The organism is Paludibacter propionicigenes WB4 (assembly GCF_000183135.1).
GTDB lineage: Bacteria > Bacteroidota > Bacteroidia > Bacteroidales > Paludibacteraceae > Paludibacter > Paludibacter propionicigenes.
In genome coordinates this window covers 3,632,988-3,685,504 of sequence record NC_014734.1, presented here as the reverse complement: position 1 = coordinate 3,685,504, position 52,517 = coordinate 3,632,988, and the positions used below count along the sequence as shown (strand labels likewise).

Genomic DNA, 52,517 nt, shown 5'->3' with positions numbered 1-52,517 from the left:
TTAATCATTATCATCGTTTTTAATATCAGAACATTAGATAAATCTACTGATTTACAAACAGTTAATTGTAACACGTTTGTAATACCGTTGATTATAAAGCGCTTATCAAATTGATAGCATATTTGAAAATATAGGGGCTAAAAAAGCCGAAACACTTGTTAACAAAAGGTTTCGGCTATTAAAATATTGAAATATATTTTTTTTTGTCTGTTTCGTTATTTAGAATGCGTAAAAATAAGAATACTATTTAGTCTTACTTCCAAAGAGCGAAAAATGAACATATCGTTTTGGATTTTTCTGTAAATCTATTAAGAGTTTATCGGAACTTGCAGCTGTATTCGACAAGTTGATATACAGATCTTTATTATTCAACAACATTCCAAGTGTACCTTCAGAATTATTAATTTTATCGGTTATCAAACTGAGGTTGGAAATAGTGTGATTTACGCTGGCAAATGTGGCTGCATAATCTATCTTTTTTAAATTACCGCTTATCAGTTTAAAATCGGACGTCACGACATTTACATCGCTTAAAATACGAGGCACTTCGTTGTTCATCATTTTCTTTAGTTGCGAGGAACTGACGGCTAAATTAGCCGTAGTATGCTCAATTGATGAAAGGCTTTTAGTGAGATCTTTATTCTCGACTAAAACACGTACTGAGCGAATCAGCGAATCAGCCTGCAAGGAGATGCTTTCAATCTTGGGTACCAAATCACCAGACAGCTGTGCCATCAACCCTAAACCAACTTTAGACTCTATGGTATCACCGGGCTCATACATCGCCTGCGTTGGTGTTATAGGTGCATATACCAACTGAACAGCCTTACCTCCCATTATACCTTCATCATAAAGTTCCATCTTTGCGCCTTTTGGCAACTTTATATCTTTAGATACAGAAATCTTTATGACGAATGATTTCTGTTTCGAAAAATCGTAGCTTATCTTTTCAACCTGACCAACTTTATATCCTTTTACATAAACGGGGGTCGATGGAACCAAACCTCCAAGATTCTCGTAGGAACCATAATAATAGCTTACAGGGGTAAATATGCTGATTCCTTTCAGAAAGTTCAATCCGAAATACAACACAAAAATTGCTACAATAGCCATTATACCTACTTTTACTTCGCGTGTAAAATAATTTTTCTTCATTCTTTGTTTTTTAGTAATACTTCCGATAAATCTATAGAGTAGTCGGTTATTTAGTTAGCCTGGAAACCTCTTTGGCTGTCAACTTTCTATCACCCTGAAATGCAATGATAAAAGCATCGGGAAATTTAGACAGTATTGATCTTCGAACTTTCTCAATTTTAGCGTAATCTGTCTCAGCTCCCAGGGTGTACTTAAAATATCTGTTTTCGGTAAAAAGCTCAATACCCGGAACACCTTTGAAATCAGGCGCATCTTTTCCCAATTCAACTCTTGATGCGAATAATTGCACTTTAAAAACAACGCCACCTTCATTTACCTGCTCTGAAGCAATATTGGTTGGTTTCATCACATTAGAACTCTTAGAAGACTCTGTCGGTTTCTGAATTGCAGCTTCAGTTACCCGTGGTTTTCTGACCGTTTCCTGATCATCTCCTTTTGGAGCCTCAGTTACTTTAGGTGTTGTCCTTGTAGGTTGAGGTTCTACATTTTGAGCTGGTGGCTCTATTTTAGAAACTACCGGACCTTGCCTTCCCGATTTCTTATCATGTCCTCTTTTATAATCAACAAATGCATTATAAATAGCCGTTGCCATTTGCTTCTGTCCCTGTTCACTCATCAAAAACCGTTCCTCGGCAGGATTTGAGATAAAACCGACTTCGACCAAAACACTTGGACAGGCAGAACGGTGTAAGACCCAAAAACCGGCTTGACGAACTCCATGATCAGCGCGTCCACCATAACTTACAAATTGCTTTTGAACAGCCGATGAGAATTCTACACTCTTGTCAATATATTTATCCTGCATAAATTCAAACATTATGTAGGAATCAACCGATTTAGGATCAAAACCCTTATACTTCGAGCGGTAGTCTTCCTCAAGCAAAATTACCGAGTTTTCACGCATAGCCACATCTAAATTAGCTTTAGATTTAGCCAACCCGAGTGTAAATGTTTCAGTTCCGAATGCAGCAGGACTGGTTGAGGAGTTCGTGTGAACGCAGATAAACAAATCGGCATGATGATCATTCACAATGTCGGCTCGTTCTTGGAGAGTAAGGTATTTATCAGTCTTACGGGTATATACTACTTTTACGTCTTTGAAGTTTTGCTCAATCAATGATCCCAGATACAACTCAATAGCTAAATTAATGTCTTTTTCCCGTGAAAAAGCACCCATCGCCCCGGGGTCATGACCTCCATGTCCTGCATCAAGCACCACAGTAAATTTAGCATCCTGTGCTATCAAAGGAGTAAGGACAAAAAGTCCAAATAACATCATATAGCACTGACGTACAATAAAATACTTTTTGATAAATTTCATAAAAACTTCGTTAAATAAAAAAGGATTTGGTTGTAATAATTGTTGCAAAAGTAATGTTTTTATCCTGTTTATAATGCGAAATGAAGTGGTAAATTTTCAAATTATTCATAAAAAAAGATTACAAGTAAATGAGAGTACTTTTTTTTCAGTAAATTTGCGGCCTAATTTAGAAAACCATACCCTTACCGGATGCAAATCTGTAACCGATTACATTTCAACATAGCACGTCTGAACCTGCTTTTCATTTTTTGTCTGACTTCTACCTTCATGGGGTTCAGTCAGGAGAAAGCTGTGCCCAATAAAAGCGACCTAATAAAGCACATAAACGATAGTATAAGGAATTCCCGGGATACAGTAAAGACAGTAACAAAAAAAGTCAAACCCAATCAGATTGATGCCAAAATTACCTATAGTGCCCAGGACTCTATTGTTTTATTAGGCAATGGAACAGGTTTTCTGCATGGACAAAGCGATATAAAATACAAGAACATTAATTTAAAAGCGGACTTTGTACGGGTTAAGATGGACAGCAGTATCGTCTTCGCGCACGGAAAGACGGATAGTGTCGGTAAAAAAATCGGAGAACCTGTATTTGCCGAAGGTAGCACGGAATACTCATCCAAAGAACTGACCTACAATTTAAAAACGAAAAAGGGATTTATCAGACAAGCAGTTACAAAACAAGGCGAGGGCTACATTGTCAGCGATAAAACAAAAAAAGTGGATAATGACATTCTGTGTATAACGGACGGAAAATACACGACCTGCGATAACCACGAACATCCTGACTTTTACATGGACCTTACAAGAGGGAAAGTTAAGACCGGAAAATATGTTGTTTCGGGACCGGCCTATCTGGTAGTAGAAGATGTACCTCTGCCAATTGCAATTCCTTTCGGTTTTTTCCCATTTACGGATAAATATTCATCCGGAATTGTTATGCCTACATTCAGAGACGAACAAACCAGAGGATTTGGACTGATGGGAGGAGGTTATTACTTTGCTATCAGTGATTATGCCGATTTGGAAGTAAAGGGCGATATATATACCAAGGGAACATGGGCTTTTTATGCAAACTCCAAATACATTAAACGATACAAATATAGCGGTTCTTTTAATTTTAGTTACCGCGAGGATGTTACAGGAGAGAAAGAGCTACCCAACTATAGTAAAATGCCCAGCATGAGCATTGTTTGGTCGCACTCTCAGGACGCTAAAGCAAATCCGTATTTCAATTTCTCAACAAGCGTAAACTTCAGTACAAGCGGGTACAACCGAAATAATATTGACAACTATTATCGCCCGGAGATAAACTCACAAAGTACTAAAAGCTCAAGCATATCATTCACCAAGCGATTCCCCGAAAGTCCGTTTAATATTTCAGGAAGTATGAATGCTGCGCAAAGTACCCGTGATTCCATGCTCGACTTATCGTTGCCAAACATTAGTGTGTCAATGAGCCGCATCTATCCTTTCAAACGAAAAAATGCTGCCGGAAATGAGCGTTGGTACGAAAAAATTTCCATGTCATACAATGGTACATTTGCGAATAGTATCCGAACGAAAGAAAATAAGCTCTTGACTTCATCTTTCTCAAAAGACTGGAAAAACGGCATGAAACACAGTATTCCTATCAGTGCTACTTTCAATGTTCTAAAATACATAAACGTTTCTCCTTCGTTCAATTATAACGAGCGCTGGTACCTTCAATCGGTAAATCAAAGTTGGGATGAGACCAATCAGCGGGTAAAAACAGATACTGTTTCAGGATTTAATAGAGTGTACGATTTCAACATGGGAGTTTCTGCATCTACTAAAGTTTATGGAATGTACACCCCGCTTCCGTTTTTTAACAAGCTCACAGGTAATAAAATAGTTGCCATAAGACACGTAATGACACCTACAGTTGGATTCAGTTACGCTCCGGATTTTGGAGCAGCTACCTGGGGATACTACGGATCTTATATAATACCTGCCAATGCAGCAGTACAGCATGATCAGGTAGTTCAATACTCACATTATATGAATAGCTTATACGGCGCTCCGGGTACAGGTAAATCAGGAAATATCAGTTTCTCTTTGACCAACAATTTGGAAATGAAAGTGCTTAAAAGCGAGAAAGATACTACCACTACTTCAAAATTCAAAGTAATAAGTCTGATTGATAATTTCTCCGTTAGCGGATCGTACAATATGGCTGCTGACTCCATGCAATGGTCGATGCTGAACGTAGGTCTGCGCATAAAAGCAGGAAAAAGTCAGAGTCTAAGCCTGAGTGGAATGTTTGATCCTTATATGTATGCTCCCAACAGCACAAACACTGCGGGTATAAGAGTCAACAAACTCCGTTGGGAACATGGCAAGCTACCTCGTTTTATGGGTACCGGAACTTCTTACAGTTATACGCTGAATAACGAAACGTTCAAGAAGAAAGACAAGAAGAAAAAAGAAGACAGCACTAAATCTAACAATACAGACGCCAATCTTACGCCAACAACAGATTTAAAAAATCAAACTAAAACGGATGCTGAAAAAGACAAGAAAGCGTTAGCGAAAGACTCCGAAGGTTATCAAAAAGTGACTATCCCGTGGAGCATCAATATCAATTACAGTGTAACATACGCTAACAGCACCTGGAATCCGAAGAAAACGGAATATAATATGGCTCTAACTCACAACCTAAGCTTTTCGGGTAATATCTCACTAACAAACAACTGGAAACTGTCGGCAAATACCACATACGATTTTCCGAATCACCAGTTTACGTACACGAATGTGAACATTATACGAAATCTGCACTGCTGGACAATGACAGCAAGTGTGGTACCCTTTGGACCATATAAATCCTATAACTTCAAAATTGGCGTTAATGCCAGCATGCTTCAGGACTTGAAATACGACAAACAAAGCGGTTATGGAAATACTCCAATAACCTGGTACTAATTTAAACAAACTTTACAATTAACAAAAATAAATGAACAATTCACTCGCAAAAACTATTATAGGGTGATTGGTATAAAGAAGAAATTATTAAACAAAACAGATATAAAATGAAAATTACAGCAAACAAATCGGTTTCGGCAGAATACGAATTATACGTTGATGGCGAAGTAGAAGGAGAATTGGAATTAATGGAAAAAGCCACTGAGCAACAACCATTAAATTTTGTATATGGTGTAGGCATGATGTTACCAAAATTTGAAGAAAATTTATTTGGTATGCAGGTTGGTGACAAATTTGACTTTGTCATTAACTGCGAAGAAGCCTACGGAGAATACGATGATGACAGTGTACTGGATTTAGACCGTTCTATATTTGAAATTGATGGTAAACTTGACGAAGAGATGATTTTCGAAGGCAATGTGGTTCCATTGATGGATAGTGAAGGAAACCGTGTAAATGCACAGATTGTCAGCATAAGCGATTCACATGTAAAAGTGGACTTAAACCATCCGTTGGCTGGTGAGAACCTTCATTTCAAAGGTTCGGTACTTGAAGTTCGCGAAGCTACTGAAAAAGAACTTGCTGCTCTGATGGGTGGTGGTTGTGGAAGCGGCTGCGGATGTGGCGACGGCGGATGCAGTAGCGGCAGCTGCGGTTGTGGCGACGAAGAAGAAGCAAGCATGAGCGGCGGCGGAAGTTGCGGCAGCGGTTGCGGATGTCATTAATAAGCTTACTTATTACTAACTACATTTTCAATGGATATTAAACTGCTTCGCAGCTATTTAATATCCATTGTTGTATAGGAATGACAGCTTATGTTCACAATATCTCAAACTTTTGAATAACTTTGTAACTTGAACAACGGATTATGTAATAAATATTCATAATCCATACTTTATAACTTATAAACGAAGATTAATGTCGAACACCATTGGCAAATTATTTACTTTCACATCATTTGGCGAGTCTCATGGAAAAGGAATCGGCGGTATTGTTGACGGTTGCCCTCCGGGGATAGAAATAGATGAAACATTCATACAAAACGAACTGAATCGCCGTCGCCCCGGGCAGTCGGCTATTTCTACTCCGCGTAAGGAAGGAGATAAAGTTGAATTCTTATCAGGAATTTTCGATGGGAAAAGTACCGGTACACCTATCGCCTTCGTTATTTGGAACGAGAACCAACACAGTTCCGACTACGACCATCTGAAAGAAGTGTACCGACCATCGCATGCCGACTTTACATACCAACAAAAATATGGAATCCGCGACCATCGTGGAGGCGGCAGGAGTTCAGCTCGCGAGACAGCATCGCGTGTGGTGGCAGGAGCCATTGCTAAGCTGGCACTAAAAAATTATGGAATCGACATTACCGCTTTCACTTCTCAAGTCGGACACATTGCTATGAGTCAGAATTTCGAAACGGCCGATTTATCACTTATTGAATCAAATGTGGTTCGTTGTCCGCAACCGGAAGTGGCCGAAAAAATGATTGAGTACATTAAGGAGCTGAAAAAAGAAGGCGACTCTATCGGGGGAATTATTTCGTGCGTCATCAAAGGTGTTCCTGTCGGACTGGGCGAACCAATTTTCGATAAACTACAAGCACGACTGGCTCAGGCCATGCTAAGTATCAATGCAACTCATGGATTTGATTACGGACGAGGCTTTGAGGGAGTCAGCTTAAAGGGATCTGAAATGAACGATTCATTTGTAAAAGACGGCGACAAGGTCAGTACCAAAACGAACAATTCGGGCGGCGTGCAAGGTGGCATCAGCAACGGACAGGATATCTATTTCCGCGTACTATTTAAACCGGTTGCCACCATTTCGAAGAAACAAGATACGCTCGATATTCACACCAACGAAGTAGAACTGGAGGCACGTGGTCGTCACGATCCTTGTGTGCTGCCCCGCGCAGTGCCTATCGTTGAAGCGATGGCAGCTTTGACGCTGATTGATTTGTATCTGACAAAGAATTAAATTACTACCCCTAACCCCTAAAGGGGAACTGAATTACTATTGTCATTAAGATTTCGTCTCCTATACTTTTGATATAAAGTTATAGGAGACGATTCTATTTTTTAAGATTCCCCTTTAGGGGTTAGGGGTACCTATTCTAACAAACCGCTCCGCCTCATCCAATACATTCAGCTTCCCGACATCCAGCATGTGAAAATCGGTTGGGATAAAACCTTTGATTACCTGAGTCTGTGCATTGGACAAATAGAAATCCATGATGGGAAACTTAGCATCAAGGGTCTCCATTAGCTCAAAAACACGGGGCGACAATACCTGAATACCGGCAAAAGCCAGCTTATTAAATCCTGAAATATCATCAAAGCTGATGGGTTTGGTTTCGCCTGTTTTCTCATTAATCCAGCCACAAAGGCGTTGATCATTATTGAATAACAAATAGCGAAAAGTATCTCGCTTACTTACCACCAGCGTAGCCAATGAGTCGGCAGCAAGGTGCTGTTGGAACAATTCCTGCAAATCAACATCCGACAGAATATCGACATTGTGTACCAAAAACGGTTGTCCGTCGTCGAAAAAATGCTTTGCTTTTCGGATACCACCACCCGTATCAAGCAACTGATCGCGTTCATCCGACACCTCGATACGAATGCCGAAATTATTGTTTGCTTTCAGAAAATCAATAATCTGATCGGGAAAGTGATGGACATTCACGATGATTTCGTCGAAACCGGCAGTCTTTAGTTTCAGTATTACATGCTCCAACAAAGGTTGCCCGACAATTGGTACCAAAGCCTTAGGAATAGAATCTGTCAGAGGCTTTAATCTGGTGCCGAGCCCCGCGGCGAATATCATTGCTTTCATATTTCAGCCCCCTAAATCCCCCAAGGGGGACTAAAAGTTAGTTTTTTTAATATATATACCTTTATCATGTTGACAAAATAAAAACTTCATTACTCATCAATAAGTCCCCCTTGGGGGATTTAGGGGGCTGAATTTAGCTTCAATATTCTGTTCCCGATGAATCAATTGTACTTCCACACCAAACTTTTCGCTGATATGTTCTGCCGTTTTTTGGGCGGAGTAAACCGAGCGGTGTCTGCCACCGGTACACCCGAAACTAATCATCAGGTTGGTGAATCCGCGATCGATATACCGCTTCACCGAGGCATCCACCAGGGCAAAGGCATGATCGATAAACGACAGGATTTCGCCATCATCTTCCAGGAAACGGATAACCGATTCGTCCAGCCCCGTCAGGCTCTGGTAACGCTCGTACTTGCCCGGATTATTCACCGCACGGCAGTCGAACACAAAGCCACCGCCATTGCCGGAATTATCTTGCGGAATGCCTTTTTTATAAGAGAAACTATAAACTTTTACGACCAATGGTTTGCGAATTTCCACTTCGCGGAATTGTTCCAGTTCGGTCATTTCTTTGAGAACCTGCAACAGATAAGGATAGGAAGAGTTGTCATCATGCAAAAAGGCACGGAGATTTTCGATAGCAAACGGAATGCTTTGCAGGAAGTGGGGCTTTTTCTCAAAATAGCCACGGAAACCATACGCACCAAGTACCTGCAAGGTGCGGAAAAGCACAAAATGCTTCAGTTGTTCAGCAAAATCAGCCTCGTCTATTGGCATCAGCTCCTGCAAAGCCGCGAGGTAAATGTGCAACAACTCTTCGCGCAACTCCGAATTGTATTGCGCTTTGGCCTGCCACAGAAACGAAGCCACATCGTAATAAAGCGGTCCTTTTCGGCCTCCTTGGAAGTCGATAAAATAAGGTTCGCCGTCTTTCACCATCACGTTCCGACTCTGAAAGTCGCGATACATAAAGGTATTAGTCCGCGAGCGCATTAGTATTTCCGACAGTTTTACGAAATCATCTTCCAACAGATTTTCCTGAAAATCCAACCCGGTAGCTTTCAGAAAACAGTATTTAAAATAATTCAGATCCCAAAGAATGGAACGCTCGTTGAATTCCGGTTGCGGATAGCACACCGAAAAATCGAGTCCCTGCGCCCCCTGCACCTGAACGGCGGGAAGCTTACGCATGGTTTTGCGCAGCAACTCCTTTTCCGGTTCGCAGAACACGCCCGTTTTGCGTCCCTCGGCAATGGCATCAAAAAGCAGCGTATCGCCCAGGTCGTCCTGAATATAAAAACGTTTATCGGCCGTTTGCCCCAGCACACGCGGCACAGGCAGACCCTGATGGTGAAAATGGTTGGCTATTTCGATAAAAGCAATATTTTCGTCCACCGACGTACCTTCCACCCCAATAAGCGAATGATTTTCGCTCGTCAGCCGGAAGTATTTACGGTTTGAGCCGGAGGCAGAAAGTTCGGTAACGGTAAGAGCAGGTTCGTGGGTGTATTGCAGGAAAAGGGTTTCGAGTTCGGTCATGGGAATCGGTTGAATAGTTGATTTTGTTCGTGATTGCAAAGATACAAACATCATTTTAAAGACTTGTATTGACGTTCTAAAAACTTTACACAAGTATATCAATAGATTAATGAACTTGCTAATTCAAAGATCTATCTAACTATTTAAAAACAAAGAGCAAACACATCAATTCAAAATTATGAATCAAAAATCCATCCTTTTTTTGTACTTTTGCAGCAATTTGTATTTAAAAAAGATTATGAGCACAGAACTTAGCGAACAAGAACAGTTTAGACGTCAAAGTCTGGACGAATTACGAAATTTGGGCATCGATCCTTATCCTGCCGCACTGTATCCAACCGACGCATTTTCCACCGATATAAAAGCTGAATTTAAAGACGACGAAAGCGGTAAACCCGTTTGCGTGGCAGGTCGTATAATGAGCCGCCGCATCATGGGCAAAGCTTCATTCGTAGAACTGCAAGACTCCAAAGGTCGTATTCAGGTTTACGTAAGTCGCGACGACATCAACACCGAAGCGCAACCCGAAATGTACAACGTCGTATTCAAAAAGCTATTGGATATCGGCGATTTTGTGGGGATCAAAGGTTTTGTATTCCGCACCCAAATGGGCGAAATCAGTGTTCATGCGCAAGAACTCACCGTACTGAGCAAGGCGCTGCGCCCGCTCCCTATCGTAAAATATAAAGATGGCGTGGCTTTCGATGCTTTCGAAGACCCTGAACAACGCTACCGTCAGCGCTACGTGGACCTGGTGGTAAACGATGGCGTAAAAGATATTTTTCTGAAACGTACCAAGGTGTACCAATCTATGCGCGACTACTTCAACGCTCAGGGTTACATCGAGGTAGAAACTCCTATTCTGCAATCGATACCCGGTGGTGCTTCGGCTCGTCCGTTTATTACCCATCACAACGCGCTGGACATCCCGCTGTACCTCCGTGTGGCCGATGAGTTATACCTCAAAAGACTGATTGTAGGCGGATTTGAAGGCGTTTATGAATTCTCCAAAAACTTCCGCAACGAAGGTATGGACCGTACCCACAATCCTGAATTTACAGCCATGGAAATATACGTAGCCTACAAAGACTACAACTGGATGATGGACTTCACCGAACGAATGATAGAGAAAATTTGTTTAGATGTGAACGGCACTAACGAAATTACCGTGGGCGATAAAACCATCAGTTTCAAAACGCCGTTTAAGCGCATTACTATGATTGATGCTATTAAAGAACACACCGGCATAGACATCAACGGCATGGACGAAGTTCAGCTGCGCGAAGTGTGCAAAACGTTGCACGTGGAAGTTGATGAAACCATGGGTAAAGGCAAAATGATTGACGAAATCTTCGGCGAAAAATGCGAAGGAAACTACATACAACCAACTTTTATTACCGATTATCCGCGCGAAATGTCGCCTCTGTGTAAACGCCACCGCGACAACCCCGAGCTGACAGAACGTTTCGAGTTGATGGTAAACGGTAAAGAGCTGGCGAATGCTTACTCGGAACTGAACGACCCAATCGACCAACTTGGACGCTTTCAGGAACAACTGAAACTGAGCGAAAAGGGCGATGACGAAGCTATGTTTATCGATATGGATTTTGTGCGCTCATTGGAATACGGTATGCCTCCTACTTCAGGAATGGGTATCGGTATGGATCGTTTGGTAATGCTTATGACCGGTCAGCAAGCCATACAGGAAGTGCTTTTCTTCCCTCAAATGAAGCCCGAAAAGGTAGCCAAAAAAGATGGTCCCGATAAATTCATAGCATTGGGCATCCCCGAAGCATGGGTTGAGGTGGTTCAAAAAGCCGGCATCGTAATGGTTGCCGACCTCAAAGGACTAAACCCGAACAAATTCCATCAGGACATTTGCGGAATCAATAAAAAGAACAAACTGGAATTGACCAACCCGTCGAAAGAAGACGTGGCAGAATGGATTGAAGCAGTAAACAAGTAAACAAGGAGACAAGTAAACAAAAAAGGATAGTAAGCCCGTAATTGAGTAAGAATAAGTCTTTATCTCGTTTACTCGTTTACTCGTCCACTCGTTAACTATAAAATAATGAACGAAAAAAGTAAAATTGCAGTAATAGGCGGCGGGAGCTGGGCCACTGCAATTGCCAAAATTGCACTGACCAATGCTCAGGAAATTAATTGGTATATGAGGCGGCAAGAACAGATTGATGAGTTTATCCGTCTGAGCAAAAACCCTTCGTACCTCACCGGTGTAAAGTTTGACACCGACCGGATTAATTTCACAAGCGATATAAATAAGCTGGTGCGCACTTCTGACATTCTGATTTTCGCTACTCCATCGCCTTTTTTGAAACAACATCTCAAAAAACTGAAAAGACCGTTGCACAATAAGTTTATTGTAACGGCCATCAAAGGGATAGTACCCGATGAAAATCTGGTAGTAACCGAGTATTTTGAGCAATTTTACAACGTCCCGAAAGACAATATAGCCGTATTGGCCGGTCCGTGTCATGCCGAGGAAGTTGCGCTTGAGCGCCTTTCTTATCTGACCATAGGCTGCACCGACCGCGAAAGAGCCCGCATGCTCTCACAACGATTCAACACCAGTTTTATCCGCACTTCCATCAGCGACGATATTATGGGAATTGAATACTCGTCGGTTATGAAAAACATTTATTCCATAGCCGCCGGTATATGCCATGGTTTGAAATACGGAGACAACTTTCAGGCTGTGTTGGTATCCAATGCCATTCAGGAAATGAATCGTTTTTGCAACGCCACCAATCCTTTGCATCGCGATATAAACGAATCGGCCTACCTGGGCGACTTGCTCGTAACGGCTTATTCAAAGTTTAGTCGCAACCGCCTTTTTGGAACAATGATTGGAAAAGGGTACTCGGTAAAAACAGCTCAGATAGAGATGGAAATGATTGCCGAAGGTTATTATGCCACCAAGTGTATTCATGAAATAAACGAAAAATATCAGATCAGTATGCCTATTGTAGATTCGGTATTTGAAATTCTGTACAACAGAGTTTCACCGACTATGGAGATTCGCAAACTGTCCGAAAAATTAAAATAAATCAGAGAGAAATATAGAAAAATTATTAATACGCTCTTTATATATTTTTCTGTTGGAAGATTTATAAGAGCTTTTTAATTACAAGTATGGAAAATATTAAACTATCGATTGATAAAGCTTTTGGATTCGTATCGGAACAAGCTGTTGCCGGATATAAAGCACAAGTTGACGATGCTAATGCAGCATTGCACAACGGTACCGGAAAAGGAAGTGATTTTTTGGGTTGGTTAAACCTGCCGTCTTCTATCGACGAAGCGCATTTGCAGGATTTAGAAGCCACAGCAAAAATTCTGCGTAACAACTGCGAAGTGGTGGTTGTCATTGGTATAGGTGGAAGTTACCTTGGTGCAAAAGCTGTTATAGATGCACTTTCAAACAGTTTTGACTGGTTACTGACCGAACGCAAATCGCCGGTTGTAGTGTATGCCGGTCAGAATATCGGCGAAGATTACCTGTACGAATTGCAGGAATTACTCAAAACAAAAAAATTCGGTATCATCTCCATCTCAAAATCGGGAACAACCACCGAACCTGCTCTGGCATTCCGCCTGCTGAAAACTCAGCTGGAAGAAGAACAAGGAAAAGCCGCAGCACAAAAACTGATTATTGCCATCACCGATAAATCGCGCGGTGCACTCCGCACAGCTGCCACTCAGGAAGGTTACAAAACATTTGTTATCGAAGATAATGTGGGCGGACGCTTTTCTGTGCTGACTCCCGTTGGATTATTGCCCATTGCCGTTGCCGGATTTGACATTCGAAAACTAATATCAGGAGCTGTAACAATGGAAGCAAAATGCGGACTGGAAACTCCTTTCGAGCAAAACCCTGCCGCTCAATATGCAGCAGTGCGCAATGAGCTATACAAGAATGGAAAAACAACCGAGATACTGGTTAACTTCCACCCGAAACTGCATTATATTGGCGAATGGTGGAAACAACTCTACGGAGAAAGTGAAGGAAAAGAGAACAAAGGGATATTTCCTGCGGCAGTTGACTTCACCACCGATTTACACTCTATGGGTCAATGGATTCAGGAAGGTGAGCGCACTATTTTCGAAACAGTTATCTCTGTAAAAGAAAGCAACTATACAAAGGTATTTCCGCACTCTGAAGAAAACCTGGATGGATTGAACTTCCTGGCCGGAAAACGCGTAGATGAAGTCAATAAAATGGCTGAACTCGGCACCATGATTGCTCACGTTGACGGCGGTGTTCCCAATCTGAAAATTGAGTTGCCCGTATTGAATGAGTATTATCTGGGAGAATTGCTGTATTTCTTTGAGAAAGCTTGCGGTATAAGCGGTTATATACTTGGTGTAAATCCATTTGACCAACCGGGAGTAGAAGCATATAAGAAAAACATGTTTGCCTTGCTGGAAAAACCAGGTTTCGAAGCAGAAACAAAAGCCATTAAAGCCAGAATTTAATTCAGTTATCAAAACCCAACAAAACAAAGAAGCCATTTACGTTGTGTAAATGGCTTCTTTGTTATTTGAACTTTCAAGATATAATCATCAACGTTTTACATCTTCGAAAGGCGTTTGTATAGTTACTGAAACTTTATTTCCACCTGGATTATTATCAAAAGTAGCATTGGAAGTCAAAGATATCTTGACTGTTGGAACAGTAGCTGTAACTTTCTTTCCCACATAACTAACAGGAAAATACAGTTGTATTACTTTAGGTTGAAAAACAAATTTTCCATTCACATAATCGGATTTGCTCTTTACAAAAAGTGTATCCAATGAGGAAATTGGCGGAAAAAACGTTTTAGCGGCGGTAGTATCAGAAGAGACAAAAGAGAATTCGGTCAAATCATTTTGCACCCCATTCAAGATTAATTTAAAGTATATACTATCACCAACATTAATTGTATCTAAACGAAATACATTTACTTCGTTTGTATAATACATTTTTAAAGTATCTGTCTTATGATTACGCATTACCAATATACCCATATTAGGTGTTTCGTTGGAATAATTTTTAAGAGTACATGCCGTAAAAAATAAGATCAACATGCCCAAAAGAGCAAAGTATTTTGTTTTCATATATAAATTGTTTTGTTACAAAAGGAATAAAATCATTCTTGAAAATATCAACAAACCTTTAATTTAAAAGATACACTTCGCCCGTCTTAATTATTAAAATATACAAAAAGCATTATGCCTAAGTACTGCAGTAAAAGTTAGTTTATTATAGTCGGGGTGACAAGATTCGAACCTGCGACCTCTACGTCCCGAACGTAGCGCGCTACCGACTGCGCTACACCCCGATTTTGCGAGTACAAATCTACAATATATATTTGTTTAGCAGAATTATTACATGCAAAAAAAGGTTTAATTTTCACTAAACAACCATCGCACTATGAGAATCTATCATATCCAATTCAAATTTTCAACATCAGCCATCAAATAAGCCTACTAAAAATTACCCATTTAACTGACAAAATAAGTATCTTTGCATAAAATTTTAACTACATGTTTACAGCAGAAATAGAAAAATTTATTCGTTCCAAAAACTATCCTACCTTTAAACCTAAAGCAGTTTTCTTTGATATGGATGGTGTTTTGTTTGATTCAATGAAATTTCATGCCACAGCCTGGGTGCGAGCATTACACGAAAAAAATCTTCCTTTCACCGAATATCAGGCTTACATGAACGAAGGCAGAACCGGAGCATCTACAATTGATGAGATTTTCGTGAAAGAACACGGAAGAAAAGCTACTGAGCAGGAGAAACAGGAAATATACCAACTAAAGTCAAAGATATTTGAAACTTGCGGAAAAGCGGGCAAGATACCACATGTACTTGATTTGTTGGAAAAAGTAAAGGCTCAGGGACTTCAGATATTTGTTGTTACCGGATCCGGTCAACACACGCTGATTCACAGTTTAGAAGAAAACTTTCCCGGTATATTTCAGAAAGAGAAAATGATTACGGCCTACGATGTAAAATACGGTAAACCTCATCCCGAGCCCTATTTAAAGGCGTTGAACAAATCAGACGTAAAACCCTGGGAGGTTGTAGTTATTGAAAATGCACCCTTAGGAGTAAAATCATCCAATGCTGCCGGACTATTCACCATTGGAGTCAACACCGGACCATTAGATCCTAAAGTACTTACCGATAATGGTGCAAACCTGATTTTCGACAATATGAAAGAACTTTATGATAATTGGGAAGCAATAGCAAGCTGATAAATAATCAGCCAAAGCGCCAACCGAGTATTGAAAGGCTAGAAACAAGTAAATAACAATAAAACAACATATTATGCAAGTTATCAAATATCCTTCGCGTGAAGATTGGGCAACGATTTTAGCCCGTCCCACTTTCGACAGCACTTCGCTGTTCGACACAGTGCAAAAAGTATTGGATGATGTTCGCTCGCATGGCGATAACGCCGTAAAAAAATACACCGAACAGTTTGATAAGGTGACCCTCGACAATATTGAAGTTAGCAAGGAAGAAATCGCTGAGGCTGAGAAACTGGTATCAACTGATTTGAAACAAGCCATTGAAATGGCAAGACGCAATATATGGAAGTTCCATTCGGAGCAACAACATGATTTACCCGAAATACAAACCTCACCCGGTGTCTATTGCTGGCAAAAAGCTATTGCTATCCAAAAAGTAGGTTTATACGTCCCGGGTGGTACTGCCCCACTGTTTTCCACTGTTTTGATGCTTGGTATTCCTGCTCAAATAGCTGAATGTAATGAAGTAGTGCTTTGTACTCCGCCAAACAAAGAGGGGAAAATCCACCCGGCTGTGCTTTATGCAGCCAAAGTGGCCGGTGTTCATCGCATTTTCAAAATTGGTGGAACGCAGGCAATAGCTGCCATGGCTTATGGAACCGAGAGTGTACCAAAAGTTTATAAAATATTTGGCCCCGGAAATCAATATGTAACCGCTGCCAAGCAATTAGTTTCGCTTAAAGATGTGGCCATTGATATGCCTGCCGGACCATCGGAAGTAGAAGTCATTATTGATGAAACTGCCAATCCTGCTTTTGTTGCTGCCGACTTACTTTCGCAAGCCGAACATGGTGTTGACAGCCAATCTATTTTGATTACTGTAAGCGAACGCCAGGTAGAGCCGGTTTTGGAACAAATAGAGCTTCAACTAGAACAATTGCCTCGAAAAGAGTTTGCACGAAAAGCGTTGGAAAACAGCAAAATCATTGTTCTCAAAACGCTGGAAGAAGCGGTAGAAATGACCAACGAATATGCTCCTGAACATTTAATTATTTCTACCCGATATTATATGGGTGTAGCAGCAAACATCATCAATGCAGGATCAGTATTCTTGGGTAATTATACGCCTGAAAGTGCCGGAGATTATGCTTCGGGGACAAATCATACCTTACCGACAAACGGATATGCCAAAGCTTACAACGGAGTAAATCTGGACAGCTATGTACGGAAAGTCACTTTCCAACAAATTACACAGGAAGGACTTACAAACTTAAGCAATGCCATTATCCTGATGGCGGAAAACGAAGAACTAATGGCGCACAGTAATGCTGTAAAGGTTCGGTTGAATGAAGAAAAACCGGTAGAAGAAAGATACAGTAGCCATCGCAGATAGTTTTTTCAGTGAGCAGTTATCAGTGAACAGTTATCAATTAATAACGCGTAAGCAAATAACGCGAACGAAGTGAGCTAATATCACGAGAAAAGCGAGTTAATATCACGAACGAAGTGAGTTAATAACATGAGCGAAGCGAACTACGATCCCGAGTAAAACGAGTAAAAATGAATATAGACAAATTATTACGCACCAATATACGCGAACTCCAACCCTACTCATGCGCCCGCGATGAGTTTAAAGGTGAAGCGTCGGTATACCTGGATGCAAACGAGAATCCATACAACGCACCATTCAACCGCTATCCCGACCCATTGCAATGGGAAGTGAAAGACCTTATCACTAAAGTAAAAAATGTTCCGGCAGAGAACATCTTCCTTGGAAACGGTAGCGACGAGCCTATCGATTTATTATACCGTGCATTTTGCGAACCGCGCATCGATAATGTAGTGGCTATTGAACCTACCTACGGCATGTACAAAGTTTGTGCATCCATCAACGATGTTGAATATCGCAAAGTGTTGCTTGATGAAAATTTCCAGTTTACCGCTGATAGTTTACTGGCAGCAACTAACCTGTACACCAAACTTATCTGGCTTTGCTCGCCGAACAATCCTACCGGCAACAGTTTAGATAGAAAGGAAATCGTCAAATTACTTACTTCGTTCGAAGGTATTGTAGTGCTTGATGAGGCTTATATTGATTTTGCCTCCGAAGGTAGTTTCTCCGGATTTCTATCGCAATATCCGAATCTGGTAATTTTGCAAACCTTCTCCAAAGCCTGGGGAAGTGCAGCTATCCGACTGGGAATGGCATTTGCATCGACTGAAATTATCGGCATCCTCAACAAAATCAAATATCCTTACAACGTCAACATTCTGACGCAAAAGCAAGCTGTAGCTTCGCTAAAAAATGCAGATCAAACAAAAGCATGGGTGAAAACATTACTGGCAGAACGAACGGTGTTGGTTCAGGAACTGGAAAAATTGCCGTTGGTACAACACATCTACCCTACCGATGCCAACTTCGTACTGGTAAAAGTGCCCGATGCCAATGCGGTGTATCACCACTTGGTGGATAAAAGCATCATTGTGCGTAACCGCAACACAGTTTCGTTGTGTATGGGTTGTGTGCGAATTACGGTGGGGACTCCTGAAGAAAATAAGACTTTGTTGGAAGAGTTGAAGAAATTCTAACTGTACTTCTTTTAGATACAAAATACGGCGTAAGAATCAAATCTTACGCCGTACTTTGTTAGATGTTATAACTCTTATAGAGCCAATAAAAGAGCTATCAATGCCAATATTGCCGGTAGCGCCTGAACAAAGAATATCTTCTTATCAGCTGTTGCAGCACCATAAATTCCGGCTATTGAAACACAGCTCAAAAAGAAAATCGAGATATTCGTTTTCCACAAGATATCAGAGATAAAGAATGTCCATATCAAACCGGCAGCTAAAAAGCCATTATACAAACCCTGATTGGCAGCTAATCCTTTGGTTGGCTTAAACAATTCAGCGGGTAAACTCTTGAATGTTCTTTTCCCTGCTGATTCCCACGCAAACATTTCTATCCATAAAATATAGATATGCTCAAGGGCTACCAATCCTATTAAAATTTGTGTTATTGTTCCCATATACTTTTTCTAATTGAATAATTGATTTTACACCCTCTGCTGTCAGGAAGATAGTTGTGCATAGCTAAAACGCATCAGCGAGGAAAAAGATTTCACTCATTCAACTCATCTTCTTTAAATTCAATTCTTAACTGAATAGCATCGCCCCAACTCACTTCTTCTTCATTATTCTTAACGCCTATTCCAATCAACCTTATTTTAGGAGACAAATCCACCAGTTTAAGCATCTCTTTCCCTGCTCCATAAAGCGTTTCGTAATCTGACACAGGTGTGGGAAAGGTTTTACTGCGGGTAATAACTCTAAAATCTGAAAACTTCAGTTTTATACTTGCCGTGCGCCCTTTAAAGTCTTTCTTTTGTATGTAATCCACCACTTCACGGGTGAGTACATCAAGTTCTGGCAAGATTTCTTCATAAATATCCGTATCAATTGCAAAGGTAGTCTCGGAACTTACCGATTTACGGATTCTCTGCGATTCCACCGGTCGGTTATCTATCGCCCGCGCGTTTTGATAATACATGTGTCCTACCTTGCCAAAGTTGGTTACCAACCCTTGCTCCGACCATTGTTTTAAATCAGCTCCGGTCTTGATACCTAACTGATGCATGCGTTCAGCAGTAACTTTCCCCACACCGAAGAAACGTTCTATCGGTAATGTATCTACAAATTGCTCGGCAGCTTTTGGTGTAATCACAAATAATCCATCCGGTTTATTATAGTCGGACGCTATCTTGGCCAGGAACTTATTGAACGATACGCCCGCCGAAGCTGTAAGCCCAACGGTTTCCCGGATCTTTTGCTTTATCTCTTTGGCTATTTGTGTAGCCGTTGCTATCTGCTTGTGATTCTCGGTAACATCAAGGAAGGCTTCATCCAACGAAAGAGGTTCCACTAAATCGGTATATTCATGGAAGATTTCCATAATCTGTCGCGACACCGACTTATACACATCAAACCGCGGCATCACAAATATCAGGTGCGGACACTTACGCAATGCCGTTTTTGATGCCATGGCCGAATGCACTCCATAACGCCGCGCTTCATAACTGGAAGCTGCCACCACACCACGTGCTCCCGAATAACCGACAGCCAGAGGTTTGCCCCTGTAGTCAGCATTATCCCGCTGCTCTATCGAAGCAAAGAAAGCATCCATATCAATATGAATTATCTTACGCATAGCTCAACACAGCGGTTTATGAAAAGGAGGTATTAATTCTTAGAATGTACTTTCCCCAGTTCCGGATTACCCTCAAAGTCGGCCATAGCTTTACGCCATTCGTCCGAAATGGGATGCGAACTTTTCGTTTTTGCATCAAAACAAACCATGACTGTCTGACAGATACACTTCACTTCTTTTGTATCAACATCGATGAGCTGCTGTAAGAGTTTAAAGCTCTTGTTCCCGATTTCTACCACAGCGGTTTCCACAGCTACATTTTCACCCGGATATACCGACAACAGAAAACTTACCTGAATATTTGCAATTACAACGCCCACTTCTTTGCTGGAAGTGGCTCCAGGCACTACTTCATCAAAGTAAGAAGTTTTACCCAAATCATAAAACGAGAAGTAAACCGAGTTATTTACATGCCCCAAAGCATCGAAATCATTAAAACGTAGTTGGATAGGCGTTGTATGATTGAATTTAATGTTATCCATATTTTGCTGTTACAAGAATTTAAATAGTTTTAGAACATTTACAATCTATTTATTGCATGCAAAAGTACGAATTTTTAAAGCTTCTGACAAAAATCTCTTGAAAGTGTCTATTTCAATGGTTCCGGATATTTTGTTTCTCCTACAATATCAAATAAATCCACTGTTTTCCAGTCAAAATCATCAACATCTCTTATTTTCTTTCCTAAATATTCAGTATGACAATAAAGTCCAACCACAGGTTTGTTTTTTAAATATTTATCAGCTAATGATGAGAATCTTCCCACTAATGGATTTGACATACCGGCTTCAATACATTCAAATCCAAGCACATTTGAAAATAGCACTCTTAATGCCATATCACTAAATTGAAAGAAATGCCATGGTCTTTCATGAGAAGCAAAGGAAAAATGAGTTTCTACAAATACAATTCCACCAACTTTCAATAATTTCGAGATTTCTGTAGCTACAATCCAAGGCATTGCAAAATGTTCAAAGCAAGAACTACTGTAAATAATATCAAATTTCTCTTCGCACGCAAAATAAGATGACAACTTATGGGCATCTCCAACAACATCTACATTATTCCCAGGGTAAAGGTCGAATCCAATATATGTTGCATTCGAGAAATTCTTTCGAGCAATAGATTTTCCTGTTACTTCACGACTTCCTATCTCCAAGATTCTCAGTCCATCCTTATTCCCAATATCATATAAATACTTTTCCCATTTTTGATGACTTACTATAGTTGACATGGGTACATCTGCAACTAAAAACTGTTTATCAAATACAGACTCTACTAATGCCAATAAGCCAAAACTTCTCTTCAATATGCTCTTTATAATTTTATTCATATTCCCTCTTATTCAATTTTATTAGATATAAAAAAATCCACCCACAAATATAAATCTTTATTTTCACAATAAAGACATTTATATTATTCTCATATAATCCTAATATATCTACACTTTTATTTTATCGCCGCAAACTATCATATCGTTAAATTTGTTCTGCTTCTATTAACCGTCTCATTGTATTTTTGTATCTTTGAGTCGTACTAACCAACAAAACAATGAGAGCAACTAACCTATTTAAAGAGTTCTTTAACAGCGAAAAGGCGGGTGGATTAATTCTTATCGCTTGTACAATTGTGTCGCTCGCTATTGCCAACTCGGTTTTCGGGAGCGGTTATCATCTTTTCTGGCAAACCCAGTTAGTAGGTCATAGCATTGAACATTGGGTGAATGATGGGCTAATGACAATATTCTTCCTGCTGATAGGACTGGAACTGGAAAGGGAAATTTATCAGGGCGAACTCTCAAACATCAAAAATGCTTTGCTTCCTATTTTTGCGGCGTTGGGTGGTATGATAGTTCCGGCAGGGCTCTATTTGCTATTCAACTACGGTACTGTCACTCAGTCGGGAGCTGGTATTCCTATGGCAACCGATATTGCCTTTGCGCTGGGTATTCTATCCTTGCTGGGAAGCAGAGTTCCTACTTCGCTCAAAGTATTTCTGACGGCACTGGCCGTTATCGACGATTTAGGAGCTATTCTGGTCATTGCTTTGTTTTATACCAAAACGCTTATCTGGGCTAATCTAATTGCAGCGTTGGGTATATTTGTTGCACTTGTCGTGTTGAACAAACTAAAGGTCAGAACGCTCATTCCCTATTTGGTTGGGGGTATTCTCATGTGGTATTTTATGCTCAACTCAGGAGTACACGCTACTATCACAGGGGTTTTACTGGCCTTTGCAATTCCGTTTGGCAACGGCGACCGTAAATCGGGTTCATACAAACTACAACATTTCTTGCACAAGCCTGTTGCTTTTATTATTCTTCCGATTTTTGCGCTGGCAAACACCGCCATAAGCCTGAGTGGCGAATTCACTCAAACACTCTCTGAGCATTACAGCATAGGCATTATGACCGGACTCATCGTTGGCAAACCGCTTGGTATATTTTTGCTTTCATTGTTGGTGGTTAAGGTGGGCATTTGCCGGTTGCCCGTCGACCTGAACTGGAAAGCAATTTTCGGTGCCGGACTTTTGGGCGGAATCGGGTTTACGATGTCCATTTTTATCACCTTGCTTGCCTTCGATAATGAGGCAATCATCAGTAATGCCAAACTTATTATACTCTTGTCGTCTCTTGTTGCTGCCGTAATTGGATTTATTTGTCTGAAACTGACACTACCCATACACAAAAAGCATTCAATAAGTAAACCCCAATAGACAAATACTAACGGGATACTTCACTATGACTTGAAGCAAAAAAGCATATTCAATTCCCGTTTGGAGGTTGAATATGCTTTTTTCGTTACGTTATCACGCTGTCAATTTTTCTGTTTCGACGAAATAGACGCTTTTATTAATTCTTGCGGTTTCTGCTTAAGCAACGGAGTTTCATTGTAATCCCACGTTTCCTCAAATTTCCAGTTCTTGATAAGCGAGAGTTTCTTTGGATAATAATATACTTCCTCAGGCTGACGCTTGGCTTTCAAATCACCCGGATCCCATTTACCGTTTCCGTTTCGGTCTATGAACATACGAACATAATAATCACCCGGCTTCAAGTACTCAAAAAGAGTCCCTTTTTCAATGGCCGGTTTGGTTGCCACCGGTGTGTCTTTTGTATCAAGCACCTGCAATACTGCTTTGGGATTAAATGGACTAAGCACCAGTTCTATGCTCGAATAATCATCCAACGATTTTATTTTAAACTCATCTTTAATCTTATTATTCGTTTTGCCATATATGCTCGTGAATGTAGCCGAATCTATTAAAAGTTTATAACTCTTTTCGGGCAACCATTTATAGCTAATTCCAAAGGTCTTCTGAATGGAATCCAGTTTTTGCCATTTAAACGGAATTTCCTTATAGGTACTATCTATTTTCTCACTAAGCCTGATCTTTGTAACATCAAAATCGGCCAAAGGCGCATCGAATTTCAAAATAATCGGGCTGTATACATCAAACACAGAAGATATATTACTTGCAACCTTCAAATGTTCTATTTTCGTAATGATCGGTTTAGATGAAGTTTTAGATTTTGTGCTGACTCGCGCATTACGCAAAATAACACTGATGGTGTCTGTTTTCGATTGTAGTTTATACAATGAGTCGGTCTTTAAATACGTCATTGACATACGCAATGTATCCGTTTTCCACAATGTCGAATCTTTCAACCAATAGGTAAGTGTATCGGCAGTTGCATTTTTCTCAAGCAGGTATTTATCATCCCATTTGAAATTCAACGGCTTAATTTCAGGAAGCTTTGTAGAAGCCGTATTGAAGAACAAATTAAATACAAAAGGCTCTTTTCTTTCGGACTTTACAAAGTATTGTCGTTTTTTATTTTCATTGAAATAACGAAGCGTCACATTGTCGGGCAAAAAATGTGTACCCATATAAGTGTGAAGGCTGTCCACCGTAATTGTATCTTTCCATATTGTATCGGTCATTTGTTCAATTCTGTATGTTGGAGTTATAACAGAATCAAGCAAAGCTACCCCTTCTCCGGGCTGATAAAAATAATCGTGATTGGTATCGCCCAGAGCAAAGATTTTATACTTCCCTTTCTTTATATTATTGATAGAAAAACGACCCTTATCATCCGTTCTGGCCACCCGAAGAAAAGGTTTTTGGAAGAAAAACGAGTCTGTGTTTTCAACGTAAATCCCAACCATTATTCCAGGCAACGGATTTAAATCTTCTGAGTTGATAACAACACCCGAAATCTTCAACGTATCAATTTGGTTTCCTGTTGCAAAAGAAAATACATAATTTTTCACAGGATTCTTTTCGTTCAAATCTACTATAGCATCTCCAAAGTTGATTGAATAAGTTGTATTCTCAGACAAGTCTTCATTCAACGTAATCGATATTTTCTTTCCGTATGCCTTTACATCGGGCTGTTTTACCTGCGGCGGCGAAACAATCACATTCTCGTTTGGCTTTTCTACCGAGAGCATCTCATCAAAGTCTATTTCAATTTGCTTTTTCTTATAGTTTAGTTCGCCATTCAACGGAACCGACTTCAGCACCCGGGGTGGCGTTTTATCTTTCGGCCCTCCGGTAGGTCCTTGCGATCGGTTGGCGCAAGCATATACCACAAGCATAACAGCCAATGTAATTATTACGAATTCTATTCTGGTTTTTATTTTCATATTCAATTTTATTCTTTTTCGATACTATTCCAGCGTCAACACTTTGTGTCCAATTCTGCATCGTAAGCATTTCCTCTCATCACAATACTGCTTTTTCAATTGCAATAAGGCTTGCGAGTCAAATGCATTTTCTACTTTCAAGTCAAGATTCTTCCAGTTTGACACGATAGAATTGCGCTCAGCAGGGATACGCTCCAAAATCTGTAACGTTTTGTCTTTCAGTTCATCATTTTTCTTCTGGCTTGCGTAGCAAAACAAAAAAGGTACAACGGTATTAACAATAATCCCATTCACTGACAGTTTCCCTAACCGTTTCACGTTCAACACACTTTCATGAGCGAACAGATAGTGCGTGTTCCAATAGAATGATGTTTCGCAGCTAAACAGTTGTTGGATATACTCAATATCGGGATTCCCCACAATTTTTGAGAATAACTTCGAAGATGAATGAACTAAAGCTGCAAATTGAGCAATCCTAACATGAGGAAAATTATCAGGTCGTAAGCGCAATAATTTCCATTCGGATTTCTTTATTGGAGTCAACCCATATTTAGATTGAAGAAAATCGTATTCTTTCTTCAAACTGGTTGCGTATTCGTCCAGCTCATCCAGGCACAATAAACCGGACTGTCCAAATAGCAATGCCTCAAGTTGAAACAACTGATCTTTATGTTTTCCCAGTATCGAAACAGGCAGCGATTTAGCCAGACTTTCAAAAGCTTGATTGTTGATACCAAATCCAAAACTTCTGGCCAACGTTATGTAAAATGCTTCTTCCCAATGCTGATTATTGTCCTTCAACAAAACTTCAATAGCATTCATCTTTTGCTCCAGCCGTTCTGCCAGCAAAGCATTTTTCCAACTTTGAATGAATATTGCGGGTATAAGATGAATTTTATCGGCACAGGGAATCCATTTTTGCTGACTGCAAAGCTGCTCATAATTATGAGCAATAAAGTCAGGAAATTTCAACTCTAACTGAGGAATCTTTGTCCCATCGGTTCTGAAAATCTCGGTATCAACTGTTGACACTACATGTAGAATAACACTATCATAAGCCTTATCCAACTGATGATTGTGTTTATTCCAATCGGATGAATGGGTGTGAATTTCAACATTTCCAGCCCAGATTGTATCAGCTATTTTTATCTTTGCATTAAAAAAATCCGGTCCTGCATCGGTGTTTATCCTACCAACATCAACTACCTCAACCCGTTCTTCATCGGTTGTAGTCAGGTTCTGTAAACTAAAAAGTTTATTTTGCCAAACATAATGTAGGATGGACTCTTTCATCTGTAAGTAGTATAAACTCGGATTGGTTTTTATAGTAGCTCAAAAGTATAATCCTTGCTGTTCCAGAATTCGATAGCTAAAGGCAACACACTTAACATATTGTTTTTAGCCTTAAGTGAGTCGTGAAAGACAACAATAGAGCCATTTCTCGATTGATGTTTCACTCTATTCATTATAGCTTCTTTTTCCATTTTCTGACTATAATCAAAAGTAAGCAGATCCCACATAATAATCTCGTACCGGGATTTTAGCTTCCTTATTTGATTACGTTTTATCCTTCCATACGGAGGGCGAAAAAGCTTGCTATCAATGTATTCCGCCGCCTTATCCACATTAGCTACATATTCGCTGGTTGGCACATTAAATCCCTTTATATGATTAAATGTATGGTTGCCGGTTCTGTGACCTCGTCGAAGAATTTCTTTATAAAGTTCGGGGTATTTCCGAACATTTTCTCCCACACAAAAGAAAGTCGCCTTAACGTTGTATTTATCAAGTAAATCTAATACTAAAGGAGTAACCTCAGGCACCGGTCCATCATCAAAAGTAAGGTAAATTACTTTCGATGAAGAACTCCTGCGCCAGGTTAGTTTTCCTAAAAAAGGACGAAATATATCAACAAGCTGAATATTCATTTACATTCGAACCCTTTTAGTATAATCCATATAACGAGGCATGTATTTATTCATTATGGTAGTTTGTTTTGCCTGATCGCAAATACGTAACACCTGATTTAATACAGCCAGATTATGACCAATTCTTGAAGAAACACTATTTTGACTAGCTGTACTTAAGCTCAAATACCAATCAAGATATTCAACACAATCACGGGCAACTGCATCCATAATAGCATTTCCTTTAGCTGTTTCATGCAGTTTATAGTAATAATCGGCTAGTTGCGTAGAAACATAATCATGACGTACAGTAGTGCCGGGAATCACTTTATTACAGTAATCTAACGCCTTCTTAGCTCTTACAGTATCGCCTTTTGCCATTAATCCACCAATCATTTGAGCAAAAACCATACGGTGCGTGTGACACATGCGGGCTGTATTTTCATCAAGATATACTTTCGGGTCAGCTATATTTCCATACTTGAATTTATTCATCAAATTATCGTACATCACATCCACATTAACACCCGGACCTGCACCTTTTACACCGATTGGCAGAATTTGGTAAGCAAGTCCTGTCAATTCAAAATGGTCATTCAATCCCATATAATATTCATCTCCGACAGTCATTGCGAAGTAAATAGGACGTTTCCATTTATTTTCTTTCAACAGTTCCAGAATCATCAACTCACTCTTAGTCAATCTTCTCTTCAGGTCGAAATTAATCTGTGGAATAATTTCAGAAGCTCTTGATGCTGGTAAAGTTCCTGAATTAATTACCTGCTGAGCATCAACCGGAAGGTACAACTGCTTAGTTGGAATAAAGCCTTCACCATTCATTTTTGTTGAAGAATCTGAACTTAAGATGAAATCAAACGCTGTTTTGATATCTAGAGGTTTTTGAAGTAAATCTTCCACCCATAGAACTTCGTTTTTACCTGCGACATAATCTTTTGGCTGCCACGAAATTGGGAGTGGAGCCGATTTATAAGCCGCACGCTGCATTTGGCCAATATACCAGTCAGTTTGCAAATAACTAAGGTTACAAACCCTTTTATCAGTTCCTTCACCTTCTACCTCCTGATTATACCAAAGCGGGAAAGTATCATTGTCTCCGTTGGTAAATATAATTGCATTCGGCGCACACGAGGTCAGATAATTCTTTCCAAAATCACGACAGGTGTAACGATCGCTGCGGTCATGATCATCCCAGTTTTGCTGAGCCATCAAAGCCGGAACTCCCAGACAGAAAAGAGTAGCAATAGCTGCAGTAGCCGTTTTGGGAATTTTAGGCAAGTATTTATCAAGCGCTTTTACAACTCCCAACACACCCAGTCCAATCCATATACAGAACGCATAGAACGAACCTGCATAAGCGTAATCACGTTCGCGGGGTTGATAAGGTGTCTGATTGAGATAAACCACAATGGCTATACCGGTAAGTATAAATAGCAACATAATGAGCCAGAACCCTTCAATACCGTGCTTTCCTCCATAAATCATGAATACCATTCCTAAAATACCCAGAATCAACGGCAATAAGAAATAGGTGTTGTGTCCTTTGTTGTCTTTCAGTTCCGAAGGTAAGTTTTTTTGATCACCAACCAGTGCATTATCGATAAAACCGATACCGGTAATCCAGTTACCACGATCAATTTCACCATATCCTTGTAGGTCATTTTGCCGTCCGCTAAAATTCCACATAAAATAGCGCAAGTACATAAAGTTCACCTGATAGTCGAAGAAGAAACGCATATTCTCTATAAACGTAGGCTTTACATCGCTCTTTTGCTGTCCGCAATAATCGTAGCTAATTGTTTCGCCTGTAATTTTACCCCATTCTTTGTAGGCTGCAACGTGCGATTCCTGATTACTGTACATACGAGGGAAAAACATATTAAAACGTTCATCCATTACATAATCAGTTTTATATCCTGTAATTATGTACTCATCTTTATCTGAAGCAGACGTTTTGGGCTTTTGACCGTAAGTTGGTGCACCTTGAGTCTGTTCAGGTGAACAAGTATTTCCATCCACCTTAAGTTTTACAGGAGCACTATAGCAAGCCCCATAAAGTAGCGGACGATCGCCATACTGCTCACGGTTGAGGTAATATTTCAATGAGAACAGATTATCCGGGTTATTTTGATCCATAGTAGGATTGGCCGATGAGCGAATAACAATTACGGCATAGGTCGAATAACCGATCAAAACCATGGATACCATAAGAACTATAGTATTGAACCAACGTGGATTGATATAATTTCTTTTGATATAGAAGAAAATTCCCAGACCAGCAATTATTACTATTCCCACAACCACATGATCACCCAAAAATGGGATGCCGGCAAGAGATATTGACAAAATAAAAGAAATTGCCATACGTAACTTGCTCTTGGCTGTGTTTGATTCATAAATAGCCCAAACCAGAATAGCAATTGAAAGAATAATATAAGCGAATAAACCAGTATTAAATCCAAATCCAAGCTTATTTACGAATAATAATTCAAACCAACTGGCAACTTCAACGCAACCGGGAATCACACCATAAAGCACAGCTCCCAAAATCACCACACCTGACAATAAAGCCAAAAGAGTGCCTTTTACAGAAGGAGTATATTTCTTGAAATAATAAACAAGTACAAGTGCAGGAATAGCGAGCAGGTTCAACAAGTGAACACCGATGGAAAGTCCCATTAAGTAGGCTATCAGAATCAACCAACGGTCTGATCCCTTTTCGTCTGCCACATCCTCCCATTTCAGAATAAGCCAGAATACCAACGCCGTGAAGAGTGAAGAGAAACCATAAACTTCTGCTTCGACAGCTGAAAACCAAAATGTATCTGAGAATGTATAAGCCAAAGCACCTACAAGTCCGGCACCAATTATTGCAATTGTGTTTCCGGTAGTATAGCTTTCTTCCGATTTTATAATAACTTTACGGGCTAAATGCGTTATAGTCCAGAACAAAAACAAAATGGTAAATGCACTACATAAAGCAGTAAACGAGTTAACCATGATGGCTACATGACTATTATCTTTAGCAAATAATGAGAATAAATGACCGAAAAGAGCTGACAATGGAGCACCCGGTGGGTGACCTACCTCCAATTTGAAGGCACTTGCAATAAATTCAGGGCAATCCCAAAAGCTTGCTGTTGGCTCCATAGTGAGTAAATACGTCAAAGCAGCAATAGCAAAAGCTACCCATCCGAAGATGTTATTCATTAATCTAAATCGTTTCATGAAAGCTAATTATTGTTGTTAGTTGATAATGGTCTGTTAATGTAATATCGTTGTTCAGCATCGATATTTTGTCATTGAAAAAAACGTCCAAAGATACAAAAAAATTCAGTCAGATAGCGAACTTTGCCGTTTTTTAGTTAACATTAAAAAATCTATACCTTTTTATAAAACTATATACAAATATCCTACGTCAAAAAAGAAGAGCCACGATAACAATACAATTGCTACCGTGGCTCCATCTCTCTAAAAAAACCTGTCTATTTAAATTTGTAATCTTTTAGTGTATTCCGTATATCGAGGGAGATATTTGTTCAAAATATTCTTTTGTTTGGCCTGGTCGCATGTGCGTAAAATCTGATATAAGATTCCAAGATTCTGATTAATTTGATCCGACAAACCGCCAAGCTTGGACTTATCAAAACTCAGATACCAATCAAGGTTCTCAACACAATCATTAGCAACATCATCCATGATTGCATTGCCTTTCGCTGGCTCATTTAGCATGTAATAGAACTCAGCCAAATGAAGTGAACCGAAATCGTGTCGAACCGTTGAACCCGGAATAACTTTATTGCAGTAATCCAAAGCTTTTTTAGCACGCACTACGTCTCCTTTTTTTATCAAATCACCAATTAAATAAACAAACATAGCCCTGTGTGAGTGACACATATTCAAAGTGGTTTCATCCAAATAAACCTTGGGATCGGCTATATTTCCAAACTTGAATTTAGTCATCATGTTATTATACAGCTCATCAGTATTAACCCCTACACCAGCACCTTTCGCTCCCACCGGAACAATCTGATACGTTAAACCGGTAAGTTCGAAATGATCTTTTAATCCAAGATACTCTCCACCAATTGATATTGCAAAATAAACCGGACGTTTCCAGTTATTTTCTTTCAACAATTCGATAATCATAAGATCACTTCTGCTTACACCCCGACGAAGATCAAAATTAATCTGTGGAATAATTTCCGAAGCTCTGGATGCAGGCAAAGTTCCTGATTTAATGACCTGTTGTGCATCCACCGGCAAAAACAAATGGTTGGTAGGTATAAAAGATTGCCCTTGTATTTTAGTTTGAGGATCTGAACTAAGAATAAAATTGTAAGCCGTTTTTACATCGAGGCTTGGCATTAATGAATCCACTTCAACCATCTCATTTTTACCGGGTTCATAATCTTTCGGATCCCACGATATAGGCAATGGTTTTGATGAATAAGCTTCCCGTTTCATTTGGCCAATATACCAATCAGCTTGAAGATAACTAAGATTACACACCCGCACATCAGTTCTAAAACCTTCTACCTCTTGATTGTACCAAAGTGGAAAAGTATCATTATCGCCCATGGTAAAAATAATCGCATTGGTTTTGCACGAAGACAAATAGTTCTGCCCGAAATCCCTACAAGTGTACCGGTTGCTCCGATCATGATCATCCCAGTTTTGTTGAGCCATCAAAGCAGGAACCCCCAAACAAAAGACAACAACTATGGCAGCTGTAACCGTTCGCGGCAACTTTGTCAAATACTTATTTATCAATCGGATAATACCCAACACGCCCATACCAATCCAGATACTGAAGGCATAGAACGACCCGGCATATGCATAGTCGCGCTCACGCGGTTGATATGGCGATTGATTAAGATACACTACGATAGCGATACCGGTAAGTAAAAACAGCAACATAATCAACCAGAATTTTTCAATTCCGGATTTTCCTCCGTAAAGCAGAAAAAATATTCCTATTACGCCAAGGAGTAATGGTAGCATAAAATAGGTGTTTCTGCCTTTATTTTCTTTTAACTGCGAAGGCATTTTTTCCTGATTCCCGACTAAAAGGTTATCAATAAAGCTGATTCCCGTTATCCAGTTTCCATGTTCAACTTCACCATTTCCCTGCATATCATTTTGCCTGCCACTAAAATTCCACATAAAATAGCGCCAATACATAAAATTAATCTGATAGTTGAAAAAGAAACGCATATTTTCTATGAAAGTGGGCTTCATATCGGTCTTTTGTTGACCACAATATTCATAACTCACAGGTAATCCGGTAATTTTCCCCCAGTATTTATAGGCTTCTATTGATCTTGGGTTACTATCATACATTCGAGGAAAAAACATATCAAAATGCTCGTCCATTTCATATTCATTATCACCTTTATGACCTACCACTATATATTCATCTTTATCACCAGCCGATTTCTTGGTTTTCAAACTATAAAAAGAATGCCCTTTTTCTTTTTGTACCGGTGCATAGCCATTCCCATCGGCTACAAATTTCACAGGAGCATTATAAGTCGAGCCAAAAAGCAAAGGACTATCGGGGTACTGCTCCCTGTTGAGATAATATCTTAACGAAAATAGGTTATCGGGGTTATTCTGATCCATAGTAGGATTGGCCGACGACCGTATCATAATTATGGTGTATGAGGAATATCCAATCAAGACCATAACAACCATCATTACAATGGTATTCAGCCAGCGTGCACTAATTTTGGATCTACGATAATAAAAGAACACGGACAAACCAATAATTATAATCAACCCAACCAACAACCGGGCGCCTAAAAACGGAATGCCGGTAATAGAAACTGCCAATATAAACGACACATACATTCTCAGTCTGTTTTTATCGACATACGATTCGTAGATTGCCCATATCAGAGAAGAAAAAACTAAAATAATATAAACAAACAAACCTGTATTAAATGCAAATCCAAGTTGGTTGACAAAGAACAACTCGAACCAGCCGGCTACTTCCACAAATCCGGGAATCAATCCATATAATATTGCTCCAAGAATTACTCCACCTCCTAGTAAAGCCAGTAACACCCCTTTAAATGAAGGTGTATATTTTTTTAAATAATAAACCATTACCACAACAGGAATAGCCAACAAATTGAGCAAATGGACACCGATGGAAAGTCCCATCAAGTATGCAAGAACCACCAACCAACGATCTGAACCAGGCTCATCTGCAACATCTTCCCATTTCAGTATCAACCAGAAAACCACGGCTGTAAAAAGAGCCGAAAATCCATACACTTCCGCTTCCACTGCCGAGAACCAGAATGTATCGGAAAAAGTATAGGCTAACGCTCCAACCAAACCTGCTCCTATTACTCCAATAATATTTGCTTTTGTAAAATCAGCTTCCGACTTTATAATAACCTTACGAGCTAAATGCGTAATAGTCCAAAATAGAAATAGAATGGTAAACGCACTACATAAAGCCGTAAACGAATTTACCATAATAGCAACATGACTGTTGTCTTTGGCAAATAGAGAAAAGAAATGGCCAAAAAGAGCAGATAATGGTGCTCCGGGTGGATGACCCACTTCAAACTTAAAGGCACTGGCAATAAATTCCGGACAATCCCAGAAACTTGCTGTTGGCTCCATGGTGAGTAAGTACGTCACAGCGGCTATCGCAAAAGTAAACCATCCGAAAATGTTGTTGATTAATTTAAATCGTTTCATTTAATGAAATGCTTTTTGTTGTTTATATTTAAAATCGGGTTACTACGAATTGATCGGAAGAAGCAATTGAAACACTACACACGCTATAGTAAATTCGGAATATCAATCATACTGCTTTGATAAAAAAAGTCAAAGTTATAACATATTTTCTTTTTCAAATAATAGCCAATTCAATTTTAGTTAACCTTAAGATATAACTAACAATAACATGGAAATAAATAGCAATATTTAATATATAGCCGTCCATTATATCTTTCAAACACGAAAATATTAATCAGAAAAACCGGGGAGAATTCAAATAATAATCATTCTTTAACTCGGGCAAATACTTATAATTCTCTTTGATCACTTTATGCTGGAAAGCCAGTAAGAAAGAATCTAATCCGAAGCAATGCTTGAAACATTTTCAACTCAAGAACAGTATAGCTCCAACAAAAAAGTTAAAAGAACTTCCAATCGTAAAATAATCAAAAAACATAAGTAAAACATAAGTCATAACAAATTGAAAGCAAAGCACAGACAAAAAATAAAAACACGACTGTTTTTTAGAGCAAAAAACGAAAAAACGAAAGTAAAAAAATGAATCAAAAGAACTCAATTAAAAACCTGTATTGCAATTATTTAAACACAGAGCCCGATTCGCATTTAAGATATTGTATTGAACAAATATTATTCATACATTTGTCCTGAAATCAAAACTAATCTGGTTTAAATGGAACTAATAACATCGTTTGCCGAACTCACCTCACATCTTAAAAACATAAACCAGCGTAAACGTCTGGCGGTTGCCAATGCTGTTGATTCGCACACCTTGGATGCTGTTCTAAAAGCAGTGGACATGGGCATTGTTGAAGCTTTTTTGATTGGCGATGTCGCTTCCATTGAATCACCTCATCTTTTTGAAGAACATAACTTATCTCCTTTTATTCATATCATAGACATTCCTGAAGTTCAATTAGCTACGTTGGAAGCAGTTCGCATGGTAAAAGCCGGAGAAGCAGACATTTTAATGAAAGGGTTAGTGAATACTGATGTATTGCTCCGGGCTATTTTGGACAAGGAAAAAGGAATATTGCCAGCCGGCAATGTTCTCACGTTCAATGCTGCTCTACAGATTCCTAACTATCACAAATTGATTTTCTTCTCTGATCCGGTTGTGATTCCATCACCAAATCTGGTTCAACGCATTGCCATGATAAAATATGCTATCAAGACAGCCTACAAATTTGGGATATCAAAACCTAAAGTGGCACTTATCCATGCAACCGAAGTAGCAAATCCTAAGATTCATTATATGCAGGATTATCTTGACATCATGCAGATGTGGCGTGAAGGTGAATTTGGAAATGTCATCATGGATGGACCGCTGGATATTTTTCTGGCGTTAGACAAAGAGCGTGGAAGCATAAAAAATGTACCATCTCCCGTTTTAGGCGATGCCGACATCCTCATTTTCCCCAATTTTGAATGCGCAAACTGTTTTTATAAAGGCCTATCGCTCTTTGCAGGAGCCGAAATGGGTGGATTACTACAAGGCACTGAGAAACCTGTGGTATTGACCTCGCGTAGCGAAAGCGTACAATCGAAGTTCTACAGCATCGCTATGGCTTGTGTGATAAGTTGAAACTTGAATGTTAGATAAAGCAAGCCAAAGTTTCTAATTATTCTCCTGCAACAACAAACTCGAAACCATCTTCTTTGCTGCCCGTTCGGCCGTTCCCGGTTCACCAAGTGCTTCTTTAATTATCGAATAATTTTGTAACATGGTTTGGCGGTAGGTTGAGTTATTCAATATTAAGTCCAGTTCTGAGGCAATATTATTTACGGTAAATAAATGTGCCAACAGTTCTTTTACAATGAGTCTTTCTGCAACAATGTTTACCAACGAAACAAATTTTACGCGGACTACCACTTCCTTTACAAAGTATCCTATTCTTCCCATTGGCACATGATATACTACAACCTCCGGAGTACCGACTAAGGCTGTTTCGAGAGTTGCAGTTCCTGAATTCACTACTGCTGCTTTCGACTGCTGAAGCAATTCGTAAGTCTTACCAAAAACTACCGAAACATTTCGGCCTTTCAACACAGAATTGTATAAATCTGCTTCAATGCCCGGTGCACCGGCTATCACCACCTGATAATCGGGAAAACGCAAACCGGCATCTACCATTCGTGGAAGGCAGCCCACAATTTCTTGCTTACGGCTACCTGCCAGAATAGCAATAATGGGTTTATCCGGCAATTGATTTTCTATGCAAAATTCAGTGAATGTTTGTTGTTGATTGGGGCGTGTATAAACAGAATCGATAGTAGGATTTCCAACATATTCCACCTGATAATCATGCTTACGATAAAAAGCTGTTTCGAAAGGAAAAATAGTAAACATTTTGTCCACATAGCGCTTAATTTCCTTGATACGATATTCTTTCCACGCCCATATTTTGGGAGAAATATAAAAGTATACTTTGGCACTCAGATGCTCTTTTACAAAACGAGCCATGCGCAGATTAAAGCTTGGATAGTCTACCAAAATCAATACATCGGGCTGAAAATCAACAATCGCTTGCTTACAATCGCTTAGGTTTTTCAGTACCGTTTTGGCATTTCTCAGCACAGCAATAATTCCCATAAAAGCCATATCACGGTAATGTTTTACCATCTTTCCGCCATGAGCTTGTGCAAGCATTAAGTCACCACCCAGGAAGCAAAACTTAGCTTCCGGATCTTCTTTAAAAAGCTCTCGCATTAAATTCGATGCGTGTAAATCGCCCGAAGCCTCTCCTGCTATGATAAAGTATCGCATAGGGTTAGTTGGTATGTTTTGTTGATTATGTTTGTTGGTTAATGATTTAAGCTGGTTCGGGTACTTACTTCTTGCTTCTTACCTCTTACTTCTTACCTCTTACTTCTTACCTCTTACTTCTTACCTCTGAACTAAAGCATAAAAATACTAGCAATAAAATAAGGCATTCCGCCTATAAGTACTCCCGTTGCAATTTTAAAGCTATCTGATTTATAAAACACAAAAACAAGCACCAGATTAGGTATGGCTGACAGCAGAAGCAATTTTCCCAACAATATACCCGGATAAAGTTCTTTCAGCGTTTCAATAAAAGACAAATCATGCGGATAAAAACGATTCAAATACACCCACATAAATAGTACAGGCAGTATTAAACCCGGAACAAAACCATAAAGAAAATGATTGAAGCGTTTCATGTTGGTTGATTGGGAATTGGTTGATTAGTTGATTGGGAATTGGTTTTATATTAAAACTACTGTCGTTCACAAAAGAGCTTATATTCGAATATTGAAATCAGGTACTTACCCCTTACCTCTTACTCCTTACTCCTTACCCCTATTCAAAATTCCCAACCACAAATCTCATCCATAGCCTGATATGCGGTCAGGTCAATTTTAGTAGGTACAATTGAGATATAACCCTGACTCAAAGCCCATTCATCAGTATCAGTCGATTCGGGTTCGTGATTCTCAAAATTTCCTGTAAGCCAGAAATAAGAACCACCACGCGGATCGGTACGCTTAGCATATTCTTTGGTCCATCTTCCGTCACATTGGCGAGCAACCTTAACTCCTTTTATTTCTCCAACCGGAGCATTCACATTCAAACAGGTAGCATGTGGCAATCCGTTTCGCAATGCCTCACGGGTTATCTTGAGAATACAGGGTTCAAAAACACTAAAATCAGCATCCATAGAATGATCACAGATAGAGAATCCTATGGATAAAATTCCATTTTCGCAACCTTCAAGGACAGCACCCATAGTACCCGAATAGATCACATTAACCGCTGCATTCGATCCATGATTGATGCCCGCTACCACTAAATCAGGTTTTCGCTCAACGATTTCATTCAAGGCCAGTTTTACACAGTCGGTAGGAGTACCAGTACAAATATACCGGATCAATCCTTCTGTCTCCTCAATTTTCTTAAACCGAATCGGATGCGTCACTGTAAGAGCATTCGACTGTGCCGAACGTGGTCCATCGGGAGCAACCACAACCACATCCCCTATTTTCATCATTAACCGTGTCAGAACTGCTATTCCATTTGCATCATGACCATCATCATTCGTTATTAATATAAGCGGTTTATTCATATTTTAATGTGTAATTTTTTATTTATAGTGTAATGACGTAATCGTTTTACACCTACTACCTACTTCTTCTTTATCTTCCAGACCGTAGCCGATATAAATCCAGTGCATACCAGCAAAAAATAAAGCACATCGCGAGAATCAATTACCCCACGACTCATTGATTTATAATGCGAATGAATTCCCAGATTCTCAATAATCTGGATAGACTCACCAGAAGTAAAAAAGCTGGTAATAACCTCAAATCCGTAGTAAAAAAAGAAAGAAAGAACTACAGCCACAACAAACGAAACAATTTGATTGTTTGACACCGATGAAGAAAACAAACCAATACTCACATATATTGCCGCCAGAAATAAAAGCCCGATAAACGAACCCCAGAAAGCTCCGGAATCAATATTGCCAACTGGCTCTGCAATATGAGATACCGTAAAATAATACAATAACGTAGGTAACAAGGCCAGCGTAACCAACACCCAACCTGCAAAGTATTTTCCAAGAGTTAAATGCAGTTTACTTATTGGCTTTGTTGTTAAAAATTCCCATGTTCCACTTTGTTTTTCTTCTGCAAAAAGACGCATTGTGACAGCAGGACAAAGAAACAAAAACAGCCATGGAGCCAAATAAAAAAGACCATCGACATTGGCATATCCCGAATCGAGGATATTATACTCTCCGGGGATCACCCACAGAAACAGACCGCTGAGGATTAGAAATATACCGATAACAATATAACCGGTTGCATTGCTAAAAAAAGCCCTGAGTTCTTTTTTGAAAATTGAAAACATGCCTGTCTATTAATAATTTATAATTACTAAATAATTTACTACATTTGTGGTGTCAAAGGTAACCAAAAAAATCGAATGCGTCGGCAATAACTAATCAGGCTTTTATGAAGAAAAACCTCTTTTTTATTATCTTAATACTAAGCGTAAACACATTGTGTGCTCAGACATATCAGAACTACAGTTGGAAGCTGGAAGGCATTTATGGCAAAATTCTTCCTCACGACCAACACGTTAAGGAACTGGTTTCAAATCCTGTGACCGGAGCAGAATTATCTCTGGAATTTCAAACCATGGGTGAAAAATCGTGGCATCAGTTCACGGGTTTCCCCTCAGTTGGAGTTGGAGCTGTTTGGCTGAATCTCGGAAATCCACAAAAGCTTGGAAATGCATTTGCCCTTTATCCATACATCAATTTTCCCTTGATAAGAACGAATTTATTTAATCTAAGCCTGAAAGCAGGTGCCGGAGCCAGCTATCTGACGAAAACCTATTACAACACGAACAAGGATTCGCAAGGCAACACACTGCCATCGTTGACTGGAACCAACGGCGCTATCGGTTCTGCCCTAAATGTTTATTTTGCCGGGGGCGGAAGTCTTGAAATCCCCATTGCAAAAGGGTTTAGTTTAATGGCCGAATATACCTGGAATCACATGTCAAATGGAAGTGCAGTTGCACCGAATTCGGGGCTAAATCTACTAAATGGTTTCGTGGGTGTAAAATACTTTCCGAACTACGAGAATTATCAATCTCCGACAGCTCATTATGTACAAAAAATTCCTCGAAAATTTAGTTACGAAGTCATTGTTTCGGGAGGTTTCAGGCAGCTATATTACAAGGACGACAAAACATTTCCAATCGCTTCAGTCTCCTTTGGCGTTTATCGACCGTTATCGAACTTTTACAGAATGGGACTTGGAGTCGATGCTTTTTACGATGGTGCTTACAATGGAAGAACATCATTTGAAAGAACCTACATCACTACAGATGAGTTCAAAAACAAAATTCGCGTAGGTGTTTCGTGGCAACACGAGATATTACTCGGGCGATTTATTGCCGGATTTGATTTTGGCTTATATCTTTACGACCCGCTTAAAAACCTGTCACCCTACAACGATGCTAAAGTTGGCACATTACATAAGCCACTCATATATAAATATGATATTGACAAAGAAGATGGATGGTTTTATAGCAGAGCCGCTTTAAAATACGCGCTAAACGAGCATTATTTTCTTTCGCTTGGGCTGAAAACTCACCTTCAGAAAGCTGAATTCATTGAATGGGGACTCGGGTATGTCTTTTAATTTCCTTTAGATATCAGGAGTTGACATCAGCGCATCGAGCAGCAATGGTATTTCATCTTTGTCTACACCATTGGCAATTAAATATGGTTTGTCTTCATTAAAAGTTTCGATGAAGATATCCCAATTATTCAACTGCAAACTCAAGCTCATTCGATAGTGTTCTATCGCCGCACTTATCTTTCGCTGACACCATGCTACATGGCCGGCATTCAAATAATCCTGAGCTCCCGGCTCAGCATACTCCAATACCTTTTCGCTATAATAATGAGCTTGCTTTATATTGCCCGAAACAAAAGAGCACCAGGAAATAGCCCTCCAAACCTTCACATTTTCACCATCCAAAGCATCCAGTTTAAAATAAATACCCAATGCTTCATTAAACTTTTTCAGTTCCAGATAACAATGTCCGATCTGCATCATCACGCTTGTGATATTAGGTCTTAGATAATCCACATGCAGATAATACTCCAATGCTTTTTCAAAATTGCCAGACAAACGGTGACACAACGCTATTTTCCGAACAGTCCAGATATCATCCGGTTGAATGAAATCTGCCTTCATATAAGCATCAAGCGCCTTTTGAAATTGTGACGTTTGCTGATACATGTAACCTATTTTCTGATAAAGTGCAGCAGTCGGTTCTGTTTCCAACTGAATTTCTTCAAACAAATCAAGTGCCTGATGATAATGGTTTTTTGAAAAATAATATTCAGCAATATTTGATTTAAAACCCGCATTATTAGACAAAATATCGAACAAAAAAGAACGGTGCATGAATAATGACAAAGAAAACATATCATCAAAATCCGTATGCTTTGAATTCAGCTTGAAGAACCTGAATAAATCCTGAATATATTGTTTGGAAATATTCTTTGAAGCCAAGTCGGGAGTAAGTATTGCCTCATCTTTAGCCATTTCGCTCAATTGTTCGGCCTCCATTTTGAATGACTGTTTTATCATTCCTCGCTGAGATTCAGGCATCTGAAGCACACTTAAACAAAATGAGTATTTATCTGAATTACACATCATGTTGTTACCCAAGAAAGCACTCAACAAAGTATTATCTTCACCGACAAAAAGCTCATTTACACTCGAATAAGCAGGTTCAAAAGGCATAAACCAATGTGTAAATTCGGAGAAAAAAGGAAAACTTTTCAATAATGAAAAAGTACTCATATAAACGTCAGCTCCCTCCAATTGCATTTGGCTCAACTCTTTTAGTTTATCACCCACACCACTTTCGTCGAGCATATCCTGCCATTCAGGATTTTCTTCGTTCCACTCATCAGAATTCAACAAACTATCAGCGTCCATTTTATCCTTCAGTTTAGGGCTGATTTTCATCACTTCCGGCAGAATTTCTTCCTGCATTCGTTTAGTGATTTTGTCTGTTTCTACAGTGGCTATAATCTGTATGATTATATTTTGAAAGTTTTCCACCACGTGGCTGTCGTCTGCCAGCAGCACCAATCGGTTTCTGATAGCAGGGAAGTAAGGTAAAAACTGATTGTATTTGGCCAGCACAAAACAGAGTCCGACCAAAGCCCGCTGTTTGATCTGCTGATTCTTACTCAAACATGCGTCGAGGAGTAACGAGAGCTTGGCTTCATCAAACATTCTCCATAGATTAAGAGTAAGTGCCGAAATGACTATCGATTTTTCGATCGAACCCGGATAAGAATCTTCAAGTATCTTGCCAAAGAGTTGTTTTTCTTCAGTTCCATACGAGGTTTTCAACCAAAACAATCCAAAAATATCCGGCAATAACAACTCGTAATTTGTACGAAGTCGTTTCAATTCTACATCATGATTTTCGGCATCATTTCTCAGCAGTTCGGTTTGATTATAGAAATACAGAAAAGATGCAAATAATTCGGCTGGAGAATGGTGTCGTTTGGTATGCGGAAAGTATCGTTTTTGAGAATACTCATAGTTCGAAGAATTCCGAAGAAGCACTTCTTCTTTTAAATCAGAATTAAGCACAAAAGTTTTAGCTATCAATTTATTGTACACCAACTTCCGTTCGGGATCATCAACACCGGAAATATAATACTGCAATAAATACTGATAATTTTGCCGCAGATCATTTAATCTATCTGAGTATTCACCCAACTGTAGTTCAGTGATTAGATCTTCCGTTTTATTAAAGGCATTATTCAACTGCCCTGACGCAAGAAAGTGTAAGGCAGCAGTGTACGCTTCATGAATTTGATTGATATTCATATTTTTATTGCCTTCTAACGGATTTATGAAAATTAAACTGTAAAGTAAGGAAAATAAGTCTCATTATCAGCAACAAAGAATCACAAGAAGAATGCATTTTTAATCTTCAAATAAAACCAATGCCTAATGGTAGGTATGTATCTATCAAAAACTATTCCAATGCTTAGCCTATTTTGCTTATTTTACGAAGTCTTTCTTCATCAATAATTTTAAGTTTTCGCCCATCCATGGCTATAACATGCTCATTTACAAAATTAGAGAGAGTACGAATGGCATTTGAGGTGGTCATATTAGACAGATTAGCCAGATCTTCGCGAGAGAGGTAAATACTGATTGTGGCTCCATCTTCTTCTAATCCATAGTTTTTTCGGAGAAGTAATAAGGCTTCAGCTAACCTGCCACGGATATGTTTTTGTGTCAAATTGACAGTCCGCGCATCAGAAGCTCCCAGATCTGTAGCTATTTCTTCTAAAAAACGATAGCAAAAAGAATTGTTGTGACGGAGTATGGACAGGAATATTTCTGCTTTAATCATATACACTGTAGAAGCTTCAAAAGCAGCAGTATTTGTATTATAATTTTCGTTGGCAATAATAGCACGATAACCGAAATGTTCACCCGGTTTAAGCATTCTTATGATCTGAGAACGACTTCCAACTCCCTCTTTATAGACTTTTACTTTTCCACTTGCTAAAATCATCATGTGTGTTGGTTGATCATTTTCGCAATGTATTAATTCGTTCTTTTTAAAGTGGTGAATTGAATAATTACTGCGTACAAATTGCCTTTCATCAGGTGTAAGTACATCCCAAACCGAAAAGATTTCTTCAATTGGTTTTAAATCAGAAACATGTTTTTTTGCCATAAAAATCTATCAGAAATATGTTTGACAACAATGTTATAAAGCACAAATTTAGTGATTTTTCGAGAAATAACACAATAAGCGTTGAAAAAAACAACTTATTATCTATAAATACTGACAAATGTTGCTTAAAGCGGCGCCAAACAACCATTTTTAACACTTTTTTATTAGAATTTATTAACCATGTTTGCAAAAAGTCTTTTTTAGATAAAAATAATTATTACTTTTGTAATAAACACTAACTACCGCTCCATATGAAAAAAGCCTTTCTGGTCATCGCCATTTTTTTGTGCGTAATGAATGTAAAAGCCCAACAAGTTTCAATTAGTGACTCTGCAGTTGTCAGCCTGTTAACTTGTTCGCCGGGTGAAGAAGTTTATTCAAAGTTCGGGCATACTGCCATTCGAATTGCCGACAAAAAAAACAACATTGATGTTGTTTTCAACTATGGCATTTTTAGTTTTGAGACCAGCAACTTTTATTACAAATTTATAAAAGGTGAAACAGACTATCAACTTGGTATATACGACACCCGAAACTTTCTGCCTGAATACGCTCAACGAAACTCAATGGTAGTGGAGCAGGTTTTGAACCTTTCGGCAGCCGAAAAAAGAGATTTATTCAATCTTCTAATGCAGAATTATTTGCCTGAAAACAGAACGTATCGGTACAATTTTATTTTTGACAACTGTGCCACCCGCCCACGCGATAAAATATTGGCCTCTCTTCATGGCTACGTGAAGTTTCAGGAAAACTATGAATCCAAAACATTTAGGCAATTAGTCGGTTCCTATGTAGGGAACGACACGTGGTTAAAATTCGGCATTGATTTGGTTTTCGGGATAAGAGCAGACAGAATAGCGTCTGAAAGTGAAAGTATGTTTTTACCTGAAGTTCTGATGGGAGAATTTCAAACAGCTCAAATAACTGCACGTGAAGGAGGAACTAAAAAACTGATATCTGAAAGACGGATATTAGTTCAGAAAATAGACACGAAAGAAGAATCTACTTTTTGGCTTTTTAAACCGATGGCATTTTCGATAATTCTTTTAATCATTGGATCGGCAATCACCTTTTGGGACACCAAACGAAGATATTATTACAGACCGTTTGATGCATTTCTATTTGGACTTACCGGTGTGGCCGGAGTAATCATTGCCTATCTGATGTTCTTCTCGTTGCATCCATTGGTGAAATCGAACTTAAATCTGCTCTGGCTCAACCCGCTCAGTTTGATAATTGTTTCGTTACTCTGGGTCAGAAGATTGCGGGTTGCTCTGTTCTTCTACCAAATTATAAACGTTGTTTTCTTATTGGCTGCACTGTTTACATTTGCCATTTCGGTACAGTCAATAAACATCGCAGCTTATCCAATAATAGTTTTATTACTCATGCGCAGTGTCAGTTGGATATCATTATCCAGAAAAAAAATTTACCGCCGCAGAAGATAAATTACAATCACTTACTTTACACTTTATGTCACCAACTTCATTAAAAGAACCTGCTTCATTACGATTTGTAGGAATTATCCCTGCCCGCTTTGCTTCAACCCGTTTTCCGGGGAAACCATTAGTGGACATCGGAGGAAAAACGATGATACAACGCGTGTATGAACAGGTATCAAAAGCATTGGAAAATGTATATGTAGCTACAGACGACAACCGTATTTTCGAAGCTGTGATTAGTTTCGGGGGCAAGGCAATAATGACTTCCGACAAACACAAAAGCGGAACCGACCGGTGTTTTGAAGCATTTACAAAATTGGATGAATGGTTTGATGTGGTGGTCAATATTCAGGGCGATGAACCTTTCATACAACCGGAACAGATCATTGAACTGCAGAACTGCTTTGCTGATACCAATACTCAGATTGCCACGTTGGCTAAAAAAGTAACTGCAAAGGACAGCATAGAATTTATCACTAACCCCAATAACCCAAAACTGGTTATAAATAAACTCAATGAGGCAATGTACTTCAGCCGTTCTGTAATTCCATACAGACGCGGGGCAGAGCTGGAAGACTGGATTTCACTTCACCCCTACCTTAAGCACGTGGGTATTTATGCTTACCGGGCCGATGTGCTTCGGGAACTCACGCTATTGGAACAATCGCCACTTGAAATTGCCGAATCGTTGGAACAGCTCCGATGGCTTGAAAACGGCTATCGCATTAAAGTTGGCTTTACCGACGTAGAAACTGTGGGTATTGACACTCCCGAAGATTTGGAAAAAGTGAAAGATTTACTGAAAGATAGTTAAACAAGAAGCAACAAGCGGTCAGTCGGTGCTAACAAGAGATTGAAGAGCACTAACAGCCAATTGATAGGCGCTGACGAGTGATTGATGAGCGCTGATGAGTGATTGATGAGCACTGACGAGTGATTGATGTATTTGATGGCACTGACAGGTCTCAGTCTACTATCTCGGCAAAATCAGCAATATGATTATCCACGTAGGCAGCAATCAAAGCTGTTTGTTGTTCTTCAATGTCAAAATAGAGTTCTTCCAGATCATCAAAAACCTCAAAATCCACATACATCGCATTAAATTCCTCCTCTGTTGTTTCGCGTTCCAGCGCTGTCTTATTAGGATCATAAATCTCTTTAGCTTTGTATATCAGTTTAGCCAGTTCTGCAGCGCCAAATTGTTTGATAGCTTTAGCAAAAGGATTTTCAAAAATATACCCTCCATACCCGTTTTGAATGAGCTGAACAAAACCACCATCGCGCATTTCGTCCTGAAAAAACCGATGCGCCAACAAGGTATGCTGACTTCCATTTAAAAGTTGCATGTTATCGGCAGTAAGTTTTCCACCCAAAGCCTGAAGATAAGCATCGGTAAACACTTGTAAGAATTCATCCATCCCCTTACAGGCAGCTGCTGCCAAATCACTGTCTTTTATTTGAATCATTTGCTTTGTTTAAAGTATTATTTTTGAAACCGCAAAGTTAGAATTAAATGCTGATAACAATACAGATCACAGATAGATTTCAGCTAAAAAGATCAAACAATACAATTTTAACGTGAGTTAGATATAAGATTCTTTTGAATCTCACTATTTTACAAGTCCGAAGGACTTGAATATGAATAACCGCGGGTGTAACCCGTGGAAAAGACAGGGCATGAATGCGAACCCCGAATGGGGTTCAATATATAAATAATATGATATTGAACCCCATTCGGGGTTCTGATTGTTTTGTACAAATACCACGGGTTACACCCGCGGTTATTTACATTGAATCCTTTTCAGGATTCTAAATCCACTTATAATTGATTGTTAGCTGTTTGCTTATATCGAACTCAGGTTATTTTAAGAATAAATAAGCATCAAAATTACTCAACTCTATTCCCTCTTTTGTTGCGTTGCGCTTACCACTCACCGTTTTTAATATTAACTTGTAATTTTCTGACTTTATCGTCATCTTTTCAGGCGAATTTATCTTCTCAATATTATACTTCAACAGTGATTTTATCTTATTTCTGAGTGCTATAGTATAAGTACCGTTCTTTATGAGCTTATTGGTTACAAGCAAATCACCGTTGTAAAACTCAACCTTTAGCTGACTGTTTTCGCAGATATTCTTTGCTCTATCGGTATTACTTCCCGAATTAAAAACATTCAGATCTACAAAAACAGGATAAGAATCCGTATTAAAGATACAAGAATCATTTTCCAAATACAGATGAAAATATCGGTTAACATCAATATCATTCGTGTTTAGATTCAGTTGTTCCAGAATATCATACACGTGTTTATTTTTGAGCGAATTACTAAAATATGGCTGAAGGCTTTCTGCTCCGTAGCTCAGAACCAGATACCTTACAGTTTCAGTCGCCCTTTGTACCGTAGCTGTATCTTTTTGTTGAGTTTGCTTTGGAACGATTTTTCCATCTTTCAACATGTGCAAAACGGTAAGTTGCTTTTCCAGCTGGGTTTTCAAAGAATTCCGGGTCACACTAAAAACACTCCAAGGACCTATTGAACTTAAAAAGGTAATCGTTGCAAAAGAAATCACAATCCATTTTATCTGTTTAGCTTTTGACACAAGAAGGTAAATACTTATGCCGTAAAACCATAAATTCAGGATCATAACATACAGCCTGTTGATAGTTAAATCATAATCGGCGATACGGCGATAAATGCCCACAGACATAAGAACCAGTAGGGGAAACAGCAATACCGGAAATAGTCTGACAAATACATCAACCACTTTATTTTTATTGCTCAAATAAAGTGGATGCAAAATAAGCATACACAAGAAACCACCCAATCCGAGTACCGAAACAAGGGTAGAAACCCAACCATTTGGCAATTGCCATTTGAGAACTATCTGGATTAAATAAACATACAGTATTAAGGTATAAATTGCCAAGATTGGGAGCAGAATATACAGACCAAATATCTTTATAATTTTTTCAAAGCTAAATTCCTGTTTCCTTTTTTCAATTTTATCGGGGATGTTTGACAAGAAGTAAGTTGGGGCAAACAGCACGAAACTGAACACAGCCAGATGAGCATATACTTTAGAACTAATTTCGATCTTGAACAGCTTATCAAGCGACAAAATAGCCAAACCAAGTCCGCCATATAACACCGCAGCAAATACAACGGTAATAATAAGCTGAATGATACTTTGCTTACTGAAATTCCAGAAAGGAATTTCACTGTTTTTACGGAGAAATGAAATAAAAAAAGCAGCCAATGTAAACACCAATCCCAGTGAAAACAACTGATAATACTGGAATTCTATCAGTTTTTCGGGAAGCATAAAACAATACACTGCAAAAATAATTATCAATAACAGATTGAGCGAAATTTTCTGAAACGAGTTTTTTAAATCTTCAAGATATAAAGTTGCTGCCACGTTCAATAGTGTGCCCAAACCAAAGAATGCCCACAAACGCTCTTGAATATCTACATTCACCCTTTGAATAGACATGAAACAAAGCACCGAAAATCCAACAATAAAGCTCAGCGAAAACGGAAACCGTATTAAAACCTGACGAAATCTGGAGATCATTACTTGTAGGGAGAGTTTTTTCATAACGCGTGACTGAATTTTGTTCCTTATTTCAAATCTTCTATTTAAATACTTTGAGGACTATTTACTTACAATGAATATTCATATTATTCATAAACACCGCTTGAATAAGATTTTGTTGATTCTCAATGTTATCTTCAGCAGTCAAACCCGCCTGAAACCATCGCGCAACGCACACACCACAGTGTTCTTCAAATAATTTCTGCCAACCTTTTTCCTTCGAATTCAGAGCCAATTGACAAACATAATCGGGAAGATTTTCGTTGGGGCGTGTCAACGAATCAGCTATCGCAATGTACTTGTTCATATAAATGGTATCTCCTGCTTTCACATCCGCTCCCATGCTAAACCCGGCAATTCTCTCCTTTTCTATTTTCGTGGGATTCACTTTTAGCTGTTCATTATTCTTATACAATGCATAAGAATGCGCTCCACAAAATTGAACCTTTTGATGGCGAACCTGCGCCCAAAGATATGAAACATTTTGCTGAGTTTTGACCTGCAAAACATTCCACAATTGCTCATTATTATCCTTTGGATTTATTACGTTGGCGTCTATCACCGGCATGAATGAAATTCGTCCCTCAAAATCAATCGATTTGACTGAATACTTTATCGCTGCGACTTCTCTTTCGTCCATACTCAGAAAGCGTTTGACAGTAACTTCAATCTTATGTTTGCGAGGTGAAACTGCCTCGAAAAATCTCTCCAAAACTCCCTCTTGTATATTCAGCACACTTTTAAAGCTCAACACCTCCCATGTTGCCAAGTCTACAACTTCTTCGTTTAATCTAACAATTATACCACACCAGTTTGGCGTTTTCAGCAAACCGCAATCATCCTTCAACAATCCGCTATCGTCCGTATCTGTATTTTGAGAATAAATTCCATTTACATACGATCCCAATCGGGTTTCGCCGGAATAATACTCTTCAAAGTTAGCACGTTGAGCAATATAACCGTTTGAAAGGCCAAAAGCAATTTCTCTTTCTAGTTGTTTGCTTGGTTGAAAATCGTCTTCAATTATATTCCATGAATCAGTTTGCATAAGCTTTGTCAATTATTAGTTATACTGAAAATTCCTGAATAAGCCTGAGAATATAGCACTAACGAACATTATCCCGTTGCTTATCTTCTACCCAAAGGACACTCAATGCGGCTAATAGCAAAAAGACACCCGACATAATCAAGGCGTAAATTGCCTGTGAGCCGAAAAAACGTTTGATAATCATACCTCCAAAAAATCCATTGATAATCTGCGGAACAGTAATAAAGATATTAAAAATACCCATGTATACACCCATTTTACGTATTGGTAGTGCGGGTGCCAATATAGCATAAGGCATGGATAAAATACTTCCCCAAGCCATGCCAACGCCTACCATCGAAACAATAAGAATTGTAGGATTACTTATAAAATATATAGAAATCAAACCTATGGCTCCGGCAGTGAGCGAGAGGCTATGTGTCAGCTTTCGTCCAATCTGATGAGCAATTGCAGGAAGCATTAAAGCATACAGCATTGCTACGGCATTGTATACCCCGAAAATAATACCTACCCAGTTGCCGGCATCCTGATAGGTGACTGATTTTGTATCCGTAACTGCCAGACCGTAAACATGCTGAGCAACGGCTGGCGTGGTGAATACCCACATTCCAAACAAAGCAATCCAGGAAAAGAACTGAACCGGAGCTAATTGTTTCATTGTTTTGGGCATCGCTACAAAATCTCTGAAGATATCGGAAAACTGGCTTTTGTCTTCTTTATGAATTTCTTTATCTTCATTAAACGCAGATAATTCTTCAGGAGAATATTCTTTGGTGGTAAATATTGTCCAAAGAATCGTGATAATCATGACAGCTGCACCTATATAAAATGAAAACACCACATTATCAGGGATACCCCCATTTTCATTTACCTTAGAAATTCCAAACCACTGAGCCAGAGCATACGGCAACCAAGAACCTACCACTGCACCTATCCCGATTAAAAAAGTCTGTATCGAGAAACCAAGCGTACTTTGATCGGCAGGAAGCATATCAGCAACCAAGGCTCTAAATGGCTCCATTGCTACATTGAAAGAAGCATCCATGATCATCAGAAAACCGGCACCTATAAACATTGCCGGCAGAAAGCTGGCAAAAGCACCAGCATTGGGCATCAAAACTAAAGCAATTGAAGCCAAAATTGCACCAGCTAAGAAAAACGGACGACGACGACCCAGCCGAGTCCACGTATGATCGGAATAATGTCCAATAATCGGTTGTATAATCATCCCAGTTATCGGCGCAGCTAACCAGAACCACGAAAGCTGTTCTATATCAGCACCAAATGTTTGAAGAATACGACTTGCATTGGCATTTTGCAAAGCATAGCCAAATTGAATTCCCAGAAAGCCCATGCTAAGGCTGAGAATTTGAAAAAAACTGAAATGTGGTTTTGTTTTCAGGGTATGAGATTGTGTATTCATAACATAATTATTTGGTGGATCCTCTTATTATCAGATTTGTTTTTACGATTTTATTGGTATACTGTCCGTGCGTTATTCCGTCAATTTTGTCGAGCAACAGAGTTGCTGCATTTTTCCCCATTTCAAACCCATGCTGCTCTACCGTGCTAAGCATTGGATCGCAAGCTTTAGCCAATTCTCCGTCGGAGAAACCAAAAATTGCAATATCATCCGGCACCTTTAGTTTTGCCGACTTGACTGCATACATTATTCCGGCGGCACAATGATCATTGATGGCAAAAAATCCATCAGGCCTATCGGGTCTGTCTAAAATTTCGGGCGTAATCATTATGGCTTCCTCGCGGGTATCACATACACGAATCAACGACTCATCCACCATCAAACCGTACTTTCGGAGTGCGTCCAGATATCCGTTTTTCCGGTTTTTGGATATTTCAAGATGAAAAGGTGAACTATAAAAAGCAATTCTCTTGCACCCACTCTGAATAAGATACTCCACAGCAGCAAAAGCTCCTGCGTAGTCATCCACCACCACCCTGTCGGTAATAATACCGATGCAAATTCTATCGAAAAAAACCAGTGGAATGTCACTGTCAATAATATCCTGAAAATGGTCGTAGTTAGTCGTATGTTTACACAACGATGCCAGAACGCCTGAAACCCGACTAGAAATCAGAGCTTTAGTGTCTCTTACTTCTTTCTCGTAGTTTTCGCCCGACTGACAAACAATCACATTATAATCTGCCTGATTGGCGATCTGCTCAATGCCCGAAAGTACGGATGAAAAAAAGTAGTTGTTTATTTCCGGAACTATCACACCAATGGTGTTATTCTTACTGGTTCGTAAACTGAGAGCCAGCGCATTAGGCTTGTAATGAAAATCCTTGGCATACTTGTTTACAAGATCTTTTGTAACCTGACTGATATCGGGATGATTCTTTAGCGCACGAGAAACTGTAGAGGGTGAAATATTGAGTTCTCTGGCAATATCCTTGATGGTAATTTGCGTTTTTTTCATGCTATAAATTTTTCGGTTACAGAAACCCCTGACTGAATTCACAGTAAGTACCGACTAACACAACATCCTAAATAAGTGTATTTTAAACATTAATAGATTATGCTGTTCGATACTTAAATAAGTCAAAATAAGATTTCAATTACAAAAGTAGAATAGATTATTCGAATAAAAAATTATTTGCCGTAATATTCTAAATATCCGCCGCAAACGTTTGCGCTCAAAATTCATGTCATAATGATAAAACAAAGATTGCAAATAAACATCTATATCTATTTTTGCCTCCATAAAAAATGCTCAACACATATTCAAGATTAACAACAACGAACAAATCAAAAGATACGTTGTTTTAATTAATGAAAATTGTTTTCTATTTTTTTCTCATTATAAATATATTACGAGTTTCAACCTTAAAAAAACTTAATGCATGAAGTACAATCACTTTAAGCTCAAATTACGTGCATTTGTAGCCGTTTTAGCGATGTTAGCTTTTGGAATTAACGCCAATGCACAACAGACTTCCGTTTCAGGAATTGTGAAGGATGCTAAAACCGGAGAAACCATTCTCGGTGCAAGTATCCTGGAAAAAGGCACCTCAAAAGGTGTAATCACCAATATGGACGGTGAATTCACCATCTCTGCATCCCCTAACGCGACCTTGGTAATTAAATACTTAGGTTATCTTTCTGTAGAAGTTCCTGTGGCAGGAAAAACAAAAATTACAGTTCAACTACACGAAGACGCTATAGCACTTGGCGAAGTAGTTGCAATTGGATATGCTACCGTCAAAAAAAATGATGCTACAGGTTCTCTTACATCTATCAAACCCGACAAACTCAACAAGGGACTTACCACCAATGCTCAGGACATGATTACCGGAAAAATTGCCGGTGTAAATGTGGTATCTGACGGTGGAGCTCCTGGAGCCGGCGCTAAAATTCGTATCCGTGGCGGCTCTTCGCTTAATGCAAGTAATGATCCGTTAATCGTGATAGATGGATTAGCAATGGATAATGAAGGCATCAAAGGAGTATCAAACTTATTAAGCACGATCAATCCAAATGATATTGAATCATTTACTGTTCTGAAAGATGCATCTGCTACTGCCATTTACGGTTCGAGAGCAT

40 protein-coding genes and 1 tRNA gene (1 of these 41 only partly in view) are annotated in these 52,517 nt (G+C 39.2%); 15 read left to right on the top strand and 26 right to left on the bottom strand.

The features are described from left to right. Positions 1–243 precede the first annotated feature (243 nt). Together PALPR_RS15200 and PALPR_RS15195 are read right to left on the bottom strand one after the other, a co-directional pair. A complete protein-coding gene (locus PALPR_RS15200; RefSeq protein ID WP_013446551.1) occupies positions 244–1,155 on the bottom strand; it encodes an MlaD family protein in 912 nt (303 codons plus the stop codon). A gap of 46 nt (positions 1,156–1,201) precedes the next feature. Continuing rightward, complete coding sequence (locus tag PALPR_RS15195) at positions 1,202–2,476, bottom strand: N-acetylmuramoyl-L-alanine amidase family protein (RefSeq protein ID WP_013446550.1); 1,275 nt, start codon at positions 2,474–2,476, stop codon at positions 1,202–1,204. A gap of 189 nt (positions 2,477–2,665) precedes the next feature. Here PALPR_RS15195 and PALPR_RS15185 point away from each other — a divergent pair, with 189 nt between their 5' ends. The 3 genes from PALPR_RS15185 to aroC all read left to right on the top strand — a co-directional run bounded on the left by PALPR_RS15185 (position 2,666) and on the right by aroC (position 7,402). Beyond that, the gene (locus PALPR_RS15185) at positions 2,666–5,419 is read left to right on the top strand and encodes a putative LPS assembly protein LptD (protein ID WP_013446549.1); all 2,754 of its coding nucleotides are present in this window, start codon (positions 2,666–2,668) and stop codon (positions 5,417–5,419) included. Between the two features lie 107 nt (positions 5,420–5,526). Beyond that, positions 5,527–6,144 (top strand): FKBP-type peptidyl-prolyl cis-trans isomerase, encoded by a 618-nt coding sequence (locus PALPR_RS15180; protein WP_013446548.1) that lies wholly within the window; start codon positions 5,527–5,529, stop codon positions 6,142–6,144. Positions 6,145–6,337: 193 nt separating this feature from the next. Next, positions 6,338–7,402: a chorismate synthase gene (gene aroC / locus PALPR_RS15175; protein WP_013446547.1), complete on the top strand. Its 1,065-nt coding sequence runs from the start codon at positions 6,338–6,340 to the stop codon at positions 7,400–7,402. 114 nt (positions 7,403–7,516) lie between these two features. Here the strand turns inward: aroC and PALPR_RS15170 are convergent, their stop codons facing one another. Beyond that, positions 7,517–8,260, bottom strand: coding sequence for a nucleotidyltransferase family protein (locus PALPR_RS15170; RefSeq protein WP_041620466.1), 744 nt, complete (start codon positions 8,258–8,260; stop codon positions 7,517–7,519). A gap of 96 nt (positions 8,261–8,356) precedes the next feature. Then, complete coding sequence (locus PALPR_RS15165) at positions 8,357–9,802, bottom strand: RapZ C-terminal domain-containing protein (protein ID WP_041621034.1); 1,446 nt, start codon at positions 9,800–9,802, stop codon at positions 8,357–8,359. A 238-nt stretch (positions 9,803–10,040) separates the two neighbouring features. Between PALPR_RS15165 and lysS the strand changes: the two genes are divergently transcribed. From lysS to PALPR_RS15150, 3 genes are all read left to right on the top strand, one after another. Continuing rightward, positions 10,041–11,768: a lysine--tRNA ligase gene (gene lysS / locus PALPR_RS15160; protein ID WP_013446544.1), complete on the top strand. Its 1,728-nt coding sequence runs from the start codon at positions 10,041–10,043 to the stop codon at positions 11,766–11,768. Positions 11,769–11,873: 105 nt separating this feature from the next. Next, a complete protein-coding gene (locus PALPR_RS15155; RefSeq protein ID WP_013446543.1) occupies positions 11,874–12,869 on the top strand; it encodes an NAD(P)H-dependent glycerol-3-phosphate dehydrogenase in 996 nt (331 codons plus the stop codon). 86 nt (positions 12,870–12,955) lie between these two features. Beyond that, the gene (locus tag PALPR_RS15150; RefSeq protein ID WP_013446542.1) at positions 12,956–14,299 is read left to right on the top strand and encodes a glucose-6-phosphate isomerase; all 1,344 of its coding nucleotides are present in this window, start codon (positions 12,956–12,958) and stop codon (positions 14,297–14,299) included. A gap of 87 nt (positions 14,300–14,386) precedes the next feature. On the opposite strand, the gene PALPR_RS15145 is transcribed toward PALPR_RS15150, so the two are convergent. Continuing rightward, entirely contained in the window at positions 14,387–14,920 is a 534-nt protein-coding gene (locus PALPR_RS15145) for a hypothetical protein (RefSeq protein ID WP_013446541.1), read from the bottom strand. Positions 14,921–15,071: 151 nt separating this feature from the next. Continuing rightward, positions 15,072–15,144, bottom strand: a tRNA-Pro gene (locus PALPR_RS15140). Positions 15,145–15,349: 205 nt separating this feature from the next. Here PALPR_RS15140 and PALPR_RS15135 point away from each other — a divergent pair. The 3 genes from PALPR_RS15135 to hisC all read left to right on the top strand — a co-directional run bounded on the left by PALPR_RS15135 (position 15,350) and on the right by hisC (position 18,655). Continuing rightward, positions 15,350–16,069, top strand: coding sequence for an inorganic diphosphatase (locus PALPR_RS15135; protein ID WP_013446540.1), 720 nt, complete (start codon positions 15,350–15,352; stop codon positions 16,067–16,069). Between the two features lie 73 nt (positions 16,070–16,142). Beyond that, a complete protein-coding gene (gene hisD, locus PALPR_RS15130) occupies positions 16,143–17,459 on the top strand; it encodes a histidinol dehydrogenase (RefSeq protein ID WP_013446539.1) in 1,317 nt (438 codons plus the stop codon). A gap of 167 nt (positions 17,460–17,626) precedes the next feature. Next, positions 17,627–18,655, top strand: coding sequence for a histidinol-phosphate transaminase (gene hisC, locus PALPR_RS15125; protein WP_013446538.1), 1,029 nt, complete (start codon positions 17,627–17,629; stop codon positions 18,653–18,655). A gap of 74 nt (positions 18,656–18,729) precedes the next feature. Here the strand turns inward: hisC and PALPR_RS15120 are convergent, their stop codons facing one another. The 4 genes from PALPR_RS15120 to PALPR_RS15105 all read right to left on the bottom strand — a co-directional run bounded on the left by PALPR_RS15120 (position 18,730) and on the right by PALPR_RS15105 (position 21,606). After that, on the bottom strand, positions 18,730–19,095 hold the full coding sequence (locus PALPR_RS15120) for a DUF1304 domain-containing protein (protein ID WP_013446537.1): 366 nt from the start codon (positions 19,093–19,095) through the stop codon (positions 18,730–18,732). A 92-nt stretch (positions 19,096–19,187) separates the two neighbouring features. Next, a complete protein-coding gene (dinB, locus tag PALPR_RS15115; protein ID WP_013446536.1) occupies positions 19,188–20,273 on the bottom strand; it encodes a DNA polymerase IV in 1,086 nt (361 codons plus the stop codon). A gap of 32 nt (positions 20,274–20,305) precedes the next feature. Beyond that, the gene (locus PALPR_RS15110) at positions 20,306–20,755 is read right to left on the bottom strand and encodes an acyl-CoA thioesterase (RefSeq protein WP_013446535.1); all 450 of its coding nucleotides are present in this window, start codon (positions 20,753–20,755) and stop codon (positions 20,306–20,308) included. Between the two features lie 107 nt (positions 20,756–20,862). Next, the gene (locus PALPR_RS15105) at positions 20,863–21,606 is read right to left on the bottom strand and encodes a class I SAM-dependent methyltransferase (RefSeq protein WP_013446534.1); all 744 of its coding nucleotides are present in this window, start codon (positions 21,604–21,606) and stop codon (positions 20,863–20,865) included. Between the two features lie 218 nt (positions 21,607–21,824). On the opposite strand from PALPR_RS15105, the gene nhaA reads away from it, so the two are divergent. After that, entirely contained in the window at positions 21,825–22,988 is a 1,164-nt protein-coding gene (gene nhaA / locus PALPR_RS15100) for a Na+/H+ antiporter NhaA (RefSeq protein WP_013446533.1), read from the top strand. 101 nt (positions 22,989–23,089) lie between these two features. Here nhaA and PALPR_RS15095 read toward each other — a convergent pair whose 3' ends face one another. The 5 genes from PALPR_RS15095 to PALPR_RS15075 form a co-directional block, all read right to left on the bottom strand. Next, positions 23,090–24,922, bottom strand: a complete 1,833-nt coding sequence (locus PALPR_RS15095) for an Ig-like domain-containing domain (protein ID WP_013446532.1) — start codon at positions 24,920–24,922, stop codon at positions 23,090–23,092. A 24-nt stretch (positions 24,923–24,946) separates the two neighbouring features. Continuing rightward, complete coding sequence (locus PALPR_RS15090; RefSeq protein ID WP_013446531.1) at positions 24,947–26,215, bottom strand: DUF2851 family protein; 1,269 nt, start codon at positions 26,213–26,215, stop codon at positions 24,947–24,949. Between the two features lie 29 nt (positions 26,216–26,244). Continuing rightward, on the bottom strand, positions 26,245–26,850 hold the full coding sequence (locus tag PALPR_RS15085; RefSeq protein WP_013446530.1) for a polysaccharide deacetylase family protein: 606 nt from the start codon (positions 26,848–26,850) through the stop codon (positions 26,245–26,247). Next, complete coding sequence (locus PALPR_RS15080; RefSeq protein WP_013446529.1) at positions 26,851–30,075, bottom strand: DUF2723 domain-containing protein; 3,225 nt, start codon at positions 30,073–30,075, stop codon at positions 26,851–26,853. 261 nt (positions 30,076–30,336) lie between these two features. Then, positions 30,337–33,564, bottom strand: coding sequence for a glycosyltransferase family 117 protein (locus tag PALPR_RS15075; RefSeq protein ID WP_013446528.1), 3,228 nt, complete (start codon positions 33,562–33,564; stop codon positions 30,337–30,339). Positions 33,565–34,276: 712 nt separating this feature from the next. On the opposite strand from PALPR_RS15075, the gene PALPR_RS15070 reads away from it, so the two are divergent. Next, a complete protein-coding gene (locus PALPR_RS15070; protein WP_013446527.1) occupies positions 34,277–35,188 on the top strand; it encodes a phosphate acyltransferase in 912 nt (303 codons plus the stop codon). 33 nt (positions 35,189–35,221) lie between these two features. Here PALPR_RS15070 and lpxB read toward each other — a convergent pair whose 3' ends face one another. From lpxB to gldF, 4 genes are all read right to left on the bottom strand, one after another. Further along, complete coding sequence (gene lpxB, locus PALPR_RS15065) at positions 35,222–36,370, bottom strand: lipid-A-disaccharide synthase (protein ID WP_013446526.1); 1,149 nt, start codon at positions 36,368–36,370, stop codon at positions 35,222–35,224. Between the two features lie 131 nt (positions 36,371–36,501). Beyond that, a complete protein-coding gene (locus PALPR_RS15060; protein WP_013446525.1) occupies positions 36,502–36,786 on the bottom strand; it encodes a hypothetical protein in 285 nt (94 codons plus the stop codon). A gap of 143 nt (positions 36,787–36,929) precedes the next feature. After that, a complete protein-coding gene (gene surE, locus PALPR_RS15055; RefSeq protein ID WP_013446524.1) occupies positions 36,930–37,688 on the bottom strand; it encodes a 5'/3'-nucleotidase SurE in 759 nt (252 codons plus the stop codon). Between the two features lie 59 nt (positions 37,689–37,747). Beyond that, positions 37,748–38,473, bottom strand: a complete 726-nt coding sequence (gldF, locus tag PALPR_RS15050; RefSeq protein WP_013446523.1) for a gliding motility-associated ABC transporter permease subunit GldF — start codon at positions 38,471–38,473, stop codon at positions 37,748–37,750. A gap of 104 nt (positions 38,474–38,577) precedes the next feature. Between gldF and PALPR_RS15045 the strand changes: the two genes are divergently transcribed. Further along, on the top strand, positions 38,578–39,777 hold the full coding sequence (locus PALPR_RS15045; RefSeq protein ID WP_013446522.1) for an acyloxyacyl hydrolase: 1,200 nt from the start codon (positions 38,578–38,580) through the stop codon (positions 39,775–39,777). A gap of 6 nt (positions 39,778–39,783) precedes the next feature. Here the strand turns inward: PALPR_RS15045 and PALPR_RS15040 are convergent, their stop codons facing one another. Then, positions 39,784–42,000, bottom strand: coding sequence for a tetratricopeptide repeat protein (locus PALPR_RS15040; protein WP_013446521.1), 2,217 nt, complete (start codon positions 41,998–42,000; stop codon positions 39,784–39,786). A 163-nt stretch (positions 42,001–42,163) separates the two neighbouring features. Beyond that, positions 42,164–42,865 (bottom strand): Crp/Fnr family transcriptional regulator, encoded by a 702-nt coding sequence (locus tag PALPR_RS15035; protein WP_013446520.1) that lies wholly within the window; start codon positions 42,863–42,865, stop codon positions 42,164–42,166. A gap of 251 nt (positions 42,866–43,116) precedes the next feature. Between PALPR_RS15035 and PALPR_RS15030 the strand changes: the two genes are divergently transcribed. Both PALPR_RS15030 and kdsB read left to right on the top strand, forming a co-directional pair. Continuing rightward, positions 43,117–44,313, top strand: coding sequence for a lipoprotein N-acyltransferase Lnb domain-containing protein (locus PALPR_RS15030; protein ID WP_013446518.1), 1,197 nt, complete (start codon positions 43,117–43,119; stop codon positions 44,311–44,313). Positions 44,314–44,338: 25 nt separating this feature from the next. After that, positions 44,339–45,121: a 3-deoxy-manno-octulosonate cytidylyltransferase gene (gene kdsB, locus PALPR_RS15025; RefSeq protein ID WP_013446517.1), complete on the top strand. Its 783-nt coding sequence runs from the start codon at positions 44,339–44,341 to the stop codon at positions 45,119–45,121. A gap of 151 nt (positions 45,122–45,272) precedes the next feature. On the opposite strand, the gene PALPR_RS15020 is transcribed toward kdsB, so the two are convergent. The 5 genes from PALPR_RS15020 to PALPR_RS15000 all read right to left on the bottom strand — a co-directional run bounded on the left by PALPR_RS15020 (position 45,273) and on the right by PALPR_RS15000 (position 51,393). Beyond that, positions 45,273–45,773, bottom strand: coding sequence for a DMP19 family protein (locus PALPR_RS15020; RefSeq protein ID WP_013446516.1), 501 nt, complete (start codon positions 45,771–45,773; stop codon positions 45,273–45,275). A 394-nt stretch (positions 45,774–46,167) separates the two neighbouring features. Further along, positions 46,168–47,907 (bottom strand): DUF4153 domain-containing protein, encoded by a 1,740-nt coding sequence (locus tag PALPR_RS15015; RefSeq protein ID WP_083807211.1) that lies wholly within the window; start codon positions 47,905–47,907, stop codon positions 46,168–46,170. 61 nt (positions 47,908–47,968) lie between these two features. Continuing rightward, a complete protein-coding gene (locus tag PALPR_RS15010; RefSeq protein ID WP_013446514.1) occupies positions 47,969–48,952 on the bottom strand; it encodes a glycoside hydrolase family 65 protein in 984 nt (327 codons plus the stop codon). Between the two features lie 58 nt (positions 48,953–49,010). After that, a complete protein-coding gene (locus PALPR_RS15005; RefSeq protein ID WP_013446513.1) occupies positions 49,011–50,375 on the bottom strand; it encodes an MFS transporter in 1,365 nt (454 codons plus the stop codon). Between the two features lie 7 nt (positions 50,376–50,382). Then, positions 50,383–51,393, bottom strand: coding sequence for a LacI family DNA-binding transcriptional regulator (locus PALPR_RS15000; protein ID WP_013446512.1), 1,011 nt, complete (start codon positions 51,391–51,393; stop codon positions 50,383–50,385). A gap of 424 nt (positions 51,394–51,817) precedes the next feature. On the opposite strand from PALPR_RS15000, the gene PALPR_RS14995 reads away from it, so the two are divergent. Continuing rightward, a protein-coding gene (locus PALPR_RS14995) for a SusC/RagA family TonB-linked outer membrane protein (RefSeq protein WP_013446511.1) crosses the window boundary here: on the top strand, positions 51,818–52,517 show its beginning. The gene runs 2,282 nt beyond the window's last position; 700 of the gene's 2,982 nt are visible here — the first part of the coding sequence; the start codon lies at positions 51,818–51,820; the stop codon falls past the right edge of the window.

Coding starts and splice junctions, on each gene's coding strand:
- PALPR_RS15145 (WP_013446541.1), bottom strand. CDS start 14,920: ATGAAAACAAAATACTTTGCTCTTTTGGGCATGTTGATCTTATTTTTT.
- PALPR_RS15010 (WP_013446514.1), bottom strand. CDS start 48,952: ATGCAAACTGATTCATGGAATATAATTGAAGACGATTTTCAACCAAGC.
- PALPR_RS15185 (WP_013446549.1), top strand. CDS start 2,666: ATGCAAATCTGTAACCGATTACATTTCAACATAGCACGTCTGAACCTG.
- PALPR_RS15135 (WP_013446540.1), top strand. CDS start 15,350: ATGTTTACAGCAGAAATAGAAAAATTTATTCGTTCCAAAAACTATCCT.
- PALPR_RS15170 (WP_041620466.1), bottom strand. CDS start 8,260: ATGAAAGCAATGATATTCGCCGCGGGGCTCGGCACCAGATTAAAGCCT.
- PALPR_RS15030 (WP_013446518.1), top strand. CDS start 43,117: ATGAAAAAAGCCTTTCTGGTCATCGCCATTTTTTTGTGCGTAATGAAT.
- PALPR_RS15075 (WP_013446528.1), bottom strand. CDS start 33,564: ATGAAACGATTTAAATTAATCAACAACATTTTCGGATGGTTTACTTTT.
- PALPR_RS15180 (WP_013446548.1), top strand. CDS start 5,527: ATGAAAATTACAGCAAACAAATCGGTTTCGGCAGAATACGAATTATAC.
- kdsB (WP_013446517.1), top strand. CDS start 44,339: ATGTCACCAACTTCATTAAAAGAACCTGCTTCATTACGATTTGTAGGA.
- PALPR_RS15020 (WP_013446516.1), bottom strand. CDS start 45,773: ATGATTCAAATAAAAGACAGTGATTTGGCAGCAGCTGCCTGTAAGGGG.
- PALPR_RS15200 (WP_013446551.1), bottom strand. CDS start 1,155: ATGAAGAAAAATTATTTTACACGCGAAGTAAAAGTAGGTATAATGGCT.
- PALPR_RS15155 (WP_013446543.1), top strand. CDS start 11,874: ATGAACGAAAAAAGTAAAATTGCAGTAATAGGCGGCGGGAGCTGGGCC.
- PALPR_RS15080 (WP_013446529.1), bottom strand. CDS start 30,075: ATGAAACGATTTAGATTAATGAATAACATCTTCGGATGGGTAGCTTTT.
- PALPR_RS15060 (WP_013446525.1), bottom strand. CDS start 36,786: ATGAAACGCTTCAATCATTTTCTTTATGGTTTTGTTCCGGGTTTAATA.
- PALPR_RS15045 (WP_013446522.1), top strand. CDS start 38,578: ATGAAGAAAAACCTCTTTTTTATTATCTTAATACTAAGCGTAAACACA.
- PALPR_RS15095 (WP_013446532.1), bottom strand. CDS start 24,922: ATGAAAATAAAAACCAGAATAGAATTCGTAATAATTACATTGGCTGTT.
- PALPR_RS15070 (WP_013446527.1), top strand. CDS start 34,277: ATGGAACTAATAACATCGTTTGCCGAACTCACCTCACATCTTAAAAAC.
- PALPR_RS15085 (WP_013446530.1), bottom strand. CDS start 26,850: ATGAATATTCAGCTTGTTGATATATTTCGTCCTTTTTTAGGAAAACTA.
- PALPR_RS15195 (WP_013446550.1), bottom strand. CDS start 2,476: ATGAAATTTATCAAAAAGTATTTTATTGTACGTCAGTGCTATATGATG.
- lpxB (WP_013446526.1), bottom strand. CDS start 36,370: ATGCGATACTTTATCATAGCAGGAGAGGCTTCGGGCGATTTACACGCA.
- PALPR_RS15090 (WP_013446531.1), bottom strand. CDS start 26,215: ATGAAAGAGTCCATCCTACATTATGTTTGGCAAAATAAACTTTTTAGT.
- lysS (WP_013446544.1), top strand. CDS start 10,041: ATGAGCACAGAACTTAGCGAACAAGAACAGTTTAGACGTCAAAGTCTG.
- gldF (WP_013446523.1), bottom strand. CDS start 38,473: ATGTTTTCAATTTTCAAAAAAGAACTCAGGGCTTTTTTTAGCAATGCA.
- PALPR_RS15005 (WP_013446513.1), bottom strand. CDS start 50,375: ATGAATACACAATCTCATACCCTGAAAACAAAACCACATTTCAGTTTT.
- PALPR_RS15035 (WP_013446520.1), bottom strand. CDS start 42,865: ATGGCAAAAAAACATGTTTCTGATTTAAAACCAATTGAAGAAATCTTT.
- PALPR_RS15150 (WP_013446542.1), top strand. CDS start 12,956: ATGGAAAATATTAAACTATCGATTGATAAAGCTTTTGGATTCGTATCG.
- PALPR_RS15120 (WP_013446537.1), bottom strand. CDS start 19,095: ATGGGAACAATAACACAAATTTTAATAGGATTGGTAGCCCTTGAGCAT.
- PALPR_RS15000 (WP_013446512.1), bottom strand. CDS start 51,393: ATGAAAAAAACGCAAATTACCATCAAGGATATTGCCAGAGAACTCAAT.
- hisC (WP_013446538.1), top strand. CDS start 17,627: ATGAATATAGACAAATTATTACGCACCAATATACGCGAACTCCAACCC.
- hisD (WP_013446539.1), top strand. CDS start 16,143: ATGCAAGTTATCAAATATCCTTCGCGTGAAGATTGGGCAACGATTTTA.
- PALPR_RS15110 (WP_013446535.1), bottom strand. CDS start 20,755: ATGGATAACATTAAATTCAATCATACAACGCCTATCCAACTACGTTTT.
- dinB (WP_013446536.1), bottom strand. CDS start 20,273: ATGCGTAAGATAATTCATATTGATATGGATGCTTTCTTTGCTTCGATA.
- surE (WP_013446524.1), bottom strand. CDS start 37,688: ATGAATAAACCGCTTATATTAATAACGAATGATGATGGTCATGATGCA.
- PALPR_RS15165 (WP_041621034.1), bottom strand. CDS start 9,802: ATGACCGAACTCGAAACCCTTTTCCTGCAATACACCCACGAACCTGCT.
- PALPR_RS15015 (WP_083807211.1), bottom strand. CDS start 47,907: ATGAAAAAACTCTCCCTACAAGTAATGATCTCCAGATTTCGTCAGGTT.
- aroC (WP_013446547.1), top strand. CDS start 6,338: ATGTCGAACACCATTGGCAAATTATTTACTTTCACATCATTTGGCGAG.
- PALPR_RS15105 (WP_013446534.1), bottom strand. CDS start 21,606: ATGAATAAAATTATAAAGAGCATATTGAAGAGAAGTTTTGGCTTATTG.
- PALPR_RS15040 (WP_013446521.1), bottom strand. CDS start 42,000: ATGAATATCAATCAAATTCATGAAGCGTACACTGCTGCCTTACACTTT.
- nhaA (WP_013446533.1), top strand. CDS start 21,825: ATGAGAGCAACTAACCTATTTAAAGAGTTCTTTAACAGCGAAAAGGCG.